Here is a 47,694-nt window from a genome sequence, read left to right as displayed (position 1 = left end):
AGGTGGTCGTACCGTTGGTGCCGGCGTGGTTGCCAAAGTCATCGAGTAATCGATTGGCGTTTGAAAAGGGCTCCTTCGGGAGCCCTTTTCTTTTGTTGATCATTTATTGACACCCTTGGGGGGCATCCGTACAATCACGCCTCCTTTTATCGGGCGTATTCCGCCCGGTGGGGATGGCAACTTGGAGTCTGAGGTCAAAATGCAAAACCAACAAATCCGTATTCGGTTGAAGGCTTTTGACCATCGCCTGATCGATCAATCTACCCAGGAAATCGTGGAAACCGCGAAACGTACTGGTGCTCAGGTGCGTGGTCCGATTCCTCTGCCTACCCGCAAGGAGCGGTACACTGTGCTGATCTCCCCGCACGTCAACAAAGACGCGCGTGATCAGTATGAAATTCGTACCCATAAGCGTGTTCTGGACATCGTCCAGCCGACGGATAAAACCGTTGATGCGCTGATGAAGCTCGATCTTGCGGCTGGCGTGGAAGTGCAGATCAGCCTCGGCTAACGAACTGCAAGTTTGTTAGTCGTGTAACGCTCTGAAATGGGCGGCCATAGCGGGTGAAAGCCCCGTACACTCATGAGGTTCTAACATGACTATTGGTGTAGTCGGTCGTAAGTGCGGCATGACCCGCATTTTCACCGAAGAAGGTGTCTCCATTCCGGTTACGGTCATTGAGATCGAGCCGAATCGCGTGACCCAGTTCAAAACTGAAGAAACCGATGGCTACCGCGCAGTGCAGGTCACTGTTGGTGAGCGTCGTGCTTCCCGTGTGACCAAGGCGCAAGCCGGTCACTTTGCCAAGGCCAGCGTTGCTGCCGGTCGCGGTGTCTGGGAATTCCGTCTTGAAGAAGGCGAGTACCAGGCTGGCGATCAAATTACTGCCGAGCTTTTCCAGGCGGGCCAACTGGTGGATGTCACCGGTCAGTCCAAGGGTAAAGGCTTCGCCGGTACCATCAAGCGCTGGAACTTCCGTGGTCAGGACAATACTCACGGTAACTCGGTTTCGCACCGTGTTCCGGGCTCTATCGGCCAGTGCCAGACTCCTGGTCGAGTATTCAAGGGCAAGAAAATGTCCGGTCACCTGGGTGCTGAGCGCGTAACCGTGCAGTCCCTGGAAGTTGTCCGTGTCGATGCTGAGCGCAATCTGCTGCTGGTCAAGGGTGCCGTTCCGGGCTCTACCGGTGGTGATGTGCTGGTGCGTCCGGCAGCCAAGGCTCGCGGTTAAGAGGGGAAGCTGAGATGCAATTGAATGTAAATGGCGCTCAGGCTATCGAAGTCTCCGAGCGTACTTTTGGTGGTGAGTTCAACGAGACCCTGGTTCACCAGGCCGTTGTCGCCTACATGGCCGGTGGCCGTCAGGGTACTCGCGCTCAGAAGACCCGTTCCGAAGTGTCCGGTGGTGGCAAGAAGCCCTGGCGTCAAAAGGGTACCGGTCGTGCTCGTGCGGGCACTATCCGTAGCCCCATCTGGCGTTCCGGTGGTACCACGTTCGCTGCCAAGCCGCAGGATCACTCGCAGAAGCTCAACAAGAAGATGTATCGCGCTGCCATGCGCTCCATCCTCGCTGAGCTGGTCCGTCAGGATCGCCTGGTCGTGGTTGATGATTTCGCCGTAGCTGCGCCGAAGACCAAAGAGCTGGCTGCCAAGCTGGCTGGCCTGGGTCTGAACGATGTGTTGATCGTGTCGGAGTCGGTTGACCAGAACCTGTACCTGGCTGCTCGCAACCTGCCGCATGTCGATGTGCGTGATGTGCAGGGTTCCGACCCGGTAAGCCTGATCGCCTACGACAAGGTGCTGATCACCGTGTCTGCCGTGAAGAAGTTCGAGGAGCTGCTGGCATGAACCAGGAACGCGTTTTCAAAGTGCTGCTTGGTCCGCACATCTCCGAGAAGGCTACCGTCCTTGCTGACGGCAAGAGCCAGTTCGTTTTCAAGGTTGCCACTGATGCAACCAAGCTGGAAATCAAGAAGGCCGTAGAAAGCCTGTTCGGCGTGAAAGTTGCCGGTGTCTGCACCTTGAATGTCAAGGGTAAGACCAAGCGCACTGCTCGCGGCCTGGGCAAGCGTAACGACTGGAAAAAGGCGTACATCGCCCTCCAGCCGGGCCAAGATCTCGATTTCGCCAGCAGCGCTGAGTAAAGGGGTGCATCATGGCAATCGTTAAATGCAAACCGACATCCGCTGGCCGCCGTTTCGTGGTCAAGGTTGTCAACCAGGATCTGCACAAAGGTGCCCCGTACGCTCCGCTGGTCGAGAAGAAGTCGAAGAGCGGTGGTCGTAACAACAACGGTCGCATCACCACCCGCCACATTGGTGGTGGTCACAAGCAGCACTATCGTCTGGTCGACTTCCGTCGCAACGACAAGGACGGCATTCCTGCCGTTGTCGAGCGTATCGAATACGATCCGAACCGTACTGCACACATTGCGCTGCTCAAGTATGCCGACGGCGAGCGTCGCTACATCATCGCGCCGAAAGGCGTGGTAGCGGGTGATCAGCTGGTAGCCGGCGCCCACGCGCCGATCAAGCCGGGCAACAGCCTGCCGCTGCGTAACATTCCGGTTGGTAGCACGGTGCATGGCATCGAGCTTAAGCCGGGTAAGGGTGCTCAAATCGCGCGTTCCGCAGGTGCCTCCGTGCAGCTGGTCGCTCGCGAAGGTGCCTACGTTACCCTGCGTCTGCGTTCCGGTGAAATGCGCAAGGTGCTCTCCGAGTGCCGTGCAACCTTGGGCGAAGTCTCCAACTCGGAGCACAGCCTGCGTTCCCTGGGCAAGGCCGGTGCCAAGCGCTGGCGCGGTGTTCGTCCGACCGTTCGTGGTGTTGCCATGAACCCGGTTGATCACCCGCACGGTGGTGGTGAGGGTCGTACTTCTGGTGGTCGTCACCCGGTTTCGCCGTGGGGCTTCCCGACCAAGGGTGCGAAGACTCGCTCCAACAAGCGCACCGACAACATGATCGTTCGTCGCCGCAAGTAATTAGAGGGATACGACAGTGCCGCGTTCTCTGAAAAAAGGTCCTTTTATCGATCTTCACCTACTGAAGAAGGTCGAGGTTGCGGTGGAAAAGAGCGATCGCAAGCCGGTGAAAACCTGGTCGCGCCGTTCGATCATTCTGCCGCAGATGGTCGGTCTGACCATTGCTGTGCATAACGGCCGTCAACATGTCCCGGTTCTGGTGAACGAAGACATGGTCGGTCATAAACTCGGCGAGTTTGCTGCCACCCGCACCTATCGCGGTCACGTAGCAGACAAGAAAGCCAAGCGTTAAGGGGTAAGGAACGATGGAAGTAGCCGCTAAGCTGTCTGGCGCTCGCATTTCCGCCCAGAAAGCCCGCTTGGTCGCCGACCAGATCCGCGGGAAGAAGGTGGGCGATGCGCTCAACCTCCTGGCTTTCAGCAGCAAGAAAGCCGCCGAGATCATGAAGAAAGTGCTGGAGTCGGCCGTTGCCAACGCCGAGCACAACGAAGGTGCGGATGTAGACGATCTGAAAGTCTCCACCGTCTTCGTCAACGAAGGGCGTTCGCTGAAGCGCATCATGCCGCGTGCCAAAGGCCGTGCTGATCGCATCGTCAAGCGGTCTTGCCATATCACTGTCAAGGTTGCGGACAAGTAACGGAGTCGATCAGATGGGTCAGAAAGTACATCCCACTGGCATTCGCCTGGGTATCGTCAAGGAGCACACCTCCATTTGGTATGCAGACAAGCGTCAATACGCTGATTATCTGTTTGCCGATCTCAAGGTTCGTGAGTATCTCCAAGACAAACTAAAAAGCGCGTCCGTAAGCCGTATCGACATTGCTCGCCCGGCGCAAACCGCACGCATCACCATCCACACCGCTCGTCCCGGCATTGTGATCGGCAAGAAAGGTGAAGATGTTGAGAAGCTGCGTCAGGACCTGACCAAGCAGATGGGTGTGCCGGTGCACATCAACATCGAAGAAATTCGCCGTCCTGAACTGGACGCCATGCTGGTTGCGCAAAGCGTAGCTCAGCAGCTTGAGCGTCGTGTGATGTTCCGTCGCGCCATGAAGCGCGCTGTACAGAACGCCATGCGGATTGGTGCCAAAGGCATCAAGATCCAGGTGAGCGGTCGTTTGGGTGGTGCTGAAATCGCACGTACCGAGTGGTATCGCGAAGGTCGTGTGCCGCTGCACACCCTGCGTGCCGATATCGACTACGCAACCTACGAAGCGCACACCACTTACGGTGTGATCGGTGTCAAGGTTTGGATCTTCAAGGGTGAGGTCATTGGTGGCCGCCAGGAAGAACTCAAGCCGGTCGCACCTGCGCCTCGCAAAAAAGCTGCTAAGTAAGGAGTACGCACATGTTGCAACCTAAGCGTACGAAGTTCCGCAAGCAAATGACTGGCCACAACCGTGGCCTGGCACATCGCGGAAGCAAGGTCAGCTTCGGTGAGTTCGCCCTCAAGGCAACTGGCCGTGGCCGCCTGACTGCTCGTCAGATCGAGGCCGCTCGTCGTGCTCTCACCCGTCACGTAAAGCGTGGCGGCAAGATCTGGATTCGCGTGTTCCCTGACAAGCCGGTTACCAAAAAGCCCCTGGAAGTACGTATGGGTAAAGGTAAGGGTGGCGTCGAGTACTGGGTAGCCCAGATTCAACCGGGCAAGGTCCTGTATGAGATTGAAGGTGTTTCCGAGGTGCTGGCGCGTGAGGCTTTTGCTCTCGCTGCAGCCAAGCTGCCGATCGAGACCACCTTTGTTAAGCGGACGGTGATGTGATGAAAGCGACCGAACTTCGTGAGAAAACCGCGCAACAGCTGAACGAGCAACTGCTCGGCCTGCTGCGCGACCAGTTCAATCTGCGTATGCAGAAAGCAACTGGTCAGCTGGGGCAGTCCCACCTGCTCAAGCAAGTGAAGCGCGACATCGCTCGCGTCAAGACTGTGCTCAACCAGCAGGCAGGTAAGTGATCATGGCTGAAGCCCAGAAGACAGTCCGTACGCTGACCGGCCGTGTTGTCAGCGACAAGATGGACAAAACCATTACCGTAATGATCGAGCGTCGCGTCAAGCACCCGATCTACGGCAAGTACGTGAAGCGTTCGACCAAACTGCACGCCCACGACGAAAGCAATCAGTGCCGCATTGGTGACCTGGTCACCATTAGCGAAACCCGTCCGCTGGCTAAAACCAAGGCTTGGTCCCTGGTAGAAGTCATCGAGCGCGCTGTTGACGTTTGAGGTGAGGAACCATGATTCAGACTCAATCCATGCTCGATGTGGCCGATAACAGCGGTGCACGCCGTGTCATGTGCATCAAGGTGCTGGGTGGTTCGCATCGCCGCTACGCCGGCATCGGCGACATCATCAAGGTCACTGTCAAGGAAGCGATTCCGCGCGGCAAGGTCAAGAAAGGCCAGGTAATGACCGCTGTAGTAGTGCGTACCAAGCACGGTGTTCGCCGTCCTGACGGCTCGATCATCCGTTTTGACGGTAATGCTGCTGTTCTGCTGAACAACAAGCAGGAGCCCATTGGTACTCGTATCTTCGGCCCGGTGACCCGTGAACTTCGTTCTGAAAAGTTCATGAAGATCGTGTCGCTCGCACCCGAAGTGCTCTAAGGAGAAGCCGTCATGCAAAAGATTCGTCGTGATGACGAGATCATCGTGATCGCCGGCAAAGACAAGGGTAAGCGTGGCAAGGTGCTTAAGGTGCTGGCTGACGACCGTCTGGTCGTTGGCGGCATCAACATGATCAAGCGCCATACCAAGCCGAACCCGATGTCGGGCGTTCAGGGCGGTATCGTCGAGAAGGAGGCGCCGCTGCATGCCTCTAACGTGGCCATTTTCAATGCTGAAACCAACAAGGCTGATCGCGTTGGTTTCAAAGTGGAAGATGGCAAAAAAATTCGTGTCTTCAAGTCGACCCAAAAGCCGGTTGATGCTTGAGCACTGCTAGGTAGAACACCATGGCACGACTAAAAGAGATTTACCGGAACACCATCGCTCCGAAGCTGAAGGAAGACCTGAAGCTGAACAACGTGATGGAAATTCCGCGCGTTACCAAAATCACCCTGAACATGGGTCTGGGCGAAGCGATCGGTGACAAGAAAGTTATCGAGCACGCAGTGGCTGACCTTGAGAAGATCACTGGTCAGAAGCCGGTCGTCACCTTTGCTCGCAAGTCGATTGCAGGCTTCAAGGTGCGTGAAGGCTGGCCGATCGGTGTCAAGGTCACCCTGCGTGGCGACCGTATGTACGAATTCCTGGATCGTCTGGTTTCGATCTCCCTGCCGCGCGTGCGTGACTTCCGCGGCCTGAATGCCAAGTCCTTCGATGGTCGTGGCAACTACAGCATGGGTGTCAAAGAGCAGATCATCTTCCCGGAAATCGATTACGACAAGATCGATGCTCTGCGTGGCCTGGATATCACCCTGACCACCACTGCCCGTAACGATGATGAGGGTCGCGCGCTGCTGCGTGCCTTCAACTTCCCGTTCCGTAACTGAGGACCAGGATATGGCCAAGCAAAGCATGAAGAACCGCGAGCTGAAGCGTCAGCTCACGGTAGCCAAGTACGCTAAAAAGCGTGCCGAGCTGAAAGCGATCATCGCCAATCCGAACACCTCGGCTGAACAGCGCTGGGAAGCTCAGGTTGCCCTGCAGAAGCAGCCGCGTGATGCTTCGGCATCCCGTCTGCGCAACCGTTGCCGCATCACCGGCCGTCCGCACGGTGTTTACCGTAAGTTCGGTCTGAGCCGTAACAAGCTGCGTGAAGCTGCCATGCGTGGTGATGTACCGGGTCTGGTCAAGGCCAGCTGGTAATCGCTTTTCACCCTGCGCTTTTGGTGGGGTGTTGCGTTTCAATGAATCAAGCCCCTCATGGGGCTTGATTCATTTTTGATCGGTCACTAGAATGACCGGCTCTTCCGAGTCTGCGTTTTGCGATCCGGGGATCGTGGCTGCAAAGCCTTTTTTTGTATTTAGGAGCAACTAGCCCATGAGTATGCAGGACCCGTTAGCGGACATGCTAACTCGTATCCGTAATGCCCAGATGGCTGAAAAGTCCGTCGTAAGCATGCCGTCTTCCAAGTTGAAGGTGGCTGTTGCCAATGTTCTGCTGAACGAAGGCTACATTTCGGGTTTTCAGGTCAACAGCGACACCAAGGCGCTGCTGTCCATCGAGCTGAAGTATTTCGAAGGCCGTCCGGTCATTGAAGAGCTCAAGCGTGTGAGTCGTCCTGGCCTGCGCCAGTACAAGTCTGTTGATCAGCTGCCAAAAGTACGTGGCGGCCTGGGTGTTTCGATCGTTTCCACCAACAAGGGTGTGATGACTGATCGTGCGGCCCGTGCTGCTGGTGTTGGTGGCGAAGTGCTCTGCACTGTGTTCTAAGGGGAATAGGCATGTCTCGCGTTGCTAAAAACCCTGTCAAGCTGCCCGCTGGCGTCGAAATCAAGATGGTCGGTCAGCAGCTGTCGGTGAAAGGCGCCAAGGGCGCTCTCGAGCTGAATGTTCATCCTTCCGTTGAAGTGCTGCAGGAAGATGGTGAGCTGCGTTTTGCTGCCCGTAATGGTGATCAGCAGAACAAGGCCATGGCCGGTACTACCCGTGCTCTGGTCAACAATATGGTCATCGGCGTCAGCCAGGGCTTCGAGCGTAAGCTGCAGCTGGTTGGTGTTGGTTACAAGGCGCAGGCCAAAGGCGAGGTGTTGAACCTTGCGCTGGGCTTCTCGCATCCGATCGACTATCAACTGCCGCAAGGTGTTACCGCTGAAACTCCGAGCCAGACCGATATCCTGATCAAGGGTATCGACAAGCAGCTGGTCGGTCAGGTGGCTGCCGAAATTCGCGACTTCCGTCCGCCGGAGCCTTACAAAGGCAAGGGTGTGCGTTACGCCGACGAAGTCGTCCGTCGTAAAGAAGCTAAGAAGAAGTAGGGCATAGCAAATGAGCGTAAAGAAAGAAACTCGTCTGCGTCGCGCTCGCAAGGCACGCCTGAAAATGCGCGAGCTGGAAGCCGTACGCCTCTGCGTGTACCGCTCTTCCCAGCATATCTACGCCCAGGTCGTTTCGGCCGACGGCGCCAAAGTATTGGTCAGCGCCTCTACTGTGGAAAAAGACCTGCGTAGCGGTGCCACTGGCAACGTTGAAGCGGCCAAGAAGGTCGGTCTGCTGGTTGCCGAGCGTGCAAAAGCCGCTGGCATCACCCAGGTTGCATTCGATCGTTCTGGCTTCAAGTACCACGGCCGTGTGAAAGCGCTGGCCGATGCTGCTCGTGAAGGCGGGCTGGAGTTCTAAGTTATGGCAAATAACGAGCAAAAGCGCGATCGCGGTAACCGTGACGATGCCCAGAGCGATGGCTACACCGAGAAGCTGGTGCAGGTTAATCGTGTTGCTAAGACCGTCAAGGGCGGCCGTATCTTCACTTTCACCGCGTTGACCGTGGTGGGTGATGGCAACGGTCGCGTTGGTTTCGGTCGTGGCAAGTCCCGCGAAGTTCCTGCTGCCATCCAGAAGGCGATGGAAGCTGCGCGTCGTAATATGATCCAGGTCGATCTGAACGGTACTACCCTGCAGTACCCGATCAAGTCTGCACATGGCGCCTCCAAGGTGTACATGCAGCCGGCTTCCGAGGGTACCGGTATCATTGCTGGCGGCGCTATGCGTGCCGTGCTGGAAGTGGCTGGTGTGCAGAACGTTCTGGCTAAGTGCTATGGCTCCACCAATCCGGTGAACGTGGTTTATGCAACCTTCGAAGGTCTGAAGGGTATGCAGTCTCCGTCATCCGTGGCTGCCAAGCGTGGTAAGAGTGTCGAGGAGATTCTCTAATCATGGCTAACACCGTCAAAGTGACGCTGATCAAAAGCGTCAACGGCCGTCTGGCCAATCACAAAGCCTGCGTCAAAGGCCTCGGCCTGCGTCGTATCGGTCATACCGTTGAGGTTCAGGATACTCCTGAAAATCGCGGCATGATCAACAAGGCTTACTACCTGCTGCGTGTGGAGGGTTAAGCCATGCAACTGAACGATCTGCGTTCTGCGCCGGGTGCCCGTCGCGAGAAGCTGCGTCCGGGTCGTGGTATCGGTAGCGGTCTGGGTAAAACCGGTGGTCGCGGTCACAAGGGCCAGACTTCTCGCTCCGGTGGCACCATTGCTCCCGGCTTCGAGGGCGGTCAGCAGCCTCTGCACCGTCGTCTGCCGAAGTTCGGTTTCGTCTCGCTGAAAGCCATGGATCGCGCTGAAGTGCGCACGTCCGAACTGGCTAAAGTGCAGGGCGACATCGTGACTCTGCAGGCGCTGAAAGATGCCAACGTCATCAATCACAACGTACAGCGCGTAAAAGTTATGCTGTCCGGTGCGGTTGCTCGTGCGCTGACTCTGCAAGGTATCGCTGTCACCAAAGGTGCCCGCGAAGCCATCATCGCTGCTGGCGGTAAAGTCGAGGACTAAATGGCTAAGCAAGGTGCTCTCTCTTCGTTGAGCGGTGGTGGGCTGTCTGAGCTCTGGGGTCGTCTGCGTTTCCTGTTCCTGGCGATTATCGTCTATCGAATAGGTGCGCATATCCCTGTGCCTGGCATCAACCCGGATCGTCTCGCGGAACTGTTCCGACAGAATGAGGGGACCATTCTTAGCCTGTTCAACATGTTTTCCGGTGGTGCGCTGGAGCGCATGAGCATCTTTGCGCTGGGGATCATGCCGTACATTTCGGCGTCGATCATCATGCAGCTCATGACGGCTGTTAGTCCGCAGCTGGAGCAGTTGAAGAAGGAAGGTGAAGCTGGCCGTCGCAAGATCAGCCAGTACACTCGCTACGGCACGCTCGTCCTGGCGTTCATTCAGGCTATCGGCATGTCCGTTGGCCTGGCGAGCCAGGGCGTGGCGTTCGCCACTGATTTCGGCTTCCACTTCGTGGCCGTCACCACCTTTGTTTCGGGTGCGATGTTCATGATGTGGCTGGGTGAGCAGATGACTGAGCGCGGTATCGGCAATGGCATTTCGATGCTGATCTTTGCGGGTATCGTGGCGGGTCTTCCGTCGGCAATCGGGCAGTCTTTCGAGTCTGCTCGCCAGGGCGATATCAACATTTTCGCTCTCATTGCCATCGGTCTGCTTGCTGTGGCGATCATCGGTTTTGTGGTGTTCATAGAGCGTGGTCAGCGTCGCATTGCGGTGCACTACGCGAAGCGTCAGCAGGGCCGCAAGGTTTTTGCTGCGCAGACCAGTCACTTGCCGTTGAAAGTCAATATGGCTGGTGTCATCCCGGCGATTTTCGCCAGCAGTATTCTGCTGTTCCCGGCTTCGCTGGGTTCGTGGTTTGGTCAGTCCGAGGGTTTGGGCTGGTTGCAGGATATTTCCCAGGCAATTGCTCCGGGGCAGCCATTGAACATTCTGCTGTTTAGTGCAGGGATCATCTTCTTCTGCTTCTTCTATACAGCGTTGATGTTCAACCCGAAAGACGTAGCGGAAAACCTGAAGAAGTCCGGTGCCTTTATTCCGGGTATCCGTCCCGGTGAGCAGTCGGCGCGCTATATCGATGGCGTTCTGACCCGCTTGACCATGTTCGGTGCTCTGTACATGACGGCTGTTTGTCTGCTTCCCCAGTTCCTGGTGGTGTCGGCAAATGTACCGTTTTACCTTGGCGGGACCTCGTTGCTGATCGTGGTCGTGGTTGTGATGGACTTTATGGCCCAAGTACAATCGCACCTCGTTTCGCACCAGTACGATTCCCTGATGAAGAAAGCCAACCTGAAGGGCTACGGCAGCGGCATGCTCCGCTGACCTGGTGCCGTAAGGTTCGAGGAGTTACTGATGAAAGTTCGTGCATCGGTCAAGAAGATGTGCCGTAACTGCAAGATTATCCGTCGCGAAGGTGTCGTGCGGGTGATCTGCAGCGCGGAGCCGCGTCACAAGCAGCGCCAAGGCTGAGTGTGAGTCACGCGTAATGAACCCGGCAGCTAGTGTGCTGCCGGGTTGATTCTTTGTTATTACAGCGCTAATATCGCGCGCCCTATTTCTTGGCTTCCAGGGCGTGGGTAGCTGTCAATTGGAGTTTCACTGAATGGCCCGTATTGCAGGCGTCAACATTCCGGATAACAAGCACACTGTTATCTCGCTGACCTACATCTACGGTGTTGGTCGCACCACTGCACAGAAAATTTGTGCAGCCACCGGCGTCAATCCGGCGGCAAAGATCAAGGATCTGACTGACGAGCAGATCGAACAGCTGCGTGGCGAAGTTGCCAAGCTCACTACTGAAGGTGATCTGCGCCGCGAGCTGAACATGAACATCAAGCGTCTGATGGACCTGGGCTGCTATCGCGGTCTGCGTCACCGTCGTGGCTTGCCGGTTCGTGGTCAGCGTACCAAGACCAACGCTCGTACCCGTAAGGGTCCGCGCAAGCCGATCCGCAAGTAATTGCGCCCGCGAATCGACAGGAATTAAGTCATGGCTAAGCCAGCTGCTCGTACTCGTAAAAAAGTCAAAAAGACAGTGGTGGATGGGATCGCCCATATCCACGCTTCTTTCAACAATACCATCGTGACCATCACTGACCGTCAGGGTAACGCCCTGTCCTGGGCTACCTCGGGTGGTTCGGGTTTCCGTGGTTCCCGTAAGAGCACTCCGTTCGCTGCCCAGGTGGCTGCTGAGCGCGCCGGTCAGGCAGCTCTGGAATACGGTCTGAAGAACCTCGACGTAAACGTCAAGGGCCCGGGCCCTGGTCGCGAATCCGCTGTGCGTGCTCTTAACGCTTGCGGCTACAAAATCGCCAGCATCACCGACGTGACGCCTATCCCGCACAACGGGTGCCGTCCGCCGAAGAAGCGTCGCGTGTAATAGGAGACAGTGAAGAATGGCTCGTTACATTGGTCCCAAGTGCAAACTGTCTCGTCGTGAAGGCACCGATCTCTTCCTGAAGAGTGGTGCCCGCGCGCTTGAATCTAAGTGCAACATCGAATCCGTTCCCGGTCAGCATGGTGCCCGTCGCGGCCGTCTGTCCGACTACGGTCTGCAGCTGCGTGAGAAGCAGAAAGTTCGTCGTATCTACGGCGTGCTGGAGCGTCAGTTCAGCAGCTACTACAAGGAAGCTGCCCGTCGTAAGGGCGCTACCGGCGAAAACCTGCTGCAGCTGCTCGAGTGCCGCCTGGATAACGTGGTCTATCGTATGGGCTTCGGCTCCACGCGTGCCGAGTCCCGCCAGCTGGTTTCGCACAAGAGCATTACTGTTAACGGTCAAACCGTAAACATCCCGTCTTACCAGGTTAAAGCTGGTGATGTCGTGGCTATTCGCGAAAAGGCCAAGAACCAGCTGCGCATTGCGCAGGCTCTTGAGCTGTGCGCCCAGCGCGGTCGCGTTGAGTGGGTCGAAGTAGACGCAGAGAAGAAGTCCGGTGTGTTCAAGAGCGTTCCGGCACGTACTGATCTGTCCGCCGACATCAACGAAAACCTGATTGTCGAGCTCTACTCCAAGTAAGGGCTAGAAAATAGGTGCATCCATGCAGAGTTCGGTAAATGAGTTTCTGACCCCCCGTCACATTGATGTGCAGGTGGTCAGCCCGACCCGCGCCAAGATCACGCTCGAGCCTCTCGAGCGTGGCTTCGGCCATACCCTGGGCAACGCGCTGCGTCGCATCCTGTTGTCCTCCATGCCTGGCTGTGCAGTAGTCGAGGCCGAAATCGACGGCGTACTCCATGAGTACAGTGCCATCGAAGGTGTTCAGGAAGACGTCATTGAAATCCTGCTCAACCTGAAAGGTCTGGCTATCAAGCTGCACGGCCGTGATGAAGTTACGCTGAACCTTTCCAAGAAAGGTGCTGGCGTGGTCACCGCCGCCGATATTCAGCTGGATCACGATGTCGAAATCGTCAATGGCGATCACGTAATCGCGCATCTGGCGGACAACGGTGCTCTGAACATGAAGCTCAAGGTGGCTCGTGGTCGCGGCTATGAGCCGGCTGACGCGCGCCAGAGCGATGAAGATGAAAGCCGCAGCATTGGTCGCTTGCAGCTGGACGCTTCCTTCAGCCCGGTCCGTCGTGTGGCTTACGTGGTGGAAAACGCCCGCGTCGAGCAACGCACCAACCTGGACAAGCTGGTCATTGATCTGGAGACCAACGGTACCCTGGATCCCGAAGAGGCGATTCGCCGTACTGCAACCATCCTGCAACAGCAGCTGGCTGCATTCGTCGACCTCAAGGGCGAGGCCGCACCTGCTCCGGAGCCGGAAGGCGACGAGATCGATCCGATCCTGTTGCGCCCGGTTGATGACCTGGAACTGACCGTTCGTTCGGCCAACTGCCTCAAGGCAGAAAACATTTACTACATCGGCGACCTGATTCAGCGCACCGAAGTAGAACTGTTGAAAACGCCGAACCTGGGCAAGAAGTCCCTGACTGAGATCAAGGATGTTCTGGCCTCTCGCGGTCTGTCCCTCGGTATGCGCCTCGACAACTGGCCGCCGGCAAGTCTGAAGAAAGACGATAAGGCGACTGCCTGATCGTCATCATCACCGAACGTGAGTTTGGTAAGGAATTGAACCATGCGTCATCGTAAAAGTGGCCGTCACCTCAGCCGCACCAGCGCTCACCGCAAGGCCATGTTCCAGAACATGGCGGTATCGCTGTTCGAGCACGAGCTGATCAAAACTACTCTGCCGAAAGCCAAGGAGCTGCGTCGCGTTGCCGAGCCGCTGATCACCCTGGCCAAGGTAGACAGCGTTGCTAACCGTCGTCTGGCTTTCGACCGTACTCGTTCGAAAGCCATCGTCGGCAAGCTGTTCAACGATCTGGGCAAGCGCTACGCCACCCGTCAGGGCGGTTACCTGCGTATTCTCAAGTGCGGTTTCCGCGCTGGTGACAACGCCCCGATGGCTTATGTTGAGCTGGTTGACCGCAAGGTCGGCGGTGAAGCAGTAAGCGCTGAATAAGGCTGTCTGTTGCGCAAAGAACCGAGCCTAGTGCTCGGTTTTTTGTTTTCTGCCGTTTGTTTCTCGCTTTGTCTTGGGGTTTCTGCATGAATTAAATATCGAACGCAGACGTTCGATATTGTGTTCGTTTTTTGCATCGGGTAAGGTCGCCAGCATGTCCGGCACTGACCGTACGGCTCCCAATAACAACAATGGCTTTAATCATGTCCGAACCCTCCGCGCTTTCTCTGATTCCTCCCGCTGTCGTGCTGCTCCTGGCGATTACCTTGCGTCGTCCGATCCTGGCACTGGTGTGTGGCGCTGCCAGTGGCTTGCTACTGCTCTCACCGCAAAACGCTTTGAGCGGGTTTGCCGAGATATCGCTCAAGGTCATGCAGGATGAGACCATTGGCTGGCTGATCCTGGTATGCGGGAGTTTTGGTGCGTTGATTGCGCTGCTGGTGCGTACAGGGGGCGCGCTGGCTTTCGGGCGCGCGGCGGTCAAGGTTGCGCGCGGGCGGCGCTCTTCCCTGTTGATGACGTTCGCGCTGGGCGTGGTCATTTTCGTCGATGACTACCTCAATGCGCTGACCGTGGGTGAAACCATGAAGCGGGTAACCGACCGCTTCAAGGTGTCACGGGAAATGCTCGCCTACGTGGTCGACTCTACGGCAGCACCGATTTGCGTACTGGTGCCCCTGTCGACATGGGCGGTGTTCTTCGGTGGTTTGCTGGAGAACAACGGTATAGCCGGCCAGGGCCAAGGTATCAGCGTGTACATGCAGGCCATCCCTTACATGCTGTACGCCTGGTTTGCCGTGTTGCTGGTGTTGTTGGTTGCTGCGGGGCTGTTTCCGGCCATAGGCCCAATGCGTAAGGCCGAATCGCTTGCGCGCCATGGTTCTGCCGGAGCCATGCATGTCGGAGAGTTGCAGCCTGAACACAACTTCGCCATGCGCTCGCTGGAGCAGGAGTTTGAGCAGTCCGATAAGGAAGGCGGCAAGCTCTATAACTTTCTGCTGCCGTTGCTCATGCTGGTGGGTTTTACCCTGTATTTCGATATCGATGTATGGATGGGTATGCTTGCCACCCTGCTGGTCACGGTGCCTTTCTACATGGCGCAGCGGCTGATGCCGCTTAATGAAATGCTTGAGCAGATGGTCGATGGTTTCAAGACCATGCTGCCGGCTATCGGTATCTGCATCGCGGCCTTTATCTTCAAGGATGTGTGCGATCAGTTACAGTTGCCGCAGTACGTCGTTAATAGCATGCGCCCGTACATGAGCCCGCAAATGCTGCCGGCCATGGTCTTTCTGACTATGGCGGTGCTGTCCTTTGCCACGGGGTCGTCCTGGGGCATCTTTGCCGTCACCATCCCCATCGTCATGCCGTTGGCCTATGCGCTGGATGCCAATATCCCGCTGGTGATTGGTGCACTGATGTCGGCATCCGCCTTCGGCAGCCAGGCCTGTTTTTACAGTGACTCTACGGTATTGGCTGCACAGGGGGCAGGTTGTGACTTGATCAGCCACGCGGTTACCCAACTACCCTATACATTGCTGGCGGCCAGCTTGGCCTTCATCGGCTTCATGCTGGTGGCCTGAGATCCTGAATGCTTTTGCTTGACCGGTTGCGGTGGCCGGCGGAGCATGCGGTATTGTCGCCTGTAACTGGATCAAAGGAGTTCCTGCAATGAAAGGTCATGCCGAGGTGGTTGCCTACCTGAAAACTCTGCTCAAGGGTGAGCTGGCTGCGCGCGATCAGTATTTCGTGCACTCTCGCTACTATCAGGATTGGGGGTTGAGCAAGCTGTTTGAGCGAATCAACCATGAAATGGAAGAGGAAACCCAGCACGCCGATGCGTTGTTGCAGCGGATCCTTTTTCTGGAGGGCGTTCCGGACATGACGCCGAACGCCTTTACCTTCGGCAAGGATGTCGAGGAGATGTTCCGCCTCGATTTGGCGGTGGAGTATGAAGTGCGTGCAGCCCTGGCCAAAGGCATCGCACTTTGCGAGCAGCATGGTGACTATGTCAGTCGCGATGTGTTGGCCGCGCAATTGAAGGACACCGAGGAAGACCATGCCTATTGGCTGGAAACGCAGCTCGGTCTGATTGCTCGGGTTGGCTTGCAGAACTACCTGCAAAGTCAGATGTAAGCTGTCGGTTACAGCGATGATCAAAAAGCCAGAGCGGAGAGAATCCGCTCTGGCTTTTTTATGGAGGCGACTGCCGTCTGTCTCTGCCTCAGGCCCGGTCTCTTTCCAGCAATGGCTTGAGGAAGCGCCCGGTATGCGACTGTGGCATGTTGGCGACTTCCTCCGGCGTGCCGCAGGCAATGATCTGCCCGCCACGTGAGCCGCCTTCGGGGCCGAGGTCGACCAGCCAGTCGGCTGTCTTGATGACGTCCAGATTGTGCTCGATGACCACTACCGTGTTGCCGTGGTTGCGCAGGCGGTGCAGGACATCGAGTAGCTGCTGGATATCGGCGAAGTGCAGGCCGGTGGTGGGCTCGTCGAGGATGTACAGGGTCTTGCCGGTATCGCGCTTGGACAGTTCGCGGGATAGTTTGACGCGTTGCGCCTCGCCGCCGGACAGGGTGGTCGCGCTCTGTCCCAGCTTGATGTAGGAAAGCCCTACGTCGATCAGCGTCTGCAGCTTGCGGGCGATCGCCGGCACTGCATCGAAAAACGTCCGGGCATCCTCGATGGTCATGTCGAGGATCTCGGTGATGTTCTTGCCCTTGTACTTCACTTCGAGGGTTTCACGGTTGTAGCGCTTGCCCTTGCACACGTCGCAGGGTACGTAGATGTCCGGCAGGAAGTGCATTTCTACCTTGATCACACCGTCACCCTGGCAGGCCTCGCAGCGTCCGCCCTTGACGTTGAAGCTGAAGCGTCCCGGGCCATAGCCGCGTGCACGCGACTCGGGTACCCCGGCGAATAGTTCGCGGATCGGTGTGAACAGCCCGGTGTAGGTTGCCGGGTTGGAGCGCGGGGTGCGACCGATCGGGCTCTGATCGATATCCACCACCTTGTCGAGGTGCTGCAGGCCGTCAAAGCTGTCGTAGGGCGCGACTTCCAGGCTGGTCGCGCCATTGAGGGCGGTGGCGGTGATTGGGAACAACGTGTTGTTGATCAGTGTCGACTTGCCCGATCCAGAGACCCCGGTGATGCAGGTGAGCAGGCCGACTGGTACTTCGAGGTTGACCTTCTGCAGATTGTTGCCGCGGGCGCCCTTGAGTTTGAGTAGGCGCTTGCGATCAATCGGCGTGCGTTGCTGCGGGTAACGGATTTTCTCGCGGCCAGACAGGTATTTGCCGGTCAGTGAGTCGGGATGATTCATGACCTGTTCAGGTGTGCCCTCAGCCACCACGCGGCCGCCATGCACGCCGGCGCCCGGGCCGATATCCACCACGTAGTCGGCCAGCCGTATGGCGTCCTCGTCGTGTTCGACGACGATTACCGTGTTGCCGAGGTTGCGCAGGTGGGTGAGGGTGGCCAGCAGGCGCTCATTGTCGCGCTGGTGCAGGCCGATGGAGGGTTCGTCGAGGATGTACATCACGCCGACCAGGCCGGCACCAATCTGGCTGGCCAGGCGGATACGCTGGGCTTCGCCGCCGGACAGGGTGTCGGCGCTACGGTCCAGGGTCAGATAGTCCAGGCCGACATTGACCAGGAACTGCAGGCGCTCGCGAATTTCCTTGAGGATTTTGGCGGCGATCTCGCCGCGTCGGCCGGGCAGGCTGAGTTCAGCAAAATAGTTGCAGGCATCGCCGACCGGCAGGGCGGTCACCGCCGGCAGCGTTTTCTCGCCAACCCAGACATGTCGCGCTTCGCGACGCAGGCGTGTGCCGTGGCAGTCCGGGCAGGGCTGGGTGCTGAGGAAGCGTGCCAGCTCTTCGCGCACGCTGTTGGATTCGGTTTCCCGATAGCGGCGCTCCAAGTTGGGAATGATGCCTTCGAACGGGTGGGAGCGTTTGACGATATCGCCACGGTCGTTCAGGTACTTGAAGTCGATATTCTGGCTAGCGCTGCCGAACAGGATGACTTTCTGATGCGCAGCGGGCAGCTCGTCGAAAGGCTCCTCCAGGCTGAAACCATAGTGTCCGGCCAGTGATCCGAGCATCTGGAAGTAGTAAACGTTGCGTCGGTCCCAGCCGCGGATGGCGCCTTCAGCCAGGGTCAGTTCACCATTGACCAGGCGCTTGGCATCGAAAAACTGCTTTACACCCAGGCCGTCGCAGCTTGGGCAGGCGCCCGCCGGGTTGTTGAAGGAAAACAGCTTGGGTTCCAGTTCGCTGATCGAGTGGCCGCAGTGCGGGCAGGCAAAGCGTGCCGAGAAGATGATCTCGTCGCCGTCCTCGCCATCCATGGGTGCCAGCAAGGCAATGCCATCGGCCAGCTTGAGAGCGGTTTCGAAAGACTCGGCCAGACGCTGCTGCAGGTCGCTGCGTACCTTGAAGCGATCCACTACCACGTCGATGCTGTGCTTCTTCTGCTTGTCCAGCTTGGGCAGTTCGTCGAGTTCGTAGAGGCTGCCGTTGATCCGTGCGCGAACGAAACCCTGGGCGCGCAGCTCCTCGAAGAGCGCCAGATGTTCGCCTTTGCGCTCGCGTATCACCGGGGCCAGCAACATGCGCTTGCTACCTTCGGGCAGAGCCAGCGCCTGGTCGACCATCTGGCTGACGGTTTGCGCCTCCAGCGGGACGTCATGCTCCGGGCAGCGTGGCGTGCCGGCGCGGGCATACAGCAGGCGCAGGTAGTCGTAGATCTCGGTGATGGTGCCGACGGTCGAACGCGGATTGTGCGAGGTGGATTTCTGCTCGATGGAAATGGCTGGCGACAGCCCCTCGATGGTATCGACATCGGGCTTTTCCATCATCGACAGGAACTGCCGGGCATAGGCCGACAACGATTCCACATAGCGGCGTTGGCCTTCGGCGTACAGCGTATCGAACGCCAGCGACGATTTGCCCGAGCCGGATAGCCCGGTGATGACGATCAGTTTGTCGCGCGGCAGGGTCAGGTCGATGTTCTTCAGGTTGTGGGTGCGCGCCCCACGAATCAGGATCTGGTCCACGGCGTGCCTCGAGGCAGTGCGTAAACGCTGCAGTATACGGGGCTGCCCGGGGCTGCGGCAAAGCGCGCGCCTGTGCCGGCGTGCCGGCTGCTGGTAGAATCGCCGGCTTGTTGAATTGGGGTGCAATCATGCAGGACAACAGCCACAGCGAGCGCATGAGCGCGGGAGAGCGCCGGGCAGCCGGCAGTCTGGCCCTGGTATTCGCCTTCCGCATGCTCGGCATGTTTATGGTGTTACCGGTCCTGGCTACCTACGGCATGGAGCTGCACGATGCGACGCCTGCCTTGATCGGCTTGGCCATTGGCGCCTACGGACTGACCCAGGCCGTGTTGCAGATCCCTTTCGGCATGCTCTCCGATCGCTGGGGCCGCCTGCCGGTGATCTATGCCGGCTTGTTGGTGTTTGCCGCCGGCGCCGCGCTGGCCGCCACAGCCGACTCCATCTGGGGGGTGATCGCCGGGCGCGTGCTGCAGGGCGCCGGGGCGATTTCCGCGGCGGTAATGGCCCTGCTCTCTGACCTGACCCGCGAGCAGCACCGTACCAAGGCCATGGCGATGATCGGTATGAGTATTGGCCTGTCCTTCGCCGTGGCCATGGTGTTGGGCCCCTTGCTGACGCGAGCATTCGGCCTGTCCGGATTGTTCTGGAGCACTGCCGGGATGGCCTTACTGGGTATGCTGATCATCGCCTGGCTGGTGCCGCGTGCACCGCGTGCCTTGCAGCATCGTGAGTCGGCCGTGGCGCGGGGCTCGCTGTGGCCGGCGTTGCGTCATGGCGAATTGCTGCGCCTGGATATGGGGATATTCAGTCTGCACGCGTTGCTCATGGCCAGTTTCGTGGCTCTGCCGCTGGCGTTGGTGGAACAGGGAGGCTTGCCGCGCGACGAGCACTGGTGGGTCTACCTGGGGGCCTTGCTGGTCGGCTTTTTCGGCATGCTGCCGTTCATCATCTATGGCGAGAAGCGCCGGCAGATGAAGCGCGTGTTGTTGGCGGCGATCTGTCTGCTGTTGTTCTGCGAGGTGTATTTCCTGCTGTGGGGTAACAGTCTGTGGATGCTGGTGCTGGGCTTCGTGCTGTTCTTTACGGCTTTCAACCTGCTGGAGGCGTCGTTGCCCTCGCTGGTCAGTAAGGTGGCACCGGCTGCGGGCAAGGGCACCGCGATGGGCGTGTATGCCACCAGCCAGTTTCTCGGTGCGGCGCTGGGCGGTATCGCGGGTGGCTGGTTGTTCCAACAATACGGCGTGCAGGGGGTGTTTCTCGGCTGTGCGCTGATGGCGCTTCTATGGCTGGGCTTTGCTGTTACTATGCGCGAACCGCCTTATGTCACCAGCCTGCGCCTGCCCCTGAGTGCCGGGGCACTTGCCGATGCGGGGCTGGCCGAGCGTTTGCTGGCAGTGCCCGGGGTGGCGGATGCCGTGGTGGTGGCCGAAGAGGCTGCCCTGTATGTGAAAGTCGATACCCAACAATTGGACCGCACGTCCCTTGAGCGCCTGGTTGAGCAACCTGGCCCGGCGGCGTGCTGAAGCCTAGGAGAACGTTATGGCCCGTGGGGTTAACAAAGTCATTCTGCTCGGGAACGTCGGTGGCGATCCGGAAACCCGCTACCTGCCCAACGGCAACGCAGTAACCAACATTACCCTGGCGACCAGCGATAGCTGGACCGACAAGCAGAGCGGCCAGAAGCAGGAACGTACCGAATGGCACCGTGTGGTGTTCTTCGGCAAGCTGGCGGAAATCGCTGGCGAATATCTGCGCAAAGGTTCGCAAGTCTACGTCGAAGGGCGCCTGCAGACCCGCGAGTGGGAAAAGGATGGCGTCAAGCGCTATACCACCGAGATCGTGGTCGATATGAACGGGCAGATGCAGCTACTCGGCGGTCGCGGCGGCAATGCCGGTGATGAAGCGCCTCGTGCCCCGCGTCCGGCGCGCGAAGCTCAGCCGGCTGCCGCACGCCCGGCTCCGCAGCCAGCGGCGCAACCCGCCGCCGACTACGACAGCTTTGACGATGACATTCCGTTCTGAGTTGGCTCCTTGCACAATCGTCTGAAAATGCGCCTGGTATTGCTCGGCGGCGGTAACGCCCTGGGACAGGCGCTGATTCGTCTGGGTGCCGAAGAAGACATCGGCTTCCTTGCGCCGCGCCCTCCCGAGCAGGGTTGGGATAGTGCCAGTCTGACCCAGTTGATCGACGACACGCGTCCGGACGTGCTGGTCAACCTGGCCTACTACGACGACTGGTTCCAGGCGGAGCACCTCGCCGAGTCACGCTGTGTCGCGCAGGAACGAGCCATCGAGCGATTGACCGAGTTGTGCAAGCACCATGCGATCACGCTGCTGCAGCCTTCCAGCTATCGGGTGTTCGATGGCATGCGTGCCACGGCCTATAGCGAGAAGGATGAGGCGCGTCCGCTGGGCTTGCGTGGCCAATCGCTGTGGCGTATCGAGCAGTGTGTGCGTGCGACCTGTCCGCGCCACGTCCTGCTGCGCTTTGGCTGGTTACTGGATGACTCCCCCCAGGGGCGCCTGGGGCGTTTTCTCAAGCGAGCGGCCAGCGATGCAACCTTGTGGCTGGCGGATGACCGGCGCGGTAATCCGACCCCGGTGGATGACGCCGCCCGGGTGATCCTGGCGGTACTCAAGCAGCTGGACTGCCAGGCGCCACTCTGGGGCACCTATCACTATGGTGGCATCGAGGCGACCAGTTCGTTGGTGCTGGGGCAGACCTTGCTTGGCGAAGCGCGTCAGTTGCGTGCATTGAAGGCCGAGGACGTGCAGGCCCAGGCGCACGCGGCGCGTCCGGATGCCGGTGAAGAGCCTCAGCACGCGGTGCTGGCCTGCAAGAAAATTCTCAATACGTTCGGTATCAAGCCACGTGCCTGGCGCGCGGGCCTGCCGGCCCTGCTGGATCGTTACTTCCGACATGACTGATGCGCCTATCCTGATTACCGGCGGAGCCGGCTTTATCGGTTCACACCTGGCCGATCGCCTGCTGGCTGCGGGCTGTCATGTACGCGTGCTGGACAACCTGTCCACCGGTAAGCCGGATAACCTGCAACTGACGCATCCGCGCCTGCACCTGCTGGAGGGCGATGTAGCTGACGCGACCTGTGTGCGTCAGGCGCTGCAAGGCTGTCGAGCGGTGGCGCACCTGGCGGCGGTGGCTTCGGTGCAGGCCTCGGTGGAGGCGCCGGTAGCCACCCACCAAAGCAATTTCATCGGTACGCTGAATGTCTGTGAGGCCATGCGTGAGCAGGGCGTCCGTCGTGTGGTGTTCGCATCCAGTGCGGCGGTCTATGGGCAGAACGGCGAAGGCCAGGCGATCGCCGAGGATACGCCCAAAGCGCCGCTGACGCCTTATGCGGTCGACAAGCTGGCTAGCGAGCATTACCTGGACTTTTATGCCCGGCAGCATGCTCTGGAGCCGGCGATCTTTCGTTTCTTCAACATCTATGGCCCGCGCCAGGATCCGTCTTCGCCGTATTCCGGGGTGATCAGTATCTTTGCCGAGCGGGCGTTGTCCGGTCGTCCCATCACGGTGTACGGCGATGGTGAGCAGACGCGTGATTTCTTCTATGTCGGCGAGCTGGTCGAGCTGTTGGTGCAGGCTCTGCTGGCCGAGCAGGTGCCATCGGGGGCGGTGAATGTTGGACGCAACCAGGCGGTGAGCCTATTGCAGTTGTTGCGGGCGATCGAGCAGGTGTTGGGGCGCTTGCCAGCGATCACGCATGTTGCGCCAAGATCAGGAGATATTCGCCACTCGCGAGCCGATAATCGGCGCCTGCTTGCGCATTACAGCGTGCCGTTGGAGACACCGCTGGTAGACGGTCTGGCCTGTTTGCTCGGGCGTTAAGCAGGCATAAAAAAGCGGCGCCGAAGCGCCGCTTGGGGAATGCCCAAAGGACTGTGGTTCAGACCACCGGCACCAAGCGTGGCCGGCTTGCAGCTCCAGGGAGCTGACCATTGAGTGCGCTTTCCGGGGAACGCACGCAATGCATACATGGCCAGGGGCATTGCCGCCCTGGCCATGTTGGAGCGGGGCTTAGAACTTATAGCCCAGCGCTACCATGTAGACCCACGGATCCACGTCAACATCGACCTTCACTTCGCGGCCACCAAAGCTGGTAGTGCCCTGGGTATCGATGTCGATGTAGCGCACATGGGCGTTAAACAGCAGGTTGTCAGTCAGCATGTAGTCCATGCCGACCTGGCCAGCCAAGCCCCAGGAATCATCCAGATCGAAGCCGCTGAACTCCTTGTCTTTAGCCTCGCTGGTCAGTTCGGTATCGAAGAACCAGGTGTAGTTCAGACCCAAGCCGACATAGGGCTGGAAAGCCGAGCTCGAATCCAGCGGGTAGTACACGGCGCTCAGGGTCGGCGGCAGGTGCTTGATGTCCGCCAGTTTGCCATTCAGGCCGGCAAACTGTCCCGGCATGCCCTTGACGCCTACGCTGTGGCTGAACGGCGTGGCGGCCAGCAGTTCGATACCGACTTTGTCGGTGATCATGTAGGTGCCGGTCAGGCCCAGCTGGGTGTTGCTGTCCAGCGTGGCTTTGGTGCCCGGAACGTCGGTATTCAGTGCGCCAACCCAGATGTCGCTGCTGCTTTCGTGGGGATCAACGGTAACCGCACCGGCGCGAACAATGATGTCGCCAGCCTTGTACGCGTGAGCCAGGGGAGCAGTCAGGGCGATGGCCAGGATGCTGGTGGCGAGCAGTGTTTTTTTCATTGATAACTCCAGTGACTTCCGTAGTCAGGTGGTGGTTCTTACTGGAGCCTATGTTAGGTAGCTTGCTAAAGAGTTTTTTGACTTGGCTCAATGAAGTGGTGCTATGCACCTACAGTTCGTAGGGATAGATCTTCTCGGCGTGCATCTGGTAACCGGCTTGCGCCAGTTCGCTGTCGATGCTTTCCACGCTCAGCGCGCCCTCGATCCAGAAGGGCTGGTAGAGATCGTTCAGCATCACGCCCAGCTCGCTGCGCACGTGGACGATCTGATTGCTGGGCGGCGGTGGCACGTGGATACAGGCGCCGAAGAACGGGACCAGGAGAAACTCGCTGACGCGATTCTGCTCGTCGATATCCAGCGGCACGATGTAGCCCGGTAGTTTGATGTGTTGGCCATGCAGAGCCTTGACCACCGGGGCGTCGATGCCCTGTTGTGTGGCCGCTGGGGCTTGCTCGCCCAGCTCAGCCGCCAACTGTTCCAGGCCGTGCAGGGGCTGAATTTGCAGGGGTTGGGGAGGTGCGTCTGGCGGGATCAGCTCGCTCCAGTTGAGCAAACGGGGTTCGCTAGCCAAGGCCAGACAGGCCAGGCCGGAAAGTAGCAATGCGGGTAACAGGCGCATGGGGCTCTCGCTACAGGCGGATCGACAGGCCATCGGCCAGGGATTGGCGGTAAGCTCGCCAGGCCGGCACACAGCCCATCAGCAGGGCGGCCGCCAGGATAGCGCCGAGCAGCCGCCACTCGTAGCCACTTGGCGCGCTGAGTGGCAGGTACAGGCCGTAGTGGGCCTGCACATAGCTCTGGGCGCCGGCAATGCCCAGGTACAGCAGCAACAAGCCGAGCAGCACCCCGGCCAGGGCCAGGGCGAAGGCCTCGACCACCAGCAGCCCGGCGATATGCCAGGGGCGCGCACCCACCGAGCGCAGGATGGCCATTTCCCGGCGGCGTTCGTTGAGGCTGGTAAGGATGGCTGTGAGCATGCCGATCAGGCCGGTGAGCACGACGAATAGCGAGACTACGAACAGTGCCTTTTCCGCCGTGCCCATCAGACTCCACAGTTCCTGCAGGGCTACGCCGGGCAGGATCGCCAGCAGCGGCTCGCCACGGTATTCGTTGATCTCGCGCTGCAGGCTGAAGGTGGCGATCTTGCTGTTGAGGCCCAGGAGAAATGCAGTGATCTGTTTCGGTTGCAGGTCCATGGCCCGAGCTTGCTCGGCACTGACCTGCGCGGCGCCGCGGGCGGGCATGCCGTTTTGCCAGTCGATATGCAGGGCTTCCATGCCGGCCAGGGAGATATGCAGGGTGCGATCCACCGGGGTACCGGTGCGGGCCAGGATGCCGACCACGCTAAAGGGCTTGTCGTCATGCTTGAGCAGGCTGATAGGGGCCACGCCATGCGCCAGGACGATCTGCTCGCCCAGGCCATAACCCAGGGCCTGGGCCACTTCGGCGCCCAGCACCACCTCGAAGGGATCATCAGTGAAGGTGCGGCCCACGCGCAGCTGCAGAGGCTGACTACGGGCGTAGCGGTAGTGTTCGAAGTAGGCCGTGCTGGTGCCCATGACCCGGTAACCGCGGTGCGAATCGCCCAGGGAGATGGGGATGGCCCATTTCACCTGGCGGTGCTCGGCAAAGCGCTCGAAGCTGTCCCAGCGGATATTGTTGGTTGCATTGCCGATGCGAAATACCGAATACAGCAGCAGGTTGATGCTGCCCGAACGCGCGCCGACGATCAGGTCGGTGCCGCTGATGGTATTGGCAAAGCTGGCTCGGGCTTCGGTACGTACCCGTTCTACGGCGAGCAGCAGGCATACCGACAGGGCGATGGCGAATACGGTAAGCAGGGCGGTAAAGCGGCGGTTGCCCAGGCTGGCCAGGGCCAGGCGTAGTAAGTACATGGTCAGATCTCCGCCAGTTGAGTGGCGCGGTTCAGCTCGGCCAGCGACAGGCTACGGTCGAAGCGTGGTGCCAGGCTCTGGTCATGGCTGACGAACAGCAGGCTGGAGCCGGCTTCGCGGCATTCGGCGAACAGCAGCTGAAGAAAGGCTGCGCGGGCATCAGCGTCCAGGGCCGAGGTTGGTTCGTCGGCAATCACCAGCTCCGGTTGGCCGATCAGGGCGCGGGCGGCGGCCACCCGCTGCTGCTGGCCGATGGACAGCGCATCGGCGCGTCGTTCAAGCAGATCGGGCTGATCCAGGCCCAGGTGGGCGAGCAGGATGGCCGTGGCCTGGTCGACGCTGCCATGGCGTTGGCGGGCCCGCTGCGCACGCAGGCGCGAGAAATGGCAGGGCAGTTGTACGTTCTCGCGTACCGAGAGAAACGGCAGCAGGTTGAACTGCTGGAAGATATAGCCGGTATGGTCAACTCGGAAGCGGTCGCGGGCACCGGCGGAAAACTGGCTGAGGTTCTGGCCGAGCACCTGAATTTGACCGCGCTGCGGTTTTTGCACGCCGCCGAGCAAGCCCAACAGGGTGGTCTTGCCACTGCCGCTGGGGCCCTTGAGGAACAGGCTCTCCCCGCGCTGCAGGGTGAAGGCGGGAATGTCCAGCAACTCCGCCTGGCCGGGCCAGGCAAAACCGAGGTCGGACAGTTCTATCAGCGCTTGGCTCATACATTAAACGGCCGGGTTGCCCCGGCCGATCTGCTGGTCGAAAAAGATCAGAAACTAAGGGTGGTCTTGCCCTGGCCAAGCTCCAGGCCCTGCTGGCCGGCGGGGCCGATCAGTTGTACCTGAATTTTCTCCATGCCGGGGAAGGCTTTGAACAGTTCGCTCAGATCAAGTTGTTTCAAGGCGTCTGGCTGCTGGCAGTCGAACTGGTAGTGGGCGTGGATATCGCTGTGCTTGGCGTCGTGGTCATGGGCCGCTTCGGCATCGCCGTGCTGATGCTTATGGTCATGCTTCTGGTCGTGCGGGTTGTGCGCCTGCTCGGCAGCCAATAACGGGCTTTCCAGCGTGTGGCTGGCCAGGCTGCAGTCTCCACTGCTCAGGCCCAGCAGGGTCTGGGGTGCTTGCAGCTGGTGCTGCAGGGCGGACACCTTGGCCCTGTCGGCGGCGCTTTTCGCGGCATGCTCGAAGCCGAGCAGGTTCATGGCCGGACTCTTCAGTGCAATTTCCAGGGTTTGGCCGTCGAGCACCACATTGAGCTCGGCCGTGCCGTGCTCATGGGTGCCCAGGCTGCCATGCTCGGCATGCTCATGGTTATGCGCATGCGGGTGGTCGTGTTTATGCGCGTGCTGATGGGCCTGGGCGAGAGTCAGCGGTAGCAGGGCGAAGGGCAGGGCGAGAAGCAGAGGGCGCATGGCGGCTCCTGATGAATGCAATGATTGTTACGTTATAACAAGGTTTTGCTGTGGCTGGCCAGCCAGACTATGCCGCAACGTGCTTTGCATGGGAGCATGGGCAGCTACTGCAGGAGGTGAGGCAATGATCAGAGTGCGCGGACATATAGGGGCCTGGCCGGTGGACCTGACCCTGGAGCTGGATGAGCAGGATTGGGCGGCTCTGAGCGCGCAGTGTGCCGCCCAGCCGGTTGCCAGAACGCCAGCCCCGCCAGGACGCACCGGGGAAGGTAACGCCTGGCTGCAGCAGGCGCAGGAGCTTTTATGCGCGGCGGGCGAGTTGGATGCCCCGCAGTTGCTCGCCGAGTTGGTCGGCCTGACGGGCAGTGCACAGGCGGGCAAGCGTCTGCTGGTGCAGCTACGCCATTGCCCGCAGGTGCGCGTGGAAAGTCTTGGAGATACGGCGCGCTATTGCTGGCAGGGGTAGGGTTATTAGCCTCAAGTGACTGCGTGGCGCGTCGAATGACTGGCTTGCCGCTGCTCTTAGTAGATCGCCTGGTACAGCTTGCGCCGGTAGGCGGTAACCAGTGGGTGGTCGTTACCGAGCAGGTCGAAGACCTGTAGCAGGGTCTTGTGCGCCGCGCCCTCGGCGTAGCCGCGGTTGCGTACGAACAGCTGCAGCAGCCCCTGCAAGGCCGGCTCGTACTGTTGCCGGGCCAGCTGTTGAATAGCCAGTTGGTAGCAGGCCTCGTCATCCTGGTTGTGTTGGGCCAGACGCGCCTTGAGCGTGGCCGGCTCGGGCAGGCTGGCTGCCTGGCGCAGAAAGGTCAACTGGGCGCGGGCGGCGGCCAGGGCTTGCTTGTGTTCGTCACCCTTTACGGCGTTTAGTACGGCCTCGGCTTCGCCCAGTTCACCGCGCTCGGCCAGGCAGCGCGCGTAGAGAATCAGTGCTGCAGCCTGCTCATTGTCCTCGGTCAGCAACTGCTTGAGCTGTGCCTCGGCCTCGCCGATATGCCCGGCTTCGAACAGCTCACGGGCTGCCTCCATGGGGTCGGCCGCCAGAGGGGCTGGCTCGGCGACGTGGGGCTTGAGCATCTCGCGGACGGCTGACTCCGCTTGCGCCCCGGCAAAGCCATCCACCGGCTGGCCATTCTTGAACAGCACCACGGTGGGCAGGCTGCGAATGCCGAAGCGCATGACGATATCCTGCTCGATATCGCAGTTGACCTTGGCCAGCAGCAGTTCCCCGCGGTATTCCTCGGTGATCTTGGCGAGCATCGGCATCAGGGCCTTGCAGGGCGCGCACCATTCGGCCCAGAAGTCCACCAGCACCGGTTTGTGGAAGGAGTTTTCGATGACCAGCTGTTCAAAACTGGCGGTACCGGAAATATCGAAAATATAGGGTGACTCGCTCATGGCGTAAGGGCTTCCAGAAAGAACGCGGGAATTATTCGATACCCTGGGCAAGGCCGATCAGATAGCCAATGATCGGCTTGGCGGCAAAGGCGAACAAGCACAGGCCCAGGCCGAGGAACAGGATAGCGGTACCCAGGCGCCCGGCTTTGGACTTCTTGGCCAGGTCCCAGATGATGAAGGCCATGAAAGCCATCAGGCCGCCTACCAGTACATACATCATCAGGGCTTCGAACTGTTCGGGTTCCATGCCGGCCTCGTCGGGTGGGTTGCGTCAGGTCGCGGATTCTAACGCAAATGGCTCAGTGGCAGCTGTGTGCTGGACACCACCTGGTTGAGTACAAAACTGGAGCGCACGCTGGTTACGCCCTCGACACGCGTCAGGCGGCCGAGCAGGAATTGCTGATAGTGCTCCATGTCCGGCACCACGACTTTGAGCTGGTAGTCGGCATCCATGCCGGTGACCAGGCTGCACTCGAGCACCTCCGGCCACTGGCGAATGGCCTGCTCGAAGTTCTCGAAGCGTTCCGGGGTGTGGCGATCCATGCCGATCTGCACATAGGCCGTGAGGGTCAGCCCCAGCTTCTTGCGATCCAGCAGCGCTACCTGGCGCAGGATGAGGCCGTCATCCTCGAGCTGCTTGACGCGGCGCGAGCAAGGCGAAGGCGACAGGCCAATGCGTTCGGCCAGTTCCTGATTGGATACGCGGGCGTCGCGTTGTAGTTCGGCGAGGATCTTCAGGTCGTAACGGTCCAGAGTGCTCACGATGCTTTCCTTTTGTTTTTATTGCGCATTCTTGTGTTTTTATTTTTATTTGTTGCTATGGAGTGGCTTTATTGCGCAATTTTAGCAAACACCTGTCGCGCTTGTGGGCTTATTATTTCTCCCAGATTCATGGCCCGGACAGTTGTCCAACCGCTTCGCCCAACCAGGTGTCGCGGCGCCGGCGCTTCCACCGGAGCGACCAGGCCCCCGGGTCCGCACTGCCCAATCAGGCAGGCGATGAACACGTAGCTACCCGCCGCGCATCGGGACAACAAAAAAGGGCAACCCTCGGGTTGCCCTTTTTTGTGCGGCGCTTATACCGGGTCGGCGTGGACCAGCACTTCCGCGCGGGGGTAAGCCTGAGTAATGGCCTGCTCTACGGCGACACACAGGGCATGAGCCTGCTCCAGAGGGAGCTGGCCAGGCAACTCCAAGTGTAGCTGCACGTACCAGTGACTGCCGGATACGCGGGTGCGCAGGTCGTGGGCACCTTGCACACCGGGAACGGCAATCGCCAGGGCATGCATATGCTGGCTCACCTCGGGTGGCAGTTCTTCGTCCATCAGTACCGCCACCGAATCGCGGGCAATACCCAGTGCGCTCCACAGGATATAGCCGGCAATGGCCAGGCCGAACAGCGCATCCAGTTCTTCCCAGCCATAGGCGGCCAGAGCCAGGGCCAGCAGGATGCTGCTATTGAGCAGCAGGTCGGAACGATAATGCAGCGAATCGGCGCGGATAGCCGGTGAACCAGTCTGGCGAATGACATGTTGTTGCAGCAGCAGGAGCGCGGCGGTGAGCAGCAGTGACAGCAGCATCACGGCAATGCCCAGCAGCGGTGCGCCGAGTGGCTGTGGGTCTTGCAGGCGCTGGATGGCCTGGGCGCCCACCAGTAGCGCGCTGACCGCGATAAAGGCCGCCTGAGCCAGCCCGGCCAGTGATTCGGCCTTGCCGTGGCCATAGCGATGGTCGTCGTCGGCCGGCCGAATGGCATAGTGCACTGCCAGCAGGTTGAGCAGCGACGCTGCACTGTCCAGCAGTGAGTCGGTAAGGCCGGCGAGCAGGCTTACCGAGCCGCTCAGCCACCAGGCGATAGCCTTGGCCAGTACCAGCGTCAGGGCTACGCCCAGCGCTGTACGGCTAGCCAGGCGGAGCAGTCGGGCATGTTCCTGGGAGATGGCCATGAGGCTCAGCCGCGTGGTGCCAGGCCAAAACGAGCCAGCTGCGGCAACTCACCCTGATGGACTTGTAGCGCAGGGTGATCGAGGGCCAGAGACAGCTGCAGTTCCTCGGCGAGAATCGCCTGCAGGCGTGCCAGATCGACCTGGCCATCGGCCTGAAGGGCCGGCTGCAAGCGTTCGGGAGCCAGGCTGTAGCGACTGCCAGGCATGTAAATAGCCCCGGTGGAGAAATCCACGGCAAAGGCAATCAGTCCCGGAATGACGAAGAACAGCACACCGATGGCATTCATCGCGGCAATGGCCGGGTCGATCTGCCCGGAAATCTGCCCACGCCGCTCCGGATAGAAGAGGGTGCCGCAGGCGCTTAATTGTGCGCTCAGGGTAATGATCAGCAGAGCTGCCAGGGGACGCAGGGACATGGTGACCTCCACAACATGACAAGGTGGCGAACTATACCGGGCTGGACTAACGACCGCACTGAAGGCGTCAGGTTCATCGCTATAATCGCTGCCCTGATGGGGAGAAATGATGACACCGCTGCCGATTGACGCTGTATTGCCCGACCTGCGCCGCGCCTTGGCTGCAGGCCATGAAGCGGTGCTGGAGGCGCCACCCGGTGCCGGCAAGACCACCCGCGTACCGCTGGCGCTGCTCGACGAGCCGTGGCTGGCCGGGCAGCGCATCGTCATGCTGGAGCCGCGTCGTCTGGCCGCGCGCGCGGCTGCCGAGCGCCTGGCCAGCGAGCTGGGCGAACCGGTCGGCGAGACGGTGGGCTATCGCATTCGCCTGGACAGCAAGGTCGGTCCGCGTACGCGCATCGAGGTGGTCACCGAGGGCATTCTTGCCCGCCGCCTGCAGGACGACCCGGCGCTGGAGGGCGTCGGGCTGGTGATCTTCGATGAATTCCACGAGCGCAGCCTGGATGCCGATCTGGCGCTGGCGCTTACCCTCAATGGCCGCGAGCTGCTGCGCGACACGCCGCTCAAGGTGCTGCTGATGTCGGCCACGCTGGAAGGCGAGCGGCTGTCCGCGCTGCTCGGCGAGGCGCCGGTGGTGTCCAGCGAAGGGCGCATGTACCCGGTGGACATCCGCTGGGGCGCGCCCTGGCAGCCCGGCGAATGGATCGAGCCGCGCGTGGTGCAGACGGTGCTGCAGGCGCTGAGCGACGAGTCCGGCAGCCTGCTGGTCTTTCTTCCCGGCCAGGCAGAAATCCGCCGGGTGGCCGAGCAGCTGCAGGGCCAGCTGGCCGGGCGCGCGGACGTGCTGCTCTGTCCGCTGCATGGCGAGCTGGACCTCTCCGCGCAGCGCGCGGCCATCGAACCGGCGCCGGCCGGGCAGCGCAAGGTGGTGCTGGCCACCAATATCGCTGAGACCAGCCTGACCATCGACGGCGTGCGCGTGGTGGTGGATGCCGGCCTGGCGCGGGTGCCGCGTTTCGACCCGGCCAGCGGCATGACCCGTCTGGACACCCAGCGTATCGCCCGCGCCTCGGCCACTCAGCGCGCCGGCCGGGCCGGACGTCTGCAGCCGGGGGTGTGCTACCGCCTGTGGTCGCAGAGCCAGCACGAGCAGTTGGCCGCCTACGGTGAGGCGGAAATCCTGCAGGCCGATCTGGCCGGGCTGGCCCTGCAGCTGGCGCGCTGGGGTGTCGAACCCTCAGAGCTGGCCTGGCTGGATGTGCCGCCGCCGGCTGCCTTCGCCCAGGCCCGTGATCTGCTGGCGCGCCTCGGTGCGCTGGATGAACGCGGCGTACTCACGGCCCATGGCCAGGCCATGGCCGAGCTGCCGGCGCATCCGCGTATCGCCCATCTGCTGCTGCGCGGCCAGGCGCTGGGGCTCGGGGCGCTGGCGGCTGACCTGGCGGCGCTGCTCTCCGAGCGCGACATCCTGCGCGGCGCGGGTGCCGATCTGCACAGTCGCCTGAGCCTGCTGGCAGGTGAGTCGCGGGCGTCGGGGGGCTCCCGCGGTGGCGTGCAGCGCGCGCGGCAGCTGGCCCGGCAGTTCCGTGCTTATCTTCGCGGCAAGGCCGCTGAGGCGGTGGCTGACCCGGAACACCCGCGCTGGCTTGGCTGCTTGCTGGCCTTCGCCTACCCGGACCGCATCGCCCGTCAGCGTCGCGCCGGCGGGGCCGAATACCGCCTGGCCAATGGCCGCGCGGCGCTGTTTGCCGAGGCCGATGCGCTGATGAAGCACGAGTGGCTGGTGATCGCCGACCTGGGCAGTCGTCAGGGCCAGCGCGAGGAGCGCATCTACCTGGCGGCCGATCTGCAGACTGCGCTGTTCGACGGGCCGCTGGTCGAGCAGGTCCGTGAACTGGATGTGCTCGACTGGGACGAACGCGAGGGCGTGCTGCGTGCCGAGCGCCAGCGCAAGGTTGGCGAGCTGGTGCTCGACAGCCGGGCCTTGCTGCAACTGGACGAGGCTGCGCGCGGTGGTGCGTTGCTCGCCCTGGTGCGACGCAAGGGCCTGGAGTTGCTGGCCTGGACGCCGGAGTTGCGCCAGTGGCAGGCACGTATCGCGTTGTTGCGCCGGCTTGATCTGCAACAGAAGGGCGAGAGCGAGTGGCCAGACCTGTCCGATGCGGCGCTGCGCGATTCGCTGGAAGACTGGCTGCTGCCCTACCTGGGCAAGGTCAGCCGGCTCAGCCACTTTGCCAGCCTCGACCTGTCGGCCATGCTCGCGGCCCTGCTGCCCTGGCCGCTGCCGCAGCGCCTGGATGAGCTGGCGCCGAAGAGCCTGAGCGTGCCGTCCGGCTCGCGCATTGCCATCGATTACAGCGAACAGCCGCCAGTGCTGGCGGTGCGCCTGCAGGAGTTGTTTGGTCTGGCCGAAACGCCGCGTATTGCCGGTGGCCGGCAGAGCGTGCTGCTGCACCTGCTGTCGCCGGCGCGCCGGCCGGTACAGGTGACTCAGGATCTGGCCAGCTTCTGGGCCAATACCTATGCCGAGGTGAAGAAGGACCTCAAGGGCCGCTACCCCAAGCACTACTGGCCGGACGACCCGCTGATCGCCGAGCCCACGGCGCGGGCCAAGCCGCGCCGCTGATCAGATGTCCAGGTCGACACCGGCCTCGCGCAGGGCCTGGTAAGCGCGGTCGAGATCGTCGCGGAGTTGCTCGGCCTGCGGGTTATGGCGCGAGTAGATCAGCTTGACCGGCAGTTTCAGCAGGGGGATGGCGGGCGGTGGTGCATCACCGCTTTCGCGCAGTTCGCGATCAATCGGGCTGTCGTAGTCGATCAGGTAGTCGCCGCGGCGCCGTTCCAGCATGGCCAGCGCGGCCTGATGAGTGCGCGTGTGGGTTAGTTGCAGGCGCAGTCGCGGGTCACGCAGCCAGTCGGAAACCGGCGGGCGGTAGGTATAGCCGTTGAGCAGGATCAGGCGTTTGCCGCGCAGGTCGCCCGGCAGGTTGGGGCGTGGTTCGCCTTCACGGTAGTACAGATTGAGCGTGACCTGGCCCAGGGTGACGCCGGCCTCCAGTACCTTGTCCTGCAGTTGTGGTACGCCCGGAGCCCCTGGCCACAGCTGTACACTGCCATCCGCCAGCCCGGCATACACGCGGGCGCTGGGTAGGGCACGGATATCCCCGGCATAACCGGCTTCCTCGAGTAGGCGACGGGTCAGGCGCAGCACGCTGCCGTCTGGCTGGCCCTGGCGATTGGTGAAGCTGAACGGCGGAAACTCAAAGTAGCGCACCACCACGCTGGGGCGCGGTTCGGCAACGCTTTGTGCCCAACAGGGCAGGGCGAGAAGCAAGGCAAGCAGGCAGGCCAGCGTGACGGGCATAGCAGTCCATGTCGGTTGTGATCGGCGCGGGGGCGTTCTGTCCCTAGTCGAGCAGTGTAGTGCCTCAGCGTTGCCGCGACAGTGGCAAAATTGTTGCCGCATGCACCGGGCGGGTTATCCGGGATGTTCCTCCAGCAGAATGCTGCCATCTTCTGCGCGGGTCAGGCTGAATAGTTGCGGGTGGCGCCGCTGCATCTCTTGTAACGCCTGCTGTTGGCGTTGCAACTGATCCTGTTGTTGTTGCACCTGCAGCAGCAGGCGTTGCTGTTCCATTTGCAGTTGTTGCAGTTGCAGGCAGCTGCGTAGGGTTTCCAGGAGTTCGTAGTCATCCCATGGCTTGCTGATGAAGCGTTGTACCTGCGCCTGGTTGATGGCCTGCACCAGGCTTTCGCGGTCGCCGTTGCCGCTGAACAGCAGGCGCATGGCGCCTGGCTGGCGCTGGCGGGCGAACTGCAGGTAGGTGATGCCGTCCAGTTGCGGCATGCGCAGGTCGCAGAGAATCAGGTTGTAGCTTGCTCCGGTCAGCGCTTGCAGGGCGTCCTGCGGGTCGCTGAAGGTGTCCACCTGCCAGTCCTCCTGGCGCAGCAGACGTTGTATGGCCTTGAGGATGGCCGGTTCGTCGTCGATGACTTGCAGGCGAATCATGCGCTTACTCCGTCAGGGCTGTCAGGTGTTCTGGGACGCGTACAAACAGGGTGTAGCGCGCCCCTTCGATGGCTTCAAAAGCAATCAGCTTTTCGATCAGTAATGGCGACAGTGCCTTGCCTTCGTTGAGTAGCAACATGCCGTTATCGGCGTGCAGGTTGCGCGCCAGCACCATGCCGGGTTGCAGGCGGCGGGTATCGAGGGCACGCACATCGCTGTCGGTCAGGGTGATATCCGGCAGTTGCTGAGCGCATACCTGGCAGAAGTCGTCGATCAGGTCGGGGTCGTAGAGGCGTCCGGCATACTTTTGCAGGAACAGCAACGCCTCGTCGTGGTTCATCTGGCGCTCCAGCACCAGTCCGCACTGCAGTTCGACGAAGTCCACGGCCAGTTTGAGGATGCGCGCGCCGAGGGGAATGGCGTCACCCTTGAGATGGTCGGGGAAGCCGCTGCCATCCCAGCGTTCCTGATGATGACGGATCAGGCGGGCGGCATCCTGTAGAGGTTCCAGCGACATCAACAGCGATTCGCTTTGTGCAGGGTAGGCGCGGTAGGTGTCGCGTTGCTTGCTGTGTAGCAGGTCGGCTGGTGCGCTGATCAGTGCATCCGGCCAGCTGAGTTTGCCAATGTTGTACAGCGCAGCCGCCATATGCAGATCGTGGCTGTCGCCCTCGCCCAGCTTGGCATGGCTGGCGAAGGCGCGGACCAGGGCGATGACCTGCTGGTTGGTTTGCTTGTTGCGGGGCAGGCGTTGATTGACCAGCAGGGAAAATACTTCGGTGCTGGTTACATAGCTGCGGCGCAGCTCGGCATAGGCCAGGTCGAGCATGTCGGCTGTCTGTTGCAGCTCGGCGGTGCGCGCCTGTACGCGCTGCTCCAGGCTGGTGTTGAGCTGGCGTAGTTGCTCGTTCTGCTCGCGGGTCAGCAGCAGCAGGCGTTGGCGCTCGCGTTCGGCATGCTGGTGGGCGAGTGCCTGGCGCAGTGCCAGCAGCAGCTCGTCGTCGTCCCAGGGTTTGCTCAGGTAGCGGTAGATGCGCCCTTCGTTGATCGCGGCGGTGATGGTGCCAATGTCTGCGTAGCCGGTTAGCAGCAGGTTCATGCACTGCGGGTCGCGCTTGTGGATTTCCGCCAGTAGCGCGGCGCCATCCATGCCCGGCATGCGGGCATCGGAGAGTACCAGGTCGACCTTGTGCGTGCTGAACAGCTCCAGGGCTTGAGCACCGCTGCTGGCCAGCAGCAACTCGTAGGGCTGGCTGCGCAGCAGGCGGCGCAGGCTATTGAGGATACTCGCCTCATCATCTACCAGCAGGATGCAGGGCTTGTCTTGGTCCGCTGTGCTCATGCCGTACTCCTTGGCGTACTGGCGGTCTGCCGTAGCGGCAGGCTGAGGCGGAAGCAGCTGCCCTGGCCGGGTGCGCTACGCAGGCTGATCTGGCCGTTGTGCTTTTCCATGATGTTGTAGGAGAGCGCCAGGCCCAGTCCGGTGCCTTTGCCGACCGGCTTGGTGGTGAAGAAGGGGTCGAAGATCTGCCGCTGCAGGTGAGCGGGGATACCGCAGCCGTTGTCTTCGATTTCAATGAAGGCCTGGTCGCGCTCGACGCCTGTGCGGATCACGATGCGGCCAAACTCCTCGATGGCATGCGCGGCGTTGACCAGCAGGTTCATCACGACCTGGTTGATCTGTGCGGCAATACATTCCACCGGGGGCAGTTCGCCGTATTCGCGGATCACTTCGGCCTTGTACTTGATCTCGTTATTGACCACCTTGAGCGTGCTTTCGATACCTTCGTGCAGGTCGGCCAGGCTGAAGGTGTCGTCGCCGCTGCGCGAAAAGTCGCGCAGCGCGGCAATGATTTTCTTGACCCGTTCGACACCGTCGGCGGACTCCGCCAGCAAGCCGTTGATGTCTTCGCGGATGAAGTCATAGTCGAAGCGCTCCTTGAGTTGCTGCAGTTCGCTGCCACCCCATTCGTTCATATGATCGACCAGCTCCAGTAGCTGGCGCACATAGCCCACCAGCGTTTTCAGGTTGGAGGCGACGAAACCTACCGGGTTGTTGATCTCATGGGCGACGCCGGCGGCCAACTGGCCAATGGCGGCCATCTTTTCCGACTGCAGCAATTGCCGGTTGGCCATTTTCAGCTGCTCGCTGAGCGTGCTCAATTCGTCATGCTTGTGCTTGAGGGCACGTAGCGCCTCGTCGAGCATGGGGTTGTTCTTGGCGGCGCGGCTGTTATCGAAGATGGCCAGGCCGAATAGTCGCTGGTCGCCCAGTTCAAAGCGGTAGAGTAGCGAGGCTTGCAGCATGGGCACCTCACCCTGGTGATCAAGCAGGATCAGATAGGGCTGGTCGTGCCACACGGTCTGCAGGGCGGTGCCGGTATTCCAGACCTTTTCCAGCATGGTGCGCCACACGGGGGTATCGATTTCCGGGAAGGCCTCGTTGAGGCGCAGACCGACCAGCTGGCTGGCCGGCCGGCCGCTGTGCTCGACGATGAAACGGTTGCAATAGAGGATGCGGGTATCTTGATCAAGAATGAAAAAGCCCGCCGCGATCTGCTCCACGGCAGCCAGGGTGTAGGCGTGGTCGAACATGACGGGCACCTCCCTTGGCCTTGCGGCGTGCGGCGATATGCGTGCAGCCGGATTGGCAATTCAAGTCTATGTTTAGCATAGTCGCAAAAAGCGGTAGTGATGGCATTTTGGCGTCAGCCGATCGTCGTATTTGCCGGTGGTCGCCGTCGAGGTAGGCATGCATAACGCTCCCCAAGTCAGTTACTTGTTGCAGTTTGACAGTGGTCAGCCGGCTAGTTGCCTGATCGAACTCGCCATGGTTGCTCCGCCCGAGGATGCTCCGCCGCCGGACTGGGCGCGCCTGGAGTACCAGCAATGCCGCAACTGTCCGCTGCGGCCGGCAGAGCAGCCCTGGTGTCCTTTTGCCCGCGCTTTGGCGCGGGTGCTGGCGCCGCTCGAACAGCGCAACTCCTATGATGAGCTGACGGTGACCATTCGCTGGCGCAGTCGGGTTATCCAGCAGCGCACCACCCTGCAGCGTGTATTGGGCTCGCTGATTGGCCTGCTGGGCGCTACCTCGGGCTGTCCACATACCCGCCCCTTCCTGCCGTTGGCTTATTTTCACCAGCCCTTCAGTGAAGCGGATGAAACGCTGTTTCGTGTGGTCGGTGCCTATCTAATCGGACAGATGCTGCGTGCCCGGCAGGGGTTGTCGGCAGACTTCGCCTTGCATGAGTTGCCGGGGCTCTATGCGCAATTACGCCAGGTCAATCTGGGCATGGCTAATCGTCTGCGTGCGCTTGCGGACAGTGATCACGGGGTTAACGGGGTCATCGTGCTGGACGTGTTGGCTGCCGAGACGCAGGATCTTTTTGAGGAGCTGGAGCGCAATCTGTTGCCCTATTACGCCGCCTATCTGGAGGAATGATCCGCCGGTAGCTGCAAGTCTGCACCGGCCTCCTGCAGCTGTTGGTAGGTCTGATCAAGCTGTTCCAGCAGGCGCTCGGCCTGAGGTGCGCGCCGTGAAACGACCAGGGTCAGGGGTAGACGCTGTAGTTCGATGGAGCGTAAGCCGAGTACACCGGCCTGCTGGCTGTGCTGCTCCAGGGGCTCCTGATAGTCGAGGATGAAGTCGCCGCGTTGACGCTGCAGCATGGCCAGCGCCGCGGCATGGCTGCTGGTGCGATGCAGTTGGAGTTGCAGGCTGGGGTCTGTCAGCCACTGGCTGTACGGCGCCCAGTAGCTATAGCCACTGATCAGAATCAGTCCGCGGCCTGCCAGGCCATGCGGCAAGGCGGGCGGAGCGGTATCCGCGCGGAAGTACAGGTGCAGGCCGATATGCCCGAGGCGGTGGCGACTTTCCAGGGTGTAGCCTTGCAGTTCGGGCTTGCCGGGTGCGCCAGGCCAGACGTGCACGCTGCCGTTCTGCAGCCCGGCATACAGGCGTGCGACCGGCAGCATGCGCAGCTCCGCACGATAGCCGGCCTGTTCCAGCAGGCGTTGGGTGAGGGCCAGCAGGCTACCCTGGGCACGACCCTGGCGGTCTTCATAGCTGTAGGGCGGGAAGTCGTAAAAGCCGACGCGAATCACCGGGCGCATGTCCTGCGCGGGGCTGGCCAGGGTAGGCCAGGTCAGGCCGCTCAGCAGAAGTAGTAGCGCCATGCAGGCAAACCGGTGCACGGTGAGCGGTATCCTTGGGTTATTGTTGTTCTGTCCCATAGACAAGCAGCTACCGGCGTCTCTGACAAGTCATGGTGGCGCGGCAGTTTGATATGCGCGATCCGGGACGGGGCTGAGGTCTGGCGTCGCAGGCTTCTGCCCGGGACTGGGGTGCTTTGGGCTATGCTCAGGCTGTTAAGCCAGCAGGGGAGTGCGGCATGCATCGCAAGGTCTTTGCCAACAAGGTGTTTGAGCGCAAGGTGGTTGTGGTTACGGGGGGCGGGGCCGGTATCGGTCGTGCGCTGGCCATTCGCTTTGCCCAGGCGGGTGCGCGCCTGGTGATCTTCGATCTGCAACAGGAAACTCTGGATAGCCTGGTGCAGCACCTGGCCGACCACCATAACGTCGAGGCGCTCGGACTGTGTTGTGACGTGGCGGATGCGCTGGCGGTGCAGGCGGCCATGCAGCGAGTGCTGGAGCGTTTTGGCGGCATCGACATCCTGATCAACAATGCCGGCATTACCCATCGCAGCACCTTCGCTGAGACAGAGCTGGCGGTGTTCCAGCGGGTCATGGCGGTCAACTACTTCGGCGCGCTGCACTGCACGCGCGAGGCTTTGCCGAGTCTGATTGCCCGGCAAGGCCAGGTCATCGTACTCAGTTCCCTGTCGGGTTTTGCCCCGCTGCTCTACCGCAGTGCCTACAACGCCAGCAAGCATGCCCTGCACGGGCTGTTCGAGACCCTGCGCTTCGAACTGCGCGGTTCAGGGGTCAATATCATGCTGGTCTGCCCGGGCTTTACCGCCACCGACCTGCGCAAGAATGCCCTGGTGGGCGATGGCTCGCCGACCCGTCAGCCACCGCTGGCCATGGGCAAAGTGGCCTCGCCGCAGGATGTTGCCGAAGCCATCTACCAGGGCGCGCTACAGCGGCGTCGCCTGTTGGTGCTGTCCAATGTCGACTGGCGTGCGCGGGTGCTGGCGCGTTTCTTCCCGCGCCTGTTCGAGCGCGTTCTGTTGCCGCGTCTGTCGGGCCTCAGGCCGCCTCAGTAAGCTGCAGGCGCAGCTGACACAGACGCCAGGCCAGTACGCTGGTAAACAGCTGGGCCAGGGCATGTCCGCTATCCAGGAGGACTGCCAGCGGGCTGCTGGGTGAAGGTAACAGGCTGCCCAGCCAGCCATGCAGCAGCCACAGCGGCAGGATGATGCCCAGTAGCAGTGGGCCGAGTTGCCAGAAATAGCCGCGGGTGAGCAGGAAGCTTTCGCGCACTGCCGCCAGAGGCGGCAGGCCGTGCAGGACCAGCAGGTATTCGGCAAAAGCCAGGCGCACCATCAGCCACAGTCCAGGCAGGATCAGCAGCGAAGCGCCGAGCATGATCAGCAGGGTGGCCAGGGCGCAGAGGACCGCCATGCGTGGCCACAGACGCAGTGCTCCGGCATACAGCGCGGCGTGGCTGGCCGGTTGTGCGTGCAGGCGGTTGTCGATGAACAGAATCAGTGCCGCGCCGTACAGCGGGTAGCACAGCAGGCTCAGCAACAGCTCGCCGATGGCTGCCTGGTCGGTGTTCAACGTGCTGTTCAGGACCTGGCGTAGCAGGGCTTCGAGGACAATCAGCGGCAGGCACAGGCCGCTGATGGCCAGACAATGGCGACGATAGAAATACCAGGCATCGCCCAGTGCGGACAGTGGGTTCATGGCTCGGGCTCGCAAAGGAGGGCGGCGGCACTTTACCTGATCTGTGTCGTGCAAGCAGGTACACTGCAGGCTGTTTTTGTGCCACCGAGAGTGACCCGATGAGTTTTGCCGACCTGGGGCTGTTCGCCCCCCTCCTGCAACGTCTGGATGAGCTGGGTTACCGCAGCCCGACGGCGGTACAGCGTGCCACCATCGCCGCCGTGCTCAAGGGACGTGACGTGCTGGCTGCAGCGCAGACTGGCTCCGGCAAGACCGCTGCGTTTGCCCTGCCATTGTTGCAGCAGCTCAGTTGTGCCGGCCCACGGGTAGCCGCCAACAGTGTGCGGGCGCTGGTGCTGGTACCCACCCGTGAGCTGGCCGAGCAGGTGCAGCAAAGCGTACAGCGTTATGCCGAGGGCCTGCCGCTGCGTAGCTATGCGGTGTATGGCGGGGTCAGCATCAATCCGCAGATGATGGCGCTGCGCAAGGGTGTCGATCTGCTGGTGGCCACGCCCGGGCGGCTGCTGGACCTGTACCGGCAGAATGCCGTGGGCTTTGCCCAGCTGCAGGCGCTGGTGCTCGACGAAGCCGACCGCATGCTTGACCTGGGCTTTGCCCGCGAGCTGGACGAGCTGTTTTGTGCCCTGCCACGTCGTCGGCAGACCCTGCTGTTCTCCGCGACCTTTTCCGAGAGCATTCGCCAGATGGCCGGCGAGCTGCTGCGTGATCCGCTGCAGGTGGAGACCAGTCCGCGCAATGCCGCCGCGGCCAGCGTGCAGCAGCAACTTATCGTGGTCGACAAGAAGCGCAAGAGTGAGCTGTTCCTGCACCTGTTGCGCCGTCGTGGCTGGGGGCAGGTGCTGGTCTTTGGCAAGACGCGCAAGGGAGTCGATGAGCTTGAGCAGCTGTTGCTGGCGCAGGGGATTCGTGCCGACTCCATTCATGGCGACAAGCCGCAACCGGCGCGGCTGCGGGCCCTGCAGCGTTTCAAGGATGGTCAGGTGCAGGTACTGGTGGCCACCGATGTGGCCGCCCGTGGCCTGGATATTGATCAGCTGCCGTTGGTGGTCAATCTCGATCTGCCGCAGGTGGCCGAGGACTATGTGCACCGTATCGGCCGCACCGGACGAGCCGGGGCCACTGGCCAGGCGCTGTCACTGGTGTGCGCGGACGAGGTCGAGCGCCTGCTGGCCATCGAACAGTTGATCGGGCAGGTGCTGCCGCGCAGTGAGGAGGAGGGCTTCAGCCCTGAGCACCGGGTGCCGCAAACCACGGCCACTGGGCAGTTGCTGAAAAAGCCCAAGAAGCCCAAGCAGAAGCTTATTCCCGGTGCCGGCAAGGCCCCTGGCAAGGGCAAGGTACACCTGGGCAACTGGTTCGAAGACGATGCCGCACCCAAGGTGCGCGCGGTGCGCAAGGCGCCGCGTTTCGGCAAGTGAGTGCTTAGCGGCGGCCCAGCTGTTTCTTGTGGGTCGCCGCGGCCGTCATGTCATAGATCACCACGCACAGGTGCTCCACCGTGCCGCTGGAGGCGGCCAGCGGCAGCAGGGTGACGTTCTGGTACATGAAGTCTTCCTGGCCGGTGATCGGCTGGTAGTTCTTGAAGTGCATCAGGTAGGGGCGCTGCTCCCACAGGCTGAAGGCGCGGGTGCCCAGTTGTACCACGGTGTCTACCTTGCGCTTGAACCAGGTAGCGTCGATTTCCGGGAACAGGGCAAACAGCTCCTTGCCATGCACTTCGTCCGGGCCGAGGCCGGAGTGGTTTTCCATGAAACTGTTCCACACCTCGACACGGTACTGGCGGTCCAGCACGATGACGCCGACATCGATGCATTGCACGATGTCCAGCAGCCAGTGGACTTCCTTGATATCGATTTGCGCGGGCATCGGTTCAGCTCAGCAGGTAGTTGATCTTGTGGGTCAGGCGGCGGATCGAGTCTTCGGTGAACAGCAGCAGCAGGTCGAAGTGGATGTCCTGGCCTTCCAGGCTGTAGCTGATCTCCACCGCCAGGGTTTTCTTCCAGCGCTTTTGATTGAGCTGGATCAGGTGGTCGATGGACGCATGCAGGCCCAGCAGTTGCGGGTGGCCCTGGGAAAAGCGCACATCGATCTGTTCAGCCAGGCCGGACAGGCAGGCACCGATCAGGATGCTGGCCAGGTCGAGGAGCATCTCGGCGGTTTCCGCGTCGTCGGCGGGTTGCCAGCGCATCAGGCGCGCCATGTCGGCGACTTCCGAATCATGGAACAGCAGCAGCGCTTCGCCGGCGATGCCGTCACCGATGAACCCTTGGCAGACCGCACTGAGACGTTCGCCGCGCTGTGCGTCGAGCAGGGTCATGTGCAGCTCGCTGACCTCAAAAATGTTCACCTGGGGCACCGGCAGTTGCACGAAGACGCCCAGCACCTTGGCCAGCAGTGCGGCAGCACGGCCCATGGCGACGTTGGTCACCTCGCGCAGGGCATCGCGGAAGTTGATCTTCAGTTCCAGCTCGGCGCGTGGCGCTGGCGGGGCGCTGCTTGGCTGGTTGGCGGCCTGGTACAGGCCGTGGCGTTGCAGGGTTTCCAGAAGCAGCGCGGGGTCGGCGGGTTTTTTCAGGAAATCCAGGGCGCCCAGCTCGCGTACCCGACGCACGGCTTCATCTTGCACGTCACCGGAAACCACGATGACCTGGCTCTGCAAGCCTTCGGCCTGCAGGGCCGCCAGAGTCTGGTAGCCATCCAGCACCGGCATGGTCAGGTCGAGCAGCATGATCGGGCCTAGCCCCTGGCGGATCGCCGCGAGGGCTTCCTCGCCATGGGCGGCCTGGGTAATGGAAACCGGCCAGTCGGCCGGCAGCGCGCGGATCAGTTGCTTGCGCGCCATGGCGGAGTCGTCGCAAACCAGAAGCGGAATCACCGTATCGTTACCACCTGTTGTTGTGCCTGCCGGTTCGCAGGCCGGCCTGGCTCAAGCATAGTCGTCTCGTCGGCGCTTCGCCCAGCTTTTCCGCGTGGTTGTTATGCCAGCCAGGTGAGTATCCCGTGGGCGGCCTGGCGACCGCTGGCCAGGCAGGCGGTAAGCAGGTAGCCGCCGGTAGGCGCATCCCAGTCGAGCATCTCCCCGGCACAGAACAGGCCGGGCGAACGCTTGAGCATCAGTCCATCGTCCAGTTCGTCGAGGGCGATACCGCCGGCCGTGCTGATCGCTTCGGTCAGCGGACGCGGTCGGCACAGCGGCAGGGTCAGCTGTTTGATCTGGGCGGCAAGCTGGGCCGGTTCGGCCAGCGCACTGGCCGGTGCCAGCTCGCGCAGCAGCGCCGCCTTGGCACCGTCGAGGCCCAGTTGGCGCTGCAGGTGGCGAGCCAGCGAGGCTTTGCCGCGGGGTTTGCTCAGGCGCTGCAGGACGTGCGTCGGGCTGAGTGCCGGCAGCAGGTCGAGGTGCAGCAAGGCTTGGCCGTGCTGATTGATCTGCGTGCGGATGGTGCTGGACAGGGCATACACCAGGCTGCCTTCCACGCCGTGGGCGGTGAGGATGAATTCGCCCAGTCGCGGCGGCTGGCCAGGTAGGGCCAGGCTGACATTTTTCACGGCGGCGCCCGCCTGACGGGTCAGGTGCTCGCTCCAGCCGGGGCCGTCGAAGCCGCAGTTGCTCGGTTGCAGGGCATTGACCCGGATGCCGCGGGCCTGCAGTGGCGCGACCCAGCTGCCATCCGAGCCCAGCTTGGGCCAGCTGGCGCCGCCCAGCGCCAGCAGACAGGCCTGCGCGGTGATCAGGCGCTCGCCGTCCGGGCTGGCGATGCGCAAGGCACCCTCCGCGCTCCAGCCCAGCCAGCGGCTGCGCGTGTGCAGGCGCACCCCCTGCTGACGCAGGCGGCGCAGCCAGGCACGCAGCAGCGGTGCGGCTTTCATTTCGCGGGGAAACACCCGGCCACTGCTGCCGACGAAGGTTTCGATACCCAGGCCATGCACCCAGGTGCGCAGCGCCTCGGCATCGAAGTGCTCCAGCCAGTCGGCGACCCGTGGCTGGCCGCTGCTGTAGCGCTGGATGAACTGCGCCTTGTCCTCGGCATGGGTGATGTTCAGGCCTCCGACCCCGGCGAGCAGGAACTTGCGTCCCAGCGAAGGCATGGCGTCGAACAGGTCGACTGGCACGCCGTGGCTGGCGAGTACTTCGGCGGCCATCAGGCCGGCCGGGCCACCGCCGATGATGGCCACGCGAGTAGAGGATGACATGCAGGCAGACATGGGGCAGGGGTCGCAGAATGAGAAGGGCGATTGTAGCGCAGTGATATTCGGCTGGTGTTCGTGGCGCTGTGCCACTAAGGTAAAAAAAGTCAGGATTTCAGGTTGCCCGCTGCTCATGGCTGTCTCGCGGATTGAAAAGTTGTTCCCCGGTGTGCCGGACAACCCTTATGTGCAGCAACTGGCGCGAGGCTTTGGCCGTCTGCAATTCATGCCCGAGCTGGAACGCCAGTATCTGGATTTCATCGGCCTGGCGGCGGTACGTCAGCGGCGCATCGCGATTGTCCTAGCGTTACTGGTTTGGCACTTGTTCGTGGCCCTGGACGCTCAACGCATTGGCGCGCTGGAGAACTTCCAGCAATATCCGCAGGATCTGCAGTGCCTGCTTGGCTTGCGCTGGGGGGTAGCCGGTGTGCTCTACCTGGGTGGCCTGCTGGTGCTGTTTAGACGCATGCAGAAATTCATTCTGCCGGTAACGCCCTGGTTGATCCTGCTCTGTGGGGTGGCTACCGGGGTCATTAATATGCTGTATACCCGCGCGGGCTTTTCCGCCTCCTACGATGGGGTCATCCTGCTCACCATCGCCGTGTTCTTCCCGCTGGGCATGACGCTCTACAGCAGCCTGTGGGCCGGTCTGGGCATCGTTTTCGTCAGCCTGCTGATCGGCAACTGGCTGCTGCACGGCGAGGCGCTGGGGCAGTTCAACCTGAGCATGTTCTACTGCTTCCTGGCGGTGATCGTCAGTGCCAGCGGCGCCTACCTGCGCGAGTACAGCCAGCGCGAGCAGTTCCTGACCCGACACTTGCTGCACTGGATGGCCGAGCGCGATGGGCTCACCGGCCTGTACAACCGGCGCAGCTTCGACCAGCGCCTGCCGCAGCTGCTTTCCCAGGCGCGGCGTGCCAGGGCAGGTGTGGCGCTGTTGCTGGTGGATGTCGATCATTTCAAGCCGTTCAACGACCATTATGGGCATCAGGCCGGGGATCAGGCCTTGCAGCAGGTGGCGCGTCTGCTGCAGGGGTTTGCCCGGCGTCCGCTGGATATGGCGGTACGCTTGGGCGGTGAGGAGTTTGCTCTGGTGCTGTATGGCGAAAGTGCCGAGGGGCCGCAGCAGGTAGCCGAGCAGGTGCGTCTGGCCATCGAGCAGCTGGGTATCACGCATTCCGCCTCACCTTCCGGCAGCGTACTGACTGCCAGCCTCGGTCTGGCGCTGAGCGGGCCGGCGGAAAGCCTTGATCATCTCTACCATCAGGCTGATCAGGCGTTGTACCGGGCCAAGCACGCTGGCCGAAATCGCGTCGAACACGGCTGAAGTCCGGCAGCCGGCGCGGGGAAAAATCATTATCCTTGGCCACTGCCTGCGACCTGCGGTCGCGCCTGTTTGCCTGGAGATGCGTGATGACCCAAGTGCTCGACGACCTGGTGGCTTTGCTGAGCCTGGAAAAGATCGAGGAAAACCTGTTTCGGGGCGGTAGCCAGGACCTTGGCTTTCGCCAGTTGTTCGGTGGCCAGGTGCTCGGCCAGTGCGTGGCGGCGGCCAGTCGTACGGTCGAGGAGGCCCGTCATGTGCATTCGCTGCATGGTTATTTCCTGCGCCCCGGTGATGCCCGTGCGCCGGTGGTCTACCAGGTCGAGCGTATCCGTGATGGCAGCAGCTTCAGTACCCGCCGGGTCGTGGCCATCCAGCATGGTCGGCCGATCTTCGCCTGCAGCGCCTCCTTTCAGTACGACGAGCCGGGCTTTGGCCATCAGCCGAGCATGCCGGAAGTGCCCGGTCCCGAGCAGTTTCTCTGCGAGACCGAGTTGGCCAGGCGGGTCGAAGCGTTGATTCCGGAACGCTTGCGTGAGCGGGCACTGAGCGACAAGCCCATCGAGATTCGTCCGGTTACGCAGATCAATCCGTTTGCTCCGCAGGCGTGCGAGCCGGTGAAGTATGTGTGGTTTCGCGCAGCCGGCAATCTGCCCGACGAACCGCAGCTGCACAAGCTGCTACTGGCCTATGCCAGTGACTTCAACCTGTTGACTACCTCGCTGCAGCCTCATGGCGTGTCGGTGTTCCAGAAGTTCATGCAGGTAGCCAGTCTCGACCATGCCCTGTGGTTCCATGCCGACCTGCGCATGGACGACTGGCTGCTGTATGCCATGGACAGTCCCTGGTCGGGCAATGCCCGTGGCTTTGCCCGCGGCAGCATCTACAACCGCGCTGGCCAGCTGGTGGCTTCGGTGGCCCAGGAAGGCCTCACCCGGGTGCGTGAGGACTGGAAGTGACGATTCATCCGGCGCTGCGTCTGGCCGAGCGGCGGCACTGGGTGTTCGACATGGACGGTACCCTGACCCAGGCGGTGCATGATTTTCCGGCGATCAAGCGAACGCTGGGGATCGCCGAGCAGGAGGATATTCTGCAGCACCTGGCCGCTCTGCCGGCGGCCGAGGCGGCAGCCAAGCATGCCTGGTTGCATGACCACGAACAGCTGCTGGCACGGGCTGCGCAGCCCGCGCCTGGGGCTGTCGAGCTGGTTCGTACGCTGCGCGCGCGCGGCTGCCGGCTTGGCATACTGACCCGCAACGCCCAGCCGCTGGCCTTGCTGACCCTGCAGGTTATCGGCCTGGCTGACTGCTTTGCGCCTGCCCAGATCATTGGCCGCGATGAGGCGCCGCCCAAGCCGCATCCTGGTGGATTGTTGCAGCTGGCCGCGGCGTGGCAAGTGGCTCCGCAGCACATGGTCATGGTTGGTGACTACCGCTATGACCTTGCCTGCGCGCGCGCTGCGGGCGCCTGCAGTGTGCTGGTCAACCTGCCCGATAACCCTTGGCCCGAGCTGACCGACCTGCATGTGCAGGATTGCCGCCAGCTCCTGGCTTGCCTGGGCTTGTCGGGCGAGGATGTCAC

Annotated in this window: 63 protein-coding genes (2 of these 63 only partly in view); 42 read left to right on the top strand and 21 right to left on the bottom strand. The window is 61.4% G+C overall.

The genetic code is table 11. The features are described 5' to 3' along the window. Positions 1-199 precede the first annotated feature (199 nt). From rpsJ to bfr, 30 genes are all read left to right on the top strand, one after another. On the top strand, positions 200-511 hold the full coding sequence (rpsJ, locus tag CFY91_RS07205; RefSeq protein ID WP_003243886.1) for a 30S ribosomal protein S10: 312 nt from the start codon (positions 200-202) through the stop codon (positions 509-511). Positions 512-596: 85 nt separating this feature from the next. Beyond that, the gene (rplC, locus tag CFY91_RS07200; RefSeq protein ID WP_093985669.1) at positions 597-1,232 is read left to right on the top strand and encodes a 50S ribosomal protein L3; all 636 of its coding nucleotides are present in this window, start codon (positions 597-599) and stop codon (positions 1,230-1,232) included. 14 nt (positions 1,233-1,246) lie between these two features. Then, the gene (rplD, locus tag CFY91_RS07195; protein ID WP_093985668.1) at positions 1,247-1,849 is read left to right on the top strand and encodes a 50S ribosomal protein L4; all 603 of its coding nucleotides are present in this window, start codon (positions 1,247-1,249) and stop codon (positions 1,847-1,849) included. Next, positions 1,846-2,145 (top strand): 50S ribosomal protein L23, encoded by a 300-nt coding sequence (gene rplW / locus CFY91_RS07190; protein WP_093985667.1) that lies wholly within the window; start codon positions 1,846-1,848, stop codon positions 2,143-2,145. The genes rplD and rplW overlap by 4 nt, the downstream gene beginning before the upstream one ends. A gap of 11 nt (positions 2,146-2,156) precedes the next feature. After that, a complete protein-coding gene (gene rplB / locus CFY91_RS07185; RefSeq protein WP_093985666.1) occupies positions 2,157-2,981 on the top strand; it encodes a 50S ribosomal protein L2 in 825 nt (274 codons plus the stop codon). Between the two features lie 16 nt (positions 2,982-2,997). After that, positions 2,998-3,273, top strand: a complete 276-nt coding sequence (gene rpsS, locus CFY91_RS07180; RefSeq protein WP_093985665.1) for a 30S ribosomal protein S19 — start codon at positions 2,998-3,000, stop codon at positions 3,271-3,273. A gap of 13 nt (positions 3,274-3,286) precedes the next feature. Beyond that, positions 3,287-3,619 carry a 50S ribosomal protein L22 gene (rplV, locus tag CFY91_RS07175; RefSeq protein WP_003304070.1) on the top strand — a complete coding sequence of 111 codons (333 nt, stop codon included), beginning with the start codon at positions 3,287-3,289 and terminating at the stop codon, positions 3,617-3,619. 13 nt (positions 3,620-3,632) lie between these two features. Beyond that, positions 3,633-4,319 carry a 30S ribosomal protein S3 gene (rpsC, locus tag CFY91_RS07170; RefSeq protein WP_093985664.1) on the top strand — a complete coding sequence of 229 codons (687 nt, stop codon included), beginning with the start codon at positions 3,633-3,635 and terminating at the stop codon, positions 4,317-4,319. Positions 4,320-4,330: 11 nt separating this feature from the next. Continuing rightward, the gene (gene rplP, locus CFY91_RS07165; RefSeq protein ID WP_093985663.1) at positions 4,331-4,744 is read left to right on the top strand and encodes a 50S ribosomal protein L16; all 414 of its coding nucleotides are present in this window, start codon (positions 4,331-4,333) and stop codon (positions 4,742-4,744) included. After that, complete coding sequence (gene rpmC / locus CFY91_RS07160; RefSeq protein WP_093985662.1) at positions 4,744-4,935, top strand: 50S ribosomal protein L29; 192 nt, start codon at positions 4,744-4,746, stop codon at positions 4,933-4,935. The genes rplP and rpmC overlap by 1 nt, the downstream gene beginning before the upstream one ends. Positions 4,936-4,937: 2 nt before the next feature. Next, entirely contained in the window at positions 4,938-5,204 is a 267-nt protein-coding gene (gene rpsQ, locus CFY91_RS07155) for a 30S ribosomal protein S17 (RefSeq protein WP_093985661.1), read from the top strand. 11 nt (positions 5,205-5,215) lie between these two features. Further along, entirely contained in the window at positions 5,216-5,584 is a 369-nt protein-coding gene (gene rplN, locus CFY91_RS07150) for a 50S ribosomal protein L14 (RefSeq protein ID WP_003448734.1), read from the top strand. A 12-nt stretch (positions 5,585-5,596) separates the two neighbouring features. Then, positions 5,597-5,911: a 50S ribosomal protein L24 gene (gene rplX / locus CFY91_RS07145; protein WP_093985660.1), complete on the top strand. Its 315-nt coding sequence runs from the start codon at positions 5,597-5,599 to the stop codon at positions 5,909-5,911. Between the two features lie 20 nt (positions 5,912-5,931). Further along, complete coding sequence (gene rplE / locus CFY91_RS07140) at positions 5,932-6,471, top strand: 50S ribosomal protein L5 (RefSeq protein WP_093985659.1); 540 nt, start codon at positions 5,932-5,934, stop codon at positions 6,469-6,471. 10 nt (positions 6,472-6,481) lie between these two features. After that, a complete protein-coding gene (rpsN, locus tag CFY91_RS07135; protein WP_093985658.1) occupies positions 6,482-6,787 on the top strand; it encodes a 30S ribosomal protein S14 in 306 nt (101 codons plus the stop codon). Positions 6,788-6,962: 175 nt separating this feature from the next. Continuing rightward, positions 6,963-7,355, top strand: coding sequence for a 30S ribosomal protein S8 (gene rpsH / locus CFY91_RS07130; protein WP_093985657.1), 393 nt, complete (start codon positions 6,963-6,965; stop codon positions 7,353-7,355). Positions 7,356-7,366: 11 nt separating this feature from the next. Next, positions 7,367-7,900, top strand: coding sequence for a 50S ribosomal protein L6 (gene rplF / locus CFY91_RS07125; RefSeq protein ID WP_093985656.1), 534 nt, complete (start codon positions 7,367-7,369; stop codon positions 7,898-7,900). A gap of 10 nt (positions 7,901-7,910) precedes the next feature. Next, positions 7,911-8,261 carry a 50S ribosomal protein L18 gene (gene rplR, locus CFY91_RS07120; RefSeq protein WP_093985655.1) on the top strand — a complete coding sequence of 117 codons (351 nt, stop codon included), beginning with the start codon at positions 7,911-7,913 and terminating at the stop codon, positions 8,259-8,261. Positions 8,262-8,264: 3 nt separating this feature from the next. Continuing rightward, the gene (rpsE, locus tag CFY91_RS07115; RefSeq protein WP_093985654.1) at positions 8,265-8,792 is read left to right on the top strand and encodes a 30S ribosomal protein S5; all 528 of its coding nucleotides are present in this window, start codon (positions 8,265-8,267) and stop codon (positions 8,790-8,792) included. Between the two features lie 2 nt (positions 8,793-8,794). After that, positions 8,795-8,974 (top strand): 50S ribosomal protein L30, encoded by a 180-nt coding sequence (gene rpmD / locus CFY91_RS07110; RefSeq protein WP_093985653.1) that lies wholly within the window; start codon positions 8,795-8,797, stop codon positions 8,972-8,974. Between the two features lie 3 nt (positions 8,975-8,977). Beyond that, positions 8,978-9,412 carry a 50S ribosomal protein L15 gene (rplO, locus tag CFY91_RS07105; protein WP_093985652.1) on the top strand — a complete coding sequence of 145 codons (435 nt, stop codon included), beginning with the start codon at positions 8,978-8,980 and terminating at the stop codon, positions 9,410-9,412. Then, positions 9,413-10,741, top strand: a complete 1,329-nt coding sequence (secY, locus tag CFY91_RS07100; protein WP_093985651.1) for a preprotein translocase subunit SecY — start codon at positions 9,413-9,415, stop codon at positions 10,739-10,741. Between the two features lie 30 nt (positions 10,742-10,771). Further along, positions 10,772-10,888 carry a 50S ribosomal protein L36 gene (gene rpmJ / locus CFY91_RS07095; protein WP_093985650.1) on the top strand — a complete coding sequence of 39 codons (117 nt, stop codon included), beginning with the start codon at positions 10,772-10,774 and terminating at the stop codon, positions 10,886-10,888. Positions 10,889-11,021: 133 nt separating this feature from the next. Next, on the top strand, positions 11,022-11,378 hold the full coding sequence (rpsM, locus tag CFY91_RS07090; protein WP_093985649.1) for a 30S ribosomal protein S13: 357 nt from the start codon (positions 11,022-11,024) through the stop codon (positions 11,376-11,378). A gap of 30 nt (positions 11,379-11,408) precedes the next feature. Beyond that, positions 11,409-11,798 carry a 30S ribosomal protein S11 gene (rpsK, locus tag CFY91_RS07085; RefSeq protein ID WP_021702690.1) on the top strand — a complete coding sequence of 130 codons (390 nt, stop codon included), beginning with the start codon at positions 11,409-11,411 and terminating at the stop codon, positions 11,796-11,798. Positions 11,799-11,814: 16 nt separating this feature from the next. Then, entirely contained in the window at positions 11,815-12,435 is a 621-nt protein-coding gene (gene rpsD, locus CFY91_RS07080) for a 30S ribosomal protein S4 (protein ID WP_093985648.1), read from the top strand. A 22-nt stretch (positions 12,436-12,457) separates the two neighbouring features. Continuing rightward, a complete protein-coding gene (locus CFY91_RS07075; protein WP_093985647.1) occupies positions 12,458-13,459 on the top strand; it encodes a DNA-directed RNA polymerase subunit alpha in 1,002 nt (333 codons plus the stop codon). 42 nt (positions 13,460-13,501) lie between these two features. Then, complete coding sequence (rplQ, locus tag CFY91_RS07070) at positions 13,502-13,888, top strand: 50S ribosomal protein L17 (RefSeq protein ID WP_093985646.1); 387 nt, start codon at positions 13,502-13,504, stop codon at positions 13,886-13,888. Between the two features lie 203 nt (positions 13,889-14,091). Further along, positions 14,092-15,471 carry a Na+/H+ antiporter NhaC family protein gene (locus CFY91_RS07065; protein WP_093985645.1) on the top strand — a complete coding sequence of 460 codons (1,380 nt, stop codon included), beginning with the start codon at positions 14,092-14,094 and terminating at the stop codon, positions 15,469-15,471. Positions 15,472-15,559: 88 nt separating this feature from the next. Beyond that, a complete protein-coding gene (bfr, locus tag CFY91_RS07060) occupies positions 15,560-16,024 on the top strand; it encodes a bacterioferritin (protein ID WP_093985644.1) in 465 nt (154 codons plus the stop codon). A gap of 88 nt (positions 16,025-16,112) precedes the next feature. Here bfr and uvrA read toward each other — a convergent pair whose 3' ends face one another. Continuing rightward, entirely contained in the window at positions 16,113-18,947 is a 2,835-nt protein-coding gene (gene uvrA, locus CFY91_RS07055) for an excinuclease ABC subunit UvrA (RefSeq protein WP_093985643.1), read from the bottom strand. 128 nt (positions 18,948-19,075) lie between these two features. Between uvrA and CFY91_RS07050 the strand changes: the two genes are divergently transcribed. Genes CFY91_RS07050 through CFY91_RS07035 form a run of 4 tightly spaced genes read left to right on the top strand, consistent with a single transcriptional unit; the run spans position 19,076 to position 22,797 of the window. Then, positions 19,076-20,470 (top strand): MFS transporter, encoded by a 1,395-nt coding sequence (locus CFY91_RS07050; RefSeq protein ID WP_093985642.1) that lies wholly within the window; start codon positions 19,076-19,078, stop codon positions 20,468-20,470. A 16-nt stretch (positions 20,471-20,486) separates the two neighbouring features. After that, the gene (locus CFY91_RS07045) at positions 20,487-20,969 is read left to right on the top strand and encodes a single-stranded DNA-binding protein (RefSeq protein ID WP_093985641.1); all 483 of its coding nucleotides are present in this window, start codon (positions 20,487-20,489) and stop codon (positions 20,967-20,969) included. Positions 20,970-20,990: 21 nt separating this feature from the next. After that, positions 20,991-21,875 carry a sugar nucleotide-binding protein gene (locus CFY91_RS07040; protein ID WP_093985675.1) on the top strand — a complete coding sequence of 295 codons (885 nt, stop codon included), beginning with the start codon at positions 20,991-20,993 and terminating at the stop codon, positions 21,873-21,875. After that, positions 21,868-22,797, top strand: coding sequence for an SDR family NAD(P)-dependent oxidoreductase (locus tag CFY91_RS07035; RefSeq protein ID WP_093985640.1), 930 nt, complete (start codon positions 21,868-21,870; stop codon positions 22,795-22,797). The genes CFY91_RS07040 and CFY91_RS07035 overlap by 8 nt, the downstream gene beginning before the upstream one ends. Positions 22,798-22,986: 189 nt before the next feature. On the opposite strand, the gene CFY91_RS07030 is transcribed toward CFY91_RS07035, so the two are convergent. The 5 genes from CFY91_RS07030 to CFY91_RS07010 all read right to left on the bottom strand — a co-directional run bounded on the left by CFY91_RS07030 (position 22,987) and on the right by CFY91_RS07010 (position 26,970). Continuing rightward, positions 22,987-23,673, bottom strand: a complete 687-nt coding sequence (locus CFY91_RS07030; RefSeq protein ID WP_093985639.1) for an OmpW/AlkL family protein — start codon at positions 23,671-23,673, stop codon at positions 22,987-22,989. Positions 23,674-23,782: 109 nt separating this feature from the next. After that, positions 23,783-24,292: a DUF3299 domain-containing protein gene (locus CFY91_RS07025; RefSeq protein WP_093985638.1), complete on the bottom strand. Its 510-nt coding sequence runs from the start codon at positions 24,290-24,292 to the stop codon at positions 23,783-23,785. A 10-nt stretch (positions 24,293-24,302) separates the two neighbouring features. Next, positions 24,303-25,568 carry an ABC transporter permease gene (locus tag CFY91_RS07020; RefSeq protein ID WP_093985637.1) on the bottom strand — a complete coding sequence of 422 codons (1,266 nt, stop codon included), beginning with the start codon at positions 25,566-25,568 and terminating at the stop codon, positions 24,303-24,305. A 2-nt stretch (positions 25,569-25,570) separates the two neighbouring features. Further along, positions 25,571-26,281, bottom strand: a complete 711-nt coding sequence (locus CFY91_RS07015; protein ID WP_093985636.1) for an ABC transporter ATP-binding protein — start codon at positions 26,279-26,281, stop codon at positions 25,571-25,573. Between the two features lie 47 nt (positions 26,282-26,328). Further along, entirely contained in the window at positions 26,329-26,970 is a 642-nt protein-coding gene (locus tag CFY91_RS07010) for a DUF2796 domain-containing protein (RefSeq protein WP_093985635.1), read from the bottom strand. Between the two features lie 124 nt (positions 26,971-27,094). Between CFY91_RS07010 and CFY91_RS07005 the strand changes: the two genes are divergently transcribed. Beyond that, complete coding sequence (locus CFY91_RS07005; RefSeq protein WP_093985634.1) at positions 27,095-27,436, top strand: hypothetical protein; 342 nt, start codon at positions 27,095-27,097, stop codon at positions 27,434-27,436. Between the two features lie 56 nt (positions 27,437-27,492). Here the strand turns inward: CFY91_RS07005 and trxA are convergent, their stop codons facing one another. The 5 genes from trxA to CFY91_RS06980 all read right to left on the bottom strand — a co-directional run bounded on the left by trxA (position 27,493) and on the right by CFY91_RS06980 (position 30,727). Next, a complete protein-coding gene (gene trxA / locus CFY91_RS07000) occupies positions 27,493-28,365 on the bottom strand; it encodes a thioredoxin (protein WP_093985633.1) in 873 nt (290 codons plus the stop codon). Positions 28,366-28,396: 31 nt separating this feature from the next. Further along, positions 28,397-28,612: a DUF2788 domain-containing protein gene (locus tag CFY91_RS06995; protein ID WP_093985632.1), complete on the bottom strand. Its 216-nt coding sequence runs from the start codon at positions 28,610-28,612 to the stop codon at positions 28,397-28,399. 38 nt (positions 28,613-28,650) lie between these two features. Then, the gene (locus tag CFY91_RS06990; protein WP_093985631.1) at positions 28,651-29,127 is read right to left on the bottom strand and encodes an Lrp/AsnC family transcriptional regulator; all 477 of its coding nucleotides are present in this window, start codon (positions 29,125-29,127) and stop codon (positions 28,651-28,653) included. Positions 29,128-29,441: 314 nt separating this feature from the next. Next, positions 29,442-30,311, bottom strand: a complete 870-nt coding sequence (locus CFY91_RS06985) for a cation diffusion facilitator family transporter (RefSeq protein WP_093985630.1) — start codon at positions 30,309-30,311, stop codon at positions 29,442-29,444. A gap of 5 nt (positions 30,312-30,316) precedes the next feature. Continuing rightward, complete coding sequence (locus CFY91_RS06980; RefSeq protein WP_093985629.1) at positions 30,317-30,727, bottom strand: polyribonucleotide nucleotidyltransferase; 411 nt, start codon at positions 30,725-30,727, stop codon at positions 30,317-30,319. A gap of 109 nt (positions 30,728-30,836) precedes the next feature. Between CFY91_RS06980 and hrpB the strand changes: the two genes are divergently transcribed. Further along, positions 30,837-33,353 (top strand): ATP-dependent helicase HrpB, encoded by a 2,517-nt coding sequence (hrpB, locus tag CFY91_RS06975; RefSeq protein WP_093985628.1) that lies wholly within the window; start codon positions 30,837-30,839, stop codon positions 33,351-33,353. On the opposite strand, the gene CFY91_RS06970 is transcribed toward hrpB, so the two are convergent. The 4 genes from CFY91_RS06970 to CFY91_RS06955 all read right to left on the bottom strand — a co-directional run bounded on the left by CFY91_RS06970 (position 33,354) and on the right by CFY91_RS06955 (position 37,331). Next, entirely contained in the window at positions 33,354-34,091 is a 738-nt protein-coding gene (locus CFY91_RS06970) for a substrate-binding periplasmic protein (RefSeq protein WP_093985627.1), read from the bottom strand. It lies immediately after the preceding gene. 114 nt (positions 34,092-34,205) lie between these two features. After that, the gene (locus CFY91_RS06965) at positions 34,206-34,736 is read right to left on the bottom strand and encodes a response regulator (protein ID WP_093985626.1); all 531 of its coding nucleotides are present in this window, start codon (positions 34,734-34,736) and stop codon (positions 34,206-34,208) included. Between the two features lie 4 nt (positions 34,737-34,740). Further along, a complete protein-coding gene (gene nosR / locus CFY91_RS06960; RefSeq protein WP_093985625.1) occupies positions 34,741-36,078 on the bottom strand; it encodes a response regulator c-di-GMP phosphodiesterase, NosR family in 1,338 nt (445 codons plus the stop codon). After that, complete coding sequence (locus CFY91_RS06955) at positions 36,075-37,331, bottom strand: ATP-binding protein (protein WP_093985624.1); 1,257 nt, start codon at positions 37,329-37,331, stop codon at positions 36,075-36,077. The genes nosR and CFY91_RS06955 overlap by 4 nt, the downstream gene beginning before the upstream one ends. Before the next feature lie 157 nt (positions 37,332-37,488). On the opposite strand from CFY91_RS06955, the gene CFY91_RS06950 reads away from it, so the two are divergent. Beyond that, positions 37,489-38,178: a DUF6901 family protein gene (locus CFY91_RS06950; protein WP_093985674.1), complete on the top strand. Its 690-nt coding sequence runs from the start codon at positions 37,489-37,491 to the stop codon at positions 38,176-38,178. Here the strand turns inward: CFY91_RS06950 and CFY91_RS06945 are convergent. After that, positions 38,163-38,912, bottom strand: coding sequence for a substrate-binding periplasmic protein (locus tag CFY91_RS06945; protein WP_093985623.1), 750 nt, complete (start codon positions 38,910-38,912; stop codon positions 38,163-38,165). The two genes, CFY91_RS06950 and CFY91_RS06945, sit on opposite strands and share 16 nt — an antisense overlap. A 215-nt stretch (positions 38,913-39,127) precedes the next feature. Between CFY91_RS06945 and CFY91_RS06940 the strand changes: the two genes are divergently transcribed. Then, the gene (locus CFY91_RS06940; protein ID WP_093985622.1) at positions 39,128-39,961 is read left to right on the top strand and encodes an SDR family oxidoreductase; all 834 of its coding nucleotides are present in this window, start codon (positions 39,128-39,130) and stop codon (positions 39,959-39,961) included. Here the strand turns inward: CFY91_RS06940 and CFY91_RS06935 are convergent. Continuing rightward, entirely contained in the window at positions 39,945-40,604 is a 660-nt protein-coding gene (locus tag CFY91_RS06935) for a hypothetical protein (RefSeq protein WP_093985621.1), read from the bottom strand. The genes CFY91_RS06940 and CFY91_RS06935 overlap by 17 nt on opposite strands. A gap of 98 nt (positions 40,605-40,702) precedes the next feature. Here CFY91_RS06935 and rhlE1 point away from each other — a divergent pair, with 98 nt between their 5' ends. Further along, positions 40,703-42,022, top strand: coding sequence for an RNA helicase RhlE1 (gene rhlE1 / locus CFY91_RS06930; protein WP_093985620.1), 1,320 nt, complete (start codon positions 40,703-40,705; stop codon positions 42,020-42,022). Between the two features lie 4 nt (positions 42,023-42,026). Here the strand turns inward: rhlE1 and CFY91_RS06925 are convergent, their stop codons facing one another. The 3 genes from CFY91_RS06925 to CFY91_RS06915 form a co-directional block, all read right to left on the bottom strand. Beyond that, positions 42,027-42,470 (bottom strand): PAS domain-containing protein, encoded by a 444-nt coding sequence (locus CFY91_RS06925; RefSeq protein ID WP_093985619.1) that lies wholly within the window; start codon positions 42,468-42,470, stop codon positions 42,027-42,029. Positions 42,471-42,474: 4 nt separating this feature from the next. Beyond that, positions 42,475-43,446 (bottom strand): response regulator, encoded by a 972-nt coding sequence (locus CFY91_RS06920; RefSeq protein WP_229727223.1) that lies wholly within the window; start codon positions 43,444-43,446, stop codon positions 42,475-42,477. Between the two features lie 134 nt (positions 43,447-43,580). Continuing rightward, entirely contained in the window at positions 43,581-44,795 is a 1,215-nt protein-coding gene (locus CFY91_RS06915; RefSeq protein WP_093985617.1) for a TIGR03862 family flavoprotein, read from the bottom strand. Positions 44,796-44,922: 127 nt separating this feature from the next. On the opposite strand from CFY91_RS06915, the gene CFY91_RS06910 reads away from it, so the two are divergent. The 3 genes from CFY91_RS06910 to CFY91_RS06900 form a co-directional block, all read left to right on the top strand. Beyond that, complete coding sequence (locus CFY91_RS06910; RefSeq protein WP_165765310.1) at positions 44,923-46,116, top strand: GGDEF domain-containing protein; 1,194 nt, start codon at positions 44,923-44,925, stop codon at positions 46,114-46,116. An 86-nt stretch (positions 46,117-46,202) separates the two neighbouring features. Then, complete coding sequence (tesB, locus tag CFY91_RS06905; RefSeq protein WP_093985615.1) at positions 46,203-47,072, top strand: acyl-CoA thioesterase II; 870 nt, start codon at positions 46,203-46,205, stop codon at positions 47,070-47,072. Between the two features lie 14 nt (positions 47,073-47,086). Continuing rightward, positions 47,087-47,694, top strand: partial view of an HAD family hydrolase gene (locus tag CFY91_RS06900; RefSeq protein ID WP_093985673.1) — the 5' portion only. Its footprint extends 19 nt past the window's final position; only the first 608 of its 627 coding nucleotides appear in the window; it begins with the start codon at positions 47,087-47,089; the stop codon falls past the right edge of the window. Beyond that, positions 47,691-47,694: the 3' end of a DUF411 domain-containing protein gene (locus CFY91_RS06895; RefSeq protein WP_093985614.1), read on the bottom strand. Its footprint extends 428 nt past the window's final position; only the last 4 of its 432 coding nucleotides appear in the window; the start codon falls outside the window, past its right edge — the gene reads right to left on this strand; its stop codon occupies positions 47,691-47,693. The two genes, CFY91_RS06900 and CFY91_RS06895, sit on opposite strands and share 23 nt — an antisense overlap.

It is taken from the genome of Pseudomonas fluvialis (assembly GCF_002234375.1).
GTDB lineage: Bacteria > Pseudomonadota > Gammaproteobacteria > Pseudomonadales > Pseudomonadaceae > Aquipseudomonas > Aquipseudomonas fluvialis.
Note: the sequence above shows the minus strand (reverse complement) of the source record. Positions and strands in the feature narration are given on the sequence as shown.

What these genes read in the sequence shown, in the direction of transcription:
- rplV (WP_003304070.1), top strand. Translation starts at nt 3,287, where the DNA reads ATGGAAGTAGCCGCTAAGCTGTCTGGCGCTCGCATTTCCGCCCAGAAA.
- hrpB (WP_093985628.1), top strand. Translation starts at nt 30,837, where the DNA reads ATGACACCGCTGCCGATTGACGCTGTATTGCCCGACCTGCGCCGCGCC.
- rplB (WP_093985666.1), top strand. Translation starts at nt 2,157, where the DNA reads ATGGCAATCGTTAAATGCAAACCGACATCCGCTGGCCGCCGTTTCGTG.
- nosR (WP_093985625.1), bottom strand. Translation starts at nt 36,078, where the DNA reads ATGAGCACAGCGGACCAAGACAAGCCCTGCATCCTGCTGGTAGATGAT.
- CFY91_RS06970 (WP_093985627.1), bottom strand. Translation starts at nt 34,091, where the DNA reads ATGCCCGTCACGCTGGCCTGCCTGCTTGCCTTGCTTCTCGCCCTGCCC.
- rplW (WP_093985667.1), top strand. Translation starts at nt 1,846, where the DNA reads ATGAACCAGGAACGCGTTTTCAAAGTGCTGCTTGGTCCGCACATCTCC.
- rpsN (WP_093985658.1), top strand. Translation starts at nt 6,482, where the DNA reads ATGGCCAAGCAAAGCATGAAGAACCGCGAGCTGAAGCGTCAGCTCACG.
- CFY91_RS06985 (WP_093985630.1), bottom strand. Translation starts at nt 30,311, where the DNA reads ATGGCCATCTCCCAGGAACATGCCCGACTGCTCCGCCTGGCTAGCCGT.
- rpsC (WP_093985664.1), top strand. Translation starts at nt 3,633, where the DNA reads ATGGGTCAGAAAGTACATCCCACTGGCATTCGCCTGGGTATCGTCAAG.
- CFY91_RS06925 (WP_093985619.1), bottom strand. Translation starts at nt 42,470, where the DNA reads ATGCCCGCGCAAATCGATATCAAGGAAGTCCACTGGCTGCTGGACATC.
- CFY91_RS06935 (WP_093985621.1), bottom strand. Translation starts at nt 40,604, where the DNA reads ATGAACCCACTGTCCGCACTGGGCGATGCCTGGTATTTCTATCGTCGC.
- CFY91_RS06915 (WP_093985617.1), bottom strand. Translation starts at nt 44,795, where the DNA reads ATGTCATCCTCTACTCGCGTGGCCATCATCGGCGGTGGCCCGGCCGGC.
- CFY91_RS06955 (WP_093985624.1), bottom strand. Translation starts at nt 37,331, where the DNA reads ATGTTCGACCACGCCTACACCCTGGCTGCCGTGGAGCAGATCGCGGCG.
- bfr (WP_093985644.1), top strand. Translation starts at nt 15,560, where the DNA reads ATGAAAGGTCATGCCGAGGTGGTTGCCTACCTGAAAACTCTGCTCAAG.
- rpsK (WP_021702690.1), top strand. Translation starts at nt 11,409, where the DNA reads ATGGCTAAGCCAGCTGCTCGTACTCGTAAAAAAGTCAAAAAGACAGTG.
- CFY91_RS07020 (WP_093985637.1), bottom strand. Translation starts at nt 25,568, where the DNA reads ATGTACTTACTACGCCTGGCCCTGGCCAGCCTGGGCAACCGCCGCTTT.
- CFY91_RS06910 (WP_165765310.1), top strand. Translation starts at nt 44,923, where the DNA reads ATGGCTGTCTCGCGGATTGAAAAGTTGTTCCCCGGTGTGCCGGACAAC.
- rpmJ (WP_093985650.1), top strand. Translation starts at nt 10,772, where the DNA reads ATGAAAGTTCGTGCATCGGTCAAGAAGATGTGCCGTAACTGCAAGATT.
- rplP (WP_093985663.1), top strand. Translation starts at nt 4,331, where the DNA reads ATGTTGCAACCTAAGCGTACGAAGTTCCGCAAGCAAATGACTGGCCAC.
- rplR (WP_093985655.1), top strand. Translation starts at nt 7,911, where the DNA reads ATGAGCGTAAAGAAAGAAACTCGTCTGCGTCGCGCTCGCAAGGCACGC.
- secY (WP_093985651.1), top strand. Translation starts at nt 9,413, where the DNA reads ATGGCTAAGCAAGGTGCTCTCTCTTCGTTGAGCGGTGGTGGGCTGTCT.
- rpmC (WP_093985662.1), top strand. Translation starts at nt 4,744, where the DNA reads ATGAAAGCGACCGAACTTCGTGAGAAAACCGCGCAACAGCTGAACGAG.
- trxA (WP_093985633.1), bottom strand. Translation starts at nt 28,365, where the DNA reads ATGAGCGAGTCACCCTATATTTTCGATATTTCCGGTACCGCCAGTTTT.
- rplO (WP_093985652.1), top strand. Translation starts at nt 8,978, where the DNA reads ATGCAACTGAACGATCTGCGTTCTGCGCCGGGTGCCCGTCGCGAGAAG.
- rpsH (WP_093985657.1), top strand. Translation starts at nt 6,963, where the DNA reads ATGAGTATGCAGGACCCGTTAGCGGACATGCTAACTCGTATCCGTAAT.
- rpsQ (WP_093985661.1), top strand. Translation starts at nt 4,938, where the DNA reads ATGGCTGAAGCCCAGAAGACAGTCCGTACGCTGACCGGCCGTGTTGTC.
- CFY91_RS07030 (WP_093985639.1), bottom strand. Translation starts at nt 23,673, where the DNA reads ATGAAAAAAACACTGCTCGCCACCAGCATCCTGGCCATCGCCCTGACT.
- CFY91_RS06920 (WP_229727223.1), bottom strand. Translation starts at nt 43,446, where the DNA reads ATGGCGCGCAAGCAACTGATCCGCGCGCTGCCGGCCGACTGGCCGGTT.
- rplF (WP_093985656.1), top strand. Translation starts at nt 7,367, where the DNA reads ATGTCTCGCGTTGCTAAAAACCCTGTCAAGCTGCCCGCTGGCGTCGAA.
- tesB (WP_093985615.1), top strand. Translation starts at nt 46,203, where the DNA reads ATGACCCAAGTGCTCGACGACCTGGTGGCTTTGCTGAGCCTGGAAAAG.
- rpsD (WP_093985648.1), top strand. Translation starts at nt 11,815, where the DNA reads ATGGCTCGTTACATTGGTCCCAAGTGCAAACTGTCTCGTCGTGAAGGC.
- rplD (WP_093985668.1), top strand. Translation starts at nt 1,247, where the DNA reads ATGCAATTGAATGTAAATGGCGCTCAGGCTATCGAAGTCTCCGAGCGT.
- rpsJ (WP_003243886.1), top strand. Translation starts at nt 200, where the DNA reads ATGCAAAACCAACAAATCCGTATTCGGTTGAAGGCTTTTGACCATCGC.
- rpsE (WP_093985654.1), top strand. Translation starts at nt 8,265, where the DNA reads ATGGCAAATAACGAGCAAAAGCGCGATCGCGGTAACCGTGACGATGCC.
- rplN (WP_003448734.1), top strand. Translation starts at nt 5,216, where the DNA reads ATGATTCAGACTCAATCCATGCTCGATGTGGCCGATAACAGCGGTGCA.
- CFY91_RS06940 (WP_093985622.1), top strand. Translation starts at nt 39,128, where the DNA reads ATGCATCGCAAGGTCTTTGCCAACAAGGTGTTTGAGCGCAAGGTGGTT.
- CFY91_RS07035 (WP_093985640.1), top strand. Translation starts at nt 21,868, where the DNA reads ATGACTGATGCGCCTATCCTGATTACCGGCGGAGCCGGCTTTATCGGT.
- CFY91_RS07050 (WP_093985642.1), top strand. Translation starts at nt 19,076, where the DNA reads ATGCAGGACAACAGCCACAGCGAGCGCATGAGCGCGGGAGAGCGCCGG.
- CFY91_RS06995 (WP_093985632.1), bottom strand. Translation starts at nt 28,612, where the DNA reads ATGGAACCCGAACAGTTCGAAGCCCTGATGATGTATGTACTGGTAGGC.
- CFY91_RS06950 (WP_093985674.1), top strand. Translation starts at nt 37,489, where the DNA reads ATGCATAACGCTCCCCAAGTCAGTTACTTGTTGCAGTTTGACAGTGGT.
- CFY91_RS06980 (WP_093985629.1), bottom strand. Translation starts at nt 30,727, where the DNA reads ATGTCCCTGCGTCCCCTGGCAGCTCTGCTGATCATTACCCTGAGCGCA.
- CFY91_RS07015 (WP_093985636.1), bottom strand. Translation starts at nt 26,281, where the DNA reads ATGAGCCAAGCGCTGATAGAACTGTCCGACCTCGGTTTTGCCTGGCCC.
- rplC (WP_093985669.1), top strand. Translation starts at nt 597, where the DNA reads ATGACTATTGGTGTAGTCGGTCGTAAGTGCGGCATGACCCGCATTTTC.
- CFY91_RS07025 (WP_093985638.1), bottom strand. Translation starts at nt 24,292, where the DNA reads ATGCGCCTGTTACCCGCATTGCTACTTTCCGGCCTGGCCTGTCTGGCC.
- CFY91_RS07010 (WP_093985635.1), bottom strand. Translation starts at nt 26,970, where the DNA reads ATGCGCCCTCTGCTTCTCGCCCTGCCCTTCGCCCTGCTACCGCTGACT.
- rpmD (WP_093985653.1), top strand. Translation starts at nt 8,795, where the DNA reads ATGGCTAACACCGTCAAAGTGACGCTGATCAAAAGCGTCAACGGCCGT.
- CFY91_RS07045 (WP_093985641.1), top strand. Translation starts at nt 20,487, where the DNA reads ATGGCCCGTGGGGTTAACAAAGTCATTCTGCTCGGGAACGTCGGTGGC.
- CFY91_RS06965 (WP_093985626.1), bottom strand. Translation starts at nt 34,736, where the DNA reads ATGATTCGCCTGCAAGTCATCGACGACGAACCGGCCATCCTCAAGGCC.
- rplX (WP_093985660.1), top strand. Translation starts at nt 5,597, where the DNA reads ATGCAAAAGATTCGTCGTGATGACGAGATCATCGTGATCGCCGGCAAA.
- rplQ (WP_093985646.1), top strand. Translation starts at nt 13,502, where the DNA reads ATGCGTCATCGTAAAAGTGGCCGTCACCTCAGCCGCACCAGCGCTCAC.
- CFY91_RS07065 (WP_093985645.1), top strand. Translation starts at nt 14,092, where the DNA reads ATGTCCGAACCCTCCGCGCTTTCTCTGATTCCTCCCGCTGTCGTGCTG.
- CFY91_RS07075 (WP_093985647.1), top strand. Translation starts at nt 12,458, where the DNA reads ATGCAGAGTTCGGTAAATGAGTTTCTGACCCCCCGTCACATTGATGTG.
- rpsM (WP_093985649.1), top strand. Translation starts at nt 11,022, where the DNA reads ATGGCCCGTATTGCAGGCGTCAACATTCCGGATAACAAGCACACTGTT.
- rhlE1 (WP_093985620.1), top strand. Translation starts at nt 40,703, where the DNA reads ATGAGTTTTGCCGACCTGGGGCTGTTCGCCCCCCTCCTGCAACGTCTG.
- CFY91_RS07005 (WP_093985634.1), top strand. Translation starts at nt 27,095, where the DNA reads ATGATCAGAGTGCGCGGACATATAGGGGCCTGGCCGGTGGACCTGACC.
- CFY91_RS06945 (WP_093985623.1), bottom strand. Translation starts at nt 38,912, where the DNA reads ATGGCGCTACTACTTCTGCTGAGCGGCCTGACCTGGCCTACCCTGGCC.
- rplE (WP_093985659.1), top strand. Translation starts at nt 5,932, where the DNA reads ATGGCACGACTAAAAGAGATTTACCGGAACACCATCGCTCCGAAGCTG.